Source organism: Streptomyces sp. ATexAB-D23 (assembly GCF_000373645.1).
Classification (GTDB): domain Bacteria; phylum Actinomycetota; class Actinomycetes; order Streptomycetales; family Streptomycetaceae; genus Streptomyces; species Streptomyces castrisilvae.
In genome coordinates, this window is record NZ_KB892026.1 from 1 (window position 1) to 57,318 (window position 57,318).

Annotated in this window: 47 protein-coding genes, 1 tRNA gene and 2 pseudogenes (1 of these 50 only partly in view); 27 read left to right on the forward strand and 23 right to left on the reverse strand. The window is 71.9% G+C overall.

All coding sequences use genetic code 11. The annotated features are described in order from the left end of the window. Positions 1–389: 389 nt before the first annotated feature. Positions 390–1,259 (forward strand): 16S rRNA (adenine(1518)-N(6)/adenine(1519)-N(6))-dimethyltransferase RsmA, encoded by an 870-nt coding sequence (rsmA, locus tag B082_RS0123385; protein ID WP_018554229.1) that lies wholly within the window; start codon positions 390–392, stop codon positions 1,257–1,259. After that, positions 1,256–2,149: a 4-(cytidine 5'-diphospho)-2-C-methyl-D-erythritol kinase gene (locus tag B082_RS0123390; RefSeq protein WP_018554230.1), complete on the forward strand. Its 894-nt coding sequence runs from the start codon at positions 1,256–1,258 to the stop codon at positions 2,147–2,149. The genes rsmA and B082_RS0123390 overlap by 4 nt, the downstream gene beginning before the upstream one ends. A 4-nt stretch (positions 2,150–2,153) precedes the next feature. On the opposite strand, the gene B082_RS0123395 is transcribed toward B082_RS0123390, so the two are convergent. Next, positions 2,154–2,795, reverse strand: coding sequence for a lipoprotein (locus B082_RS0123395; protein ID WP_018554231.1), 642 nt, complete (start codon positions 2,793–2,795; stop codon positions 2,154–2,156). Positions 2,796–2,912: 117 nt separating this feature from the next. On the opposite strand from B082_RS0123395, the gene B082_RS0123400 reads away from it, so the two are divergent. The 5 genes from B082_RS0123400 (at position 2,913) to B082_RS0123420 (ending at position 11,739) form a co-directional block, all read left to right on the forward strand. Further along, positions 2,913–4,733, forward strand: coding sequence for an ABC-F family ATP-binding cassette domain-containing protein (locus B082_RS0123400; RefSeq protein ID WP_018554232.1), 1,821 nt, complete (start codon positions 2,913–2,915; stop codon positions 4,731–4,733). Positions 4,734–4,877: 144 nt separating this feature from the next. Further along, a complete protein-coding gene (locus B082_RS0123405) occupies positions 4,878–6,749 on the forward strand; it encodes a PQQ-binding-like beta-propeller repeat protein (protein WP_018554233.1) in 1,872 nt (623 codons plus the stop codon). Between the two features lie 248 nt (positions 6,750–6,997). Then, positions 6,998–8,857: a PQQ-binding-like beta-propeller repeat protein gene (locus B082_RS0123410; RefSeq protein WP_018554234.1), complete on the forward strand. Its 1,860-nt coding sequence runs from the start codon at positions 6,998–7,000 to the stop codon at positions 8,855–8,857. Positions 8,858–8,967: 110 nt separating this feature from the next. After that, complete coding sequence (locus B082_RS0123415; protein ID WP_018554235.1) at positions 8,968–10,923, forward strand: PQQ-binding-like beta-propeller repeat protein; 1,956 nt, start codon at positions 8,968–8,970, stop codon at positions 10,921–10,923. Positions 10,924–11,046: 123 nt separating this feature from the next. Continuing rightward, positions 11,047–11,739 (forward strand): response regulator transcription factor, encoded by a 693-nt coding sequence (locus B082_RS0123420; RefSeq protein ID WP_026250110.1) that lies wholly within the window; start codon positions 11,047–11,049, stop codon positions 11,737–11,739. 31 nt (positions 11,740–11,770) lie between these two features. On the opposite strand, the gene B082_RS0123425 is transcribed toward B082_RS0123420, so the two are convergent. Both B082_RS0123425 and B082_RS0123430 read right to left on the reverse strand, forming a co-directional pair. After that, complete coding sequence (locus tag B082_RS0123425; protein WP_018554237.1) at positions 11,771–12,073, reverse strand: hypothetical protein; 303 nt, start codon at positions 12,071–12,073, stop codon at positions 11,771–11,773. 15 nt (positions 12,074–12,088) lie between these two features. After that, positions 12,089–13,759: a sodium:solute symporter family protein gene (locus B082_RS0123430; RefSeq protein WP_018554238.1), complete on the reverse strand. Its 1,671-nt coding sequence runs from the start codon at positions 13,757–13,759 to the stop codon at positions 12,089–12,091. Between the two features lie 238 nt (positions 13,760–13,997). Here B082_RS0123430 and galT point away from each other — a divergent pair, with 238 nt between their 5' ends. The 3 genes from galT to galK are packed head-to-tail and all read left to right on the forward strand — an operon-like array spanning position 13,998 to position 17,181. After that, complete coding sequence (galT, locus tag B082_RS0123435; protein ID WP_018554239.1) at positions 13,998–15,041, forward strand: galactose-1-phosphate uridylyltransferase; 1,044 nt, start codon at positions 13,998–14,000, stop codon at positions 15,039–15,041. Next, positions 15,038–16,018 (forward strand): UDP-glucose 4-epimerase GalE, encoded by a 981-nt coding sequence (gene galE, locus B082_RS0123440; protein ID WP_018554240.1) that lies wholly within the window; start codon positions 15,038–15,040, stop codon positions 16,016–16,018. Before galT ends, galE begins: the two co-directional genes overlap by 4 nt. Then, positions 16,015–17,181, forward strand: coding sequence for a galactokinase (galK, locus tag B082_RS0123445; protein ID WP_018554241.1), 1,167 nt, complete (start codon positions 16,015–16,017; stop codon positions 17,179–17,181). Before galE ends, galK begins: the two co-directional genes overlap by 4 nt. A 15-nt stretch (positions 17,182–17,196) precedes the next feature. Here galK and B082_RS0123450 read toward each other — a convergent pair whose 3' ends face one another. Continuing rightward, positions 17,197–17,640 carry a GNAT family N-acetyltransferase gene (locus B082_RS0123450; protein ID WP_026250111.1) on the reverse strand — a complete coding sequence of 148 codons (444 nt, stop codon included), beginning with the start codon at positions 17,638–17,640 and terminating at the stop codon, positions 17,197–17,199. 196 nt (positions 17,641–17,836) lie between these two features. On the opposite strand from B082_RS0123450, the gene B082_RS0123455 reads away from it, so the two are divergent. Then, complete coding sequence (locus B082_RS0123455) at positions 17,837–18,646, forward strand: response regulator transcription factor (protein WP_078622637.1); 810 nt, start codon at positions 17,837–17,839, stop codon at positions 18,644–18,646. On the opposite strand, the gene B082_RS0123460 is transcribed toward B082_RS0123455, so the two are convergent. Next, a complete protein-coding gene (locus B082_RS0123460) occupies positions 18,605–19,102 on the reverse strand; it encodes a MarR family winged helix-turn-helix transcriptional regulator (protein WP_018554244.1) in 498 nt (165 codons plus the stop codon). The genes B082_RS0123455 and B082_RS0123460 overlap by 42 nt on opposite strands. Before the next feature lie 88 nt (positions 19,103–19,190). Here B082_RS0123460 and B082_RS0123465 point away from each other — a divergent pair, with 88 nt between their 5' ends. Beyond that, positions 19,191–19,985, forward strand: a complete 795-nt coding sequence (locus tag B082_RS0123465) for a trans-aconitate 2-methyltransferase (RefSeq protein ID WP_026250112.1) — start codon at positions 19,191–19,193, stop codon at positions 19,983–19,985. Next, positions 19,985–20,350: a VOC family protein gene (locus tag B082_RS0123470; RefSeq protein WP_018554246.1), complete on the forward strand. Its 366-nt coding sequence runs from the start codon at positions 19,985–19,987 to the stop codon at positions 20,348–20,350. The genes B082_RS0123465 and B082_RS0123470 overlap by 1 nt, the downstream gene beginning before the upstream one ends. 73 nt (positions 20,351–20,423) lie before the next feature. Here the strand turns inward: B082_RS0123470 and B082_RS0123475 are convergent, their stop codons facing one another. The 3 genes from B082_RS0123475 to B082_RS0123485 form a co-directional block, all read right to left on the reverse strand. After that, positions 20,424–22,100, reverse strand: coding sequence for an FG-GAP repeat domain-containing protein (locus tag B082_RS0123475; protein WP_237526445.1), 1,677 nt, complete (start codon positions 22,098–22,100; stop codon positions 20,424–20,426). A 275-nt stretch (positions 22,101–22,375) separates the two neighbouring features. Continuing rightward, entirely contained in the window at positions 22,376–23,062 is a 687-nt protein-coding gene (locus B082_RS0123480; RefSeq protein WP_026250113.1) for a TetR/AcrR family transcriptional regulator, read from the reverse strand. Continuing rightward, complete coding sequence (locus tag B082_RS0123485) at positions 23,059–24,039, reverse strand: acyl-CoA desaturase (protein ID WP_018554249.1); 981 nt, start codon at positions 24,037–24,039, stop codon at positions 23,059–23,061. The genes B082_RS0123480 and B082_RS0123485 overlap by 4 nt, the downstream gene beginning before the upstream one ends. 336 nt (positions 24,040–24,375) lie before the next feature. Between B082_RS0123485 and ppc the strand changes: the two genes are divergently transcribed. Continuing rightward, on the forward strand, positions 24,376–27,105 hold the full coding sequence (gene ppc, locus B082_RS0123490) for a phosphoenolpyruvate carboxylase (protein WP_018554250.1): 2,730 nt from the start codon (positions 24,376–24,378) through the stop codon (positions 27,103–27,105). A 36-nt stretch (positions 27,106–27,141) separates the two neighbouring features. Here ppc and B082_RS0123495 read toward each other — a convergent pair whose 3' ends face one another. The 7 genes and pseudogenes from B082_RS0123495 to B082_RS39990 all read right to left on the reverse strand — a co-directional run. Further along, positions 27,142–27,609 carry a hypothetical protein gene (locus B082_RS0123495; RefSeq protein WP_018554251.1) on the reverse strand — a complete coding sequence of 156 codons (468 nt, stop codon included), beginning with the start codon at positions 27,607–27,609 and terminating at the stop codon, positions 27,142–27,144. Continuing rightward, positions 27,606–28,199: an aminoacyl-tRNA hydrolase gene (gene pth, locus B082_RS0123500; protein WP_018554252.1), complete on the reverse strand. Its 594-nt coding sequence runs from the start codon at positions 28,197–28,199 to the stop codon at positions 27,606–27,608. The genes B082_RS0123495 and pth overlap by 4 nt, the downstream gene beginning before the upstream one ends. Positions 28,200–28,306: 107 nt before the next feature. Beyond that, on the reverse strand, positions 28,307–28,888 hold the full coding sequence (locus B082_RS0123505; protein WP_018554253.1) for a 50S ribosomal protein L25/general stress protein Ctc: 582 nt from the start codon (positions 28,886–28,888) through the stop codon (positions 28,307–28,309). A gap of 247 nt (positions 28,889–29,135) precedes the next feature. Further along, the gene (locus tag B082_RS0123510; protein ID WP_018104112.1) at positions 29,136–30,110 is read right to left on the reverse strand and encodes a ribose-phosphate diphosphokinase; all 975 of its coding nucleotides are present in this window, start codon (positions 30,108–30,110) and stop codon (positions 29,136–29,138) included. A 120-nt stretch (positions 30,111–30,230) separates the two neighbouring features. Further along, a complete protein-coding gene (gene glmU / locus B082_RS0123515; RefSeq protein WP_018554254.1) occupies positions 30,231–31,679 on the reverse strand; it encodes a bifunctional UDP-N-acetylglucosamine diphosphorylase/glucosamine-1-phosphate N-acetyltransferase GlmU in 1,449 nt (482 codons plus the stop codon). Positions 31,680–31,788: 109 nt separating this feature from the next. Beyond that, positions 31,789–31,859: transfer RNA gene (locus B082_RS0123520), tRNA-Gln, on the reverse strand. Positions 31,860–31,870: 11 nt separating this feature from the next. Next, a pseudogene (locus B082_RS39990) lies at positions 31,871–32,131 on the reverse strand (hypothetical protein); the annotation flags it as partial. A gap of 138 nt (positions 32,132–32,269) precedes the next feature. Here B082_RS39990 and B082_RS0123525 point away from each other — a divergent pair. Then, positions 32,270–33,595 carry a sensor histidine kinase gene (locus tag B082_RS0123525; protein WP_199783840.1) on the forward strand — a complete coding sequence of 442 codons (1,326 nt, stop codon included), beginning with the start codon at positions 32,270–32,272 and terminating at the stop codon, positions 33,593–33,595. 341 nt (positions 33,596–33,936) lie between these two features. Here the strand turns inward: B082_RS0123525 and B082_RS0123530 are convergent, their stop codons facing one another. Both B082_RS0123530 and B082_RS0123535 read right to left on the reverse strand, forming a co-directional pair. Continuing rightward, on the reverse strand, positions 33,937–34,470 hold the full coding sequence (locus B082_RS0123530; protein WP_018554256.1) for an SUKH-3 domain-containing protein: 534 nt from the start codon (positions 34,468–34,470) through the stop codon (positions 33,937–33,939). Between the two features lie 8 nt (positions 34,471–34,478). Then, positions 34,479–35,012 carry a YwqJ-related putative deaminase gene (locus B082_RS0123535; RefSeq protein WP_018554257.1) on the reverse strand — a complete coding sequence of 178 codons (534 nt, stop codon included), beginning with the start codon at positions 35,010–35,012 and terminating at the stop codon, positions 34,479–34,481. 300 nt (positions 35,013–35,312) lie between these two features. Between B082_RS0123535 and B082_RS0123540 the strand changes: the two genes are divergently transcribed. The 3 genes from B082_RS0123540 to B082_RS0123550 all read left to right on the forward strand — a co-directional run bounded on the left by B082_RS0123540 (position 35,313) and on the right by B082_RS0123550 (position 39,875). Further along, positions 35,313–36,290 carry an SMI1/KNR4 family protein gene (locus B082_RS0123540; RefSeq protein ID WP_026250114.1) on the forward strand — a complete coding sequence of 326 codons (978 nt, stop codon included), beginning with the start codon at positions 35,313–35,315 and terminating at the stop codon, positions 36,288–36,290. Between the two features lie 5 nt (positions 36,291–36,295). Continuing rightward, a complete protein-coding gene (locus B082_RS0123545) occupies positions 36,296–38,764 on the forward strand; it encodes an SUKH-4 family immunity protein (protein ID WP_018554259.1) in 2,469 nt (822 codons plus the stop codon). Between the two features lie 217 nt (positions 38,765–38,981). Then, positions 38,982–39,875 (forward strand): cellulose-binding protein, encoded by an 894-nt coding sequence (locus B082_RS0123550; RefSeq protein ID WP_202454094.1) that lies wholly within the window; start codon positions 38,982–38,984, stop codon positions 39,873–39,875. Positions 39,876–39,902: 27 nt separating this feature from the next. Here the strand turns inward: B082_RS0123550 and B082_RS0123555 are convergent, their stop codons facing one another. Next, a complete protein-coding gene (locus B082_RS0123555; RefSeq protein WP_026250116.1) occupies positions 39,903–40,358 on the reverse strand; it encodes a MarR family winged helix-turn-helix transcriptional regulator in 456 nt (151 codons plus the stop codon). Positions 40,359–40,532: 174 nt separating this feature from the next. On the opposite strand from B082_RS0123555, the gene B082_RS0123560 reads away from it, so the two are divergent. Continuing rightward, positions 40,533–41,990 (forward strand): MFS transporter, encoded by a 1,458-nt coding sequence (locus B082_RS0123560; RefSeq protein WP_018554262.1) that lies wholly within the window; start codon positions 40,533–40,535, stop codon positions 41,988–41,990. Between the two features lie 33 nt (positions 41,991–42,023). On the opposite strand, the gene B082_RS0123565 is transcribed toward B082_RS0123560, so the two are convergent. Further along, positions 42,024–42,944, reverse strand: a complete 921-nt coding sequence (locus tag B082_RS0123565) for a LysR family transcriptional regulator (protein ID WP_018554263.1) — start codon at positions 42,942–42,944, stop codon at positions 42,024–42,026. 70 nt (positions 42,945–43,014) lie between these two features. Here B082_RS0123565 and B082_RS39530 point away from each other — a divergent pair. Both B082_RS39530 and B082_RS0123570 read left to right on the forward strand, forming a co-directional pair. Further along, positions 43,015–43,957: pseudogene (locus B082_RS39530) on the forward strand (NAD-dependent epimerase/dehydratase family protein). Between the two features lie 11 nt (positions 43,958–43,968). Further along, positions 43,969–44,862, forward strand: a complete 894-nt coding sequence (locus B082_RS0123570; RefSeq protein WP_026250117.1) for an aldo/keto reductase — start codon at positions 43,969–43,971, stop codon at positions 44,860–44,862. Here the strand turns inward: B082_RS0123570 and B082_RS0123575 are convergent. The 3 genes from B082_RS0123575 to B082_RS0123585 are packed head-to-tail and all read right to left on the reverse strand — an operon-like array spanning position 44,852 to position 46,874. Then, a complete protein-coding gene (locus B082_RS0123575) occupies positions 44,852–45,736 on the reverse strand; it encodes a haloalkane dehalogenase (RefSeq protein ID WP_018554265.1) in 885 nt (294 codons plus the stop codon). The two genes, B082_RS0123570 and B082_RS0123575, sit on opposite strands and share 11 nt — an antisense overlap. A 44-nt stretch (positions 45,737–45,780) precedes the next feature. Next, positions 45,781–46,185 carry a pyridoxamine 5'-phosphate oxidase family protein gene (locus tag B082_RS0123580; RefSeq protein ID WP_018554266.1) on the reverse strand — a complete coding sequence of 135 codons (405 nt, stop codon included), beginning with the start codon at positions 46,183–46,185 and terminating at the stop codon, positions 45,781–45,783. Beyond that, on the reverse strand, positions 46,182–46,874 hold the full coding sequence (locus B082_RS0123585; protein ID WP_018554267.1) for an NAD(P)-dependent oxidoreductase: 693 nt from the start codon (positions 46,872–46,874) through the stop codon (positions 46,182–46,184). The genes B082_RS0123580 and B082_RS0123585 overlap by 4 nt, the downstream gene beginning before the upstream one ends. A gap of 75 nt (positions 46,875–46,949) precedes the next feature. Here B082_RS0123585 and B082_RS0123590 point away from each other — a divergent pair, with 75 nt between their 5' ends. The 6 genes from B082_RS0123590 to B082_RS0123615 all read left to right on the forward strand — a co-directional run bounded on the left by B082_RS0123590 (position 46,950) and on the right by B082_RS0123615 (position 57,260). Continuing rightward, positions 46,950–47,546, forward strand: coding sequence for a TetR/AcrR family transcriptional regulator (locus tag B082_RS0123590; protein ID WP_018554268.1), 597 nt, complete (start codon positions 46,950–46,952; stop codon positions 47,544–47,546). A gap of 363 nt (positions 47,547–47,909) precedes the next feature. Next, positions 47,910–48,698: an ABC transporter ATP-binding protein gene (locus B082_RS0123595; protein ID WP_026250118.1), complete on the forward strand. Its 789-nt coding sequence runs from the start codon at positions 47,910–47,912 to the stop codon at positions 48,696–48,698. Next, positions 48,695–51,274 carry an ABC transporter permease gene (locus B082_RS0123600; protein ID WP_018554270.1) on the forward strand — a complete coding sequence of 860 codons (2,580 nt, stop codon included), beginning with the start codon at positions 48,695–48,697 and terminating at the stop codon, positions 51,272–51,274. Before B082_RS0123595 ends, B082_RS0123600 begins: the two co-directional genes overlap by 4 nt. Before the next feature lie 281 nt (positions 51,275–51,555). Then, complete coding sequence (gene mfd / locus B082_RS0123605; protein WP_018554271.1) at positions 51,556–55,086, forward strand: transcription-repair coupling factor; 3,531 nt, start codon at positions 51,556–51,558, stop codon at positions 55,084–55,086. Between the two features lie 72 nt (positions 55,087–55,158). Continuing rightward, positions 55,159–55,896 carry an ArsR/SmtB family transcription factor gene (locus tag B082_RS36460; RefSeq protein ID WP_018554272.1) on the forward strand — a complete coding sequence of 246 codons (738 nt, stop codon included), beginning with the start codon at positions 55,159–55,161 and terminating at the stop codon, positions 55,894–55,896. Next, positions 55,893–57,260, forward strand: coding sequence for an MFS transporter (locus tag B082_RS0123615; RefSeq protein ID WP_018554273.1), 1,368 nt, complete (start codon positions 55,893–55,895; stop codon positions 57,258–57,260). Before B082_RS36460 ends, B082_RS0123615 begins: the two co-directional genes overlap by 4 nt. A gap of 13 nt (positions 57,261–57,273) precedes the next feature. Here the strand turns inward: B082_RS0123615 and B082_RS0123620 are convergent, their stop codons facing one another. Further along, on the reverse strand, positions 57,274–57,318 hold the 3' portion of the coding sequence (locus tag B082_RS0123620; protein ID WP_018554274.1) for an ATP-binding protein. The gene runs 360 nt beyond the window's last position; only the last 45 of its 405 coding nucleotides appear in the window; the start codon falls outside the window, past its right edge; it ends in the stop codon at positions 57,274–57,276.

The following is a 57,318-nucleotide window of genomic DNA, read 5'->3' on the forward strand; positions in this document are numbered from 1 at the left end:
GAACGTTCGTCGTTTGAGGAGACGCCCCGGAGGGACCCCGGACCCCACCCACGGCGCGCAGGCGTGCTTTTGAGCCCGTCCGGCGATTGAGGACGGAACCCTTCGGTTGGGACCGGGGTAAACCCGCGGGGGTCGACGCCCCACCCAAGCCGGTCCGGCGATTGAGGACGGAACCCTCCGCCCCGGACCGGGGCAAACCCGTGGGGGCCGGCGCCCCACCCAAGCCGGTCCGGCGATTGAGGACGGAACCCTCCGCCCCGGACCGGGGCAAGCCCGTGGAGGCCGGCGCCGCATTCAAGCCGGTCCGGCGATTGAGGACGGAACCGATCGGCCCGGGACGGGGCAAGCAACGGCGCAGGGCCCCGCCCGGAGGGCCGTACGCTGAGTACGTGAGCACAGAGCCCGACGCCCTCCTGGGCCCCGCAGACATCCGTGAGCTGGCCGCGACCCTGGGCGTACGTCCCACCAAGCAGCGCGGCCAGAACTTCGTCATCGACGCCAACACGGTCCGCAGGATCGTGCGGACGGCGGAGGTGCGGCCGGACGACGTGGTGGTCGAGGTCGGGCCGGGGCTCGGCTCGCTGACCCTCGCGCTGCTGGAGGCCGCCGACCGCGTCGTCGCCGTCGAGATCGACGACGTGCTCGCGGCCGCCCTGCCGGCCACCGTCGCCGCCCGGATGCCCGACCGCGCCGACCGGTTCGCGCTGGTGCACTCGGACGCGATGCTCGTACGGGAGCTGCCGGGCCCGCCGCCCACCGCGCTCGTCGCCAACCTCCCGTACAACGTCGCCGTGCCCGTCCTGCTCACCGTGCTTGACCGCTTCCCGAGCATCGAGCGGACGCTCGTCATGGTGCAGGCGGAGGTCGCCGACCGGCTGGCCGCGCGGCCGGGGAACAAGGTGTACGGCGTGCCGTCGGTGAAGGCGAGCTGGTACACGGACGTCAAGCGCGCCGGCTCCATCGGCCGCAAGGTCTTCTGGCCCGCGCCCAACGTCGACTCCGGGCTCGTCTCGCTGGTGCGCCGCACCGAACCCGTGGCGACGACCGCGAGCAAGGCGGAGGTCTTCGCGGTCGTGGACGCGGCGTTCGCCCAGCGCCGCAAGACGCTGCGCGCGGCCCTGGCCGGCTGGGCCGGCTCCGCACCGGCCGCCGAGGCCGCCCTGCTCGCCGCGGGCATCTCGCCGCAGGCGCGCGGCGAGTCGCTGACGGTCGAGGAATTCGCCGCCGTCGCCGAGAACAAGCCCGGGAGCGCGGGATGAGTGTCACCGTACGGGTCCCCGCCAAGGTCAACGTCCAGCTCGCGGTCGGTGCCGCGCGCCCGGACGGCTTCCACGACCTGGCGAACGTCTTCCTCGCCGTCGGCCTGTACGACGAGGTCACCGTGGCGCCCGCCGAATCGCTGCGGATCACCTGCTCGGGGCCGGACGCGGCGCAGGTCCCGCTGGACGCGTCGAACCTGGCCGCGCGTGCGGCGACGGCCCTCGCAGCGCTCCACGGCATCGCGCCGGACGTGCACATCCACATCGACAAGGACATTCCCGTCGCGGGCGGCATGGCGGGCGGCAGCGCGGACGGGGCCGGCGCCCTGCTGGCCTGCGACGCGCTGTGGGGGACCGGCGCGAGCCGGGACGAGCTGCTCGGGCTCTGCGCCGAGCTGGGCAGCGACGTGCCGTTCAGCCTCGTCGGCGGCGCCGCCCTCGGCACCGGGCGGGGGGAGCGGCTGAGCCCGGTCGAGGTGGGCGGCGCGTTCCACTGGGTGTTCGCGGTCGCCGACGGCGGGCTGTCCACGCCCGCGGTCTACCGCGAGTTCGACCGGCTGACGGCCGGGACCCGCGTCCCCGGGCCCGTGGCCTCGGACGCCCTCCTGGACGCGCTGCGGACCGGCGACGCGAAGGCCCTGGCCGGCGCCCTGAGCAACGACCTCCAGGCCCCCGCCCTGTCGCTGCGCCCGTCGCTGGCGGACACCCTGGCCGCGGGCACCGAGGCGGGTGCCCTGGCCGCGCTGGTCTCCGGCTCGGGGCCGACCACCGCGTTCCTCACCGAGGACGCGGCGACGGCCCGCGAGGTGGCGGCCGCGCTGACCGCGTCGGGCACCTGCCGCACCGCCCGCACGGCGGCGTCCCCGGCCCCGGGCGCGACGGTCCTGTAGGCGGTCAGCCCACCCGTAGCGTCCGCTTCGCCAGTTCGTACGCCGGCAGCATGCCCTTGTGCTCGTAGGCGTCGAATCCGCCCAGCTGGACGACGACCGGCCCTTCGGGTGTGGCGACGGCGAAGGCGCGGGCGGGGCGGGACTCCTCCACGAGCTTGCTGTAGAGGGTGTAGGACACCTCGGCCGCGGTCGTCTTCCCGGCCGTGGCCTTCGTGTAACTGATCTTCGAGGCGTTCTTCTCGGCCCCGACGAAGCCCTCCAGCGTTTCGCGGGGCGAGGCGTCCTCGCTCTTCCCCTGCCAGACCCGGAGGAATCCGAGATAGCCGGCCGGTTTGGCGTCGATCTCGCAGACCATGGTGACCGGGCCCTGGTTGGCCAGCCCGGCGAAGACCGAGTCCGGCTCGACCGGGGTGACGGCCTTCGCCTTCCACAGCTCCGCCAGGTCGAACGTCACCGGCAGCTCGCAGCCGGAACCGGGGCCTCCGACGGTGCCGCCCCTGGCCGCCGTCTTCACGGCCGGCGCCCCGGCGGACTTCTCCGCCTTCGCTCCGCCGTCGGTGTCCGGATCGGACGAGCAGCCGGTCAGCGCGGCCGCGGCCAGCAGTGCGGGCACCAGCCCGCGAACGGTACGACGCGTCATGAACATCCCCACCCCTTGATCGTTTGCGCGCAACGTACACCGGGCCGGGCGGGCGCTCGTGCGGAGGCCCGCGCCGTGGCGACTACGCTGAAGGCCGGAGTTTTCCTCAATGCTGGAGCGTTCGTGGCCGTCAACCTCGTCAATGTCGAGCAGGTCAGCAAGGTGTACGGCACCCGTGCCCTGCTCGACGGTGTGTCCCTCGGCGTCTCCGAGGGCGACCGGATCGGTGTCGTCGGCCGCAACGGCGACGGCAAGACGACCCTGATCCGGATGCTGGCCAGGCTGGAGGAGGCGGACAGCGGCCGCGTCACCCACAACGGCGGGCTGCGTCTCGGCGTGCTGACCCAGCACGACTCCCTCGACCCGGAGGCCACGGTCCGCCACGAGGTCATCGGGGACCTCGCCGACCACGAGTGGGCGGGCAGCGCCAAGATCCGCGACGTGCTCACCGGCCTCTTCGGCGGGCTCGACCTGCCCGGCTTCGAGCACGGCCTGGACACCGTCATCGCCCCGCTCTCCGGCGGTGAGCGCCGCCGGATCGCCCTCGCCAAGCTTTTGATCGCCGAGCAGGACCTGATCGTCCTCGACGAGCCGACCAACCACCTGGACGTCGAGGGCATCTCCTGGCTCGCCGGCCATCTGCGGGCCCGTCGCTCGGCCCTGGTCTGCGTCACCCACGACCGCTGGTTCCTGGACCAGGTCTGCACCCGCATGTGGGACGTCCAGCGGGGCACGGTCCACGAGTACGAGGGCGGCTACAGCGACTACGTGTTCGCCCGCGCCGAGCGGGAGCGGATCGCCGCGACCGAGGAGACCAAGCGGCAGAACCTGATGCGCAAGGAGCTGGCCTGGCTGCGGCGCGGCGCCCCCGCCCGTACCTCCAAGCCGCGCTACCGCATCGAGGCCGCCAACGAGCTGATCGCCGACGTGCCGCCGCCGCGCGACACCAGCGAGCTGATGAAGTTCGCCAACGCCCGGCTCGGCAAGACGGTCTTCGAGCTGGAGGACGTGACCGTCCAGGCGGGCCCCAAGACCCTGCTCACGCACCTCACCTGGCAGCTCGGCCCCGGCGACCGGATCGGCCTGGTCGGGGTGAACGGCGCGGGCAAGACCTCGCTCCTGCGGGCGCTCGCGGAGGCGGCCCGTACCCAGGGCGAGGAGCAGCCCGCCGCCGGGAGGATCGTCGTTGGCAAGACCGTCAGGCTCGCCTACCTCTCCCAGGAGGTCCACGAGCTGAAGCCGAACCTGCGGGTGCTGGAGGCGGTCCAGCAGGTCCGTGACCGGGTGGACCTCGGCAAGGGGCGTGAGATGACCGCCGGGCAGCTCTGCGAGAAGTTCGGCTTCACCAAGGAGAAGCAGTGGACGCCGGTCGGTGACCTCTCCGGTGGTGAGCGGCGCCGGCTCCAGATCCTGCGCCTGCTGATGGACGAGCCCAACGTCCTGTTCCTCGACGAGCCGACCAACGACCTCGACATCGAGACCCTGACCCAGCTGGAGGACCTGCTCGACGGCTGGCCGGGCTCCATGATCGTGATCTCCCACGACCGGTTCTTCATCGAGCGCACCACGGACCGTGTGATGGCCCTGCTCGGCGACAGGTCGCTGCGGATGCTGCCGCGCGGCATCGACGAGTACCTGGAGCGCAGGCAGCGCCAGGCCGAGACCGCGACGCCCGCCACGCCTGCCGCCCCCCGCGCGCAGACGGCCGGGGCCCCGGCGCCCGCGGTCTCCGCGCAGGCGGCCCGCGCGGCCAAGAAGGAGTTGCAGAAGGTCGAGCGGCAGCTCGACAAGATGTCGACCCGCGAGACGACCCTGCACGCCCAGATCGCCGAGCACGCCACCGACTTCGAGAAGGTCGCGAAGCTGGACGCCGAGCTGCGCGAACTGGTCGCGGAACGCGATGTGCTGGAGATGCGCTGGCTCGAACTCGCCGAGGACGCCTGACCGTCGGCCGGTTCGCTGTCGCAACCGAGCTGCGACAGGTGTGACTGCCGGGGCTTGTGAAGCGGGTGGTAGAAAGAAGCCTTGCCCGGTGCGGGGGACGACCGTGCCGCTTCACAGGTGACAACGGAACAGGGGGACGGGCCGATGAGCCAGCCGCCCGGACAGCAGCCGCCGCAGGGCGGGTTCGGAGCACCGTACGACCCGCAGACCGGTACGGGGACCGGCACCGGATCGTCCGGATCCGGCGCCTATCCGCAGCCGGCCGGACCGTACGACGCACCCGGCCGGCCCGGCCCGTACGGACAGCCGCCGCAGCCCTCAGGCCCGTACGGACAGCCGCCGCAGCCCTCAGGCCCGTACGGACAGCCGCCGGCCCAGCCCCGGCCGGGATACGGCTACCCGCCCCAGCCCGGCCCGTACGGGCAGCAGCCCCCGCAGCCGCCCACCCAGCCCGGCTACGGCTACCCGCCCCAGGGCCACGGCCACCCGCAGCCCGGTCCCGGGCAGCTCCCCGTGCACCGGATGCCGACCCAGCAGTACGGCGCACCGCCGCCGGCCGGGCCGCAGGGCGGGGGCGGCTGGTTCCGCGGCCGGGCCGCGAAGGCCGTGGGGGTCGCGGTCGCCGTGGCGCTCGTGGCCGGCGCCGGAATATGGTTCGCCGTCGGCGGGGACGGCGACGACGACAAGCCCGTGGCGGGCCCGACCCACTCCGCCTCGCCCACCGTCTCGCCCTCGCCGACGGGGAGCAAGGCCACGGGGGAGCCCGTGGTCAGCCCGGAGGACGAGGCCCGGACCATCAACGCGGGCGTCAAGTCCGGTGAGGCGAAGGTCCTCTGGCTCCAGAAGGGCGGCGTCGACCTGCCGGCCAACGGCGAGGACGTGTACGGACCCTGGTTCGCGGGGGACACCGTCGCGAAGGCCATGTTCTACACGGTCTCGGGCTACTCGGTCTCCGACGGCACCCTCCAGTGGAGCGTCCGGCTCCCCACCCGGATGTGCTCCGCGCCCTCGCTGCCCACCGACGACGGCAAGATCGTCCTCGCGATCAGGCACGACACCTCGGAAGGCGCCGAGTGCAACACGTTGCAGATGATCGACCTCAGGACGGGCAAGGCCGGCTGGCGGAAGACATTCGTACGCAAGGGCATCTGGGACGGGCTCTCCGACCTCGCGATGTCGGTCAACGGCGGCACGGTCACCGTGGGCCGCACCAGCAGGTCCGAGGGGTTCCGGGTCAGTGACGGCGAGCAGCTCTTCGGCGAACGGTCCGGCGCGTGCCAGCCGTTCGGCTTCGCCAGCGGGCCCGTGGCCATCGCCGCGACGAGCTGCCACACCGCCGACGACGACTACAAGGACCAGCAGGTGCAGCGGATCGACCCCGCCACCGGCAAGGTCCTGTGGACGTACAAGCTCAAGAAGGACTGGGAGGTCGCGCAGTTCTACTCCGTCAGCCCGCTCGTCGTCTCGCTGAAGCAGCCGGACAAGTGGGGCATCCTGGTGCTCAACGACGACGGCAGCTACCGCACCCAGCTCTCCGGCGGTCCGGGCGAGTACGCGCCCAGATGCGACGACGAACTGATGGCGCTCAGCAAGAACCTGGACAACTGCATGGGCGTGGCCGCCGACGCGAACACGTTCTACATGGCCACCAGGACGGGCACCGAACGCGACAACGAGATCGTCGCCTTCGACCTGACGACCGGCAAGTACCGCTGGTCGGCGAAGTCGCCGGAGGGGCAGACGGCCACGCCGCTGCGGGTCGAGAACGGCAAGCTGCTGATGTACGTCAACCCGACCCTGAAGAAGGGCGGCGGCATCGCCTCCCTCCCGTCCACCGGCGGCACCCCGCAGATGGTGCTGCGGCATCCGGCGTCGGGCGCCGACATGGAACTCGGCTTCGCCGGGCCACGCGTCGCGTACGTGGGCGGGCGCTCCCTCCTGATGCAGACGAGGCTCAGCGGCATCAGCGGAGACGAAGAGGTGGACGCGCGGTCCATGGTGGTCTTCGGGAACTGACGGTCCGGAGCATCACGGCGGTATCACGGCCCGGTCCTCCCTTGGGAACAGGGGCGGACCGAACCGGGAGCGGTGCTGGGGCGGGTGGTACAAAGAAGTCCCGCTCGACTGACGTAACACTGCGGGATCCATGCCCGATTCGCTCCATTTCGCCGTGATCCGGGGGGTCTTGACCGACCCGCGGAGCCCCGGCGGGATCGCGGGGGAGTCCGGAACGGGCACCGGACCGCACGAAGGGGGACGCGCTGATGACCCAGCCGCCCGGACAGCAACCGCCGCAGGGAGGCTTCGGCGCTCCGCAGGAGCCGCCGCACGGGGTACCGCAGCCGCCCCAGGGCCCGCCGCAGACGCCGCCGCCGCCCGCCCAGCCGCCCCAGCCCCCGGCCGCGCCGCCGACCCCGCCGCCCGCGCAGCCGGGCTACGGCTACCCGCAGCAGCCCGGCCCGTACGGGCAGCCCCAGCAGCCGGGGCCGTACGGTCAGCCCCAGCAGCCCGGTCCCTACGGCCAGCCCCAGCAGCAGCCCGGTCCCTACGGTCAGCCGCAGCAGCCGGGGCCGTACGGTCAGCAGCCGCAGCCCGGTTACGGCTTCCCGCAGCAGCAGTACTCCGGCGCCCCCGTGCCGCCCGGCCCCGGGGGTCCGGGCGGTGGTCCGTCCAAGCGCAAGCCCGCCATGATCATCGGTGCCGCGGTCGCCGCGCTCCTGGTCATCGGCGGCGGGGTGTACTTCGCGACGAGCGGGGGCGACGACGACGATGATGACAAGCCCGTCGCGAAGCAGAGCGAAGAGGTCCAGAAGCCGTCCGTCTCGCCCTCCGTGGACAAGGGCGACGGCAACGGCACCGGGCGGGAGGACGACGACCTCAACAGCGGCCGCAAGGACGGCGAGGCGAAGGTCCTCTGGCTCCAGAAGAACGACGTCGACCTGCCGCGCAACGGCGCGGACGTGTACGGGCCGTGGCTCGTCGGCGACACCGTCGTCAAGGGCATGTACCGCACGATGTCGGCGTACGCGGTGGCCGACGGCACGCAGAAGTGGACGCTGAAGCTGCCCGCGGACATCTGCTCCGCGCCCCAGCAGACCACCACGGACGGCAAGATCGTCATCGCGATCAAGAACGGCACCACCGACAAGGCCGACTGCTCCATGCTCCAGCTGATCGACCTCAACACGGGGAAGGCGGGGTGGAAGAAGGAGGTCAAGAAGAGCGGGCTCTTCGACATGATGTCGGACCTCTCGATGGCCATCAGCGGTGACACCGTGACGGCGGGCCGCACCGGAGGCTCCAACGCCTTCCGGGTCAGCGACGGCAAGGAGCTGTTCGGCAAGCGGAGCGGCAACTGCCAGCCGTTCGCCTTCGCCGGCGGCACCAAGCTCATCGCCGCGACCAGCTGCCGCACCGACGACGTCAAGAACCCGCAGCACGAGATCGAAGAGGTCGACCCCAGCACCGGAAAGCCCAAGTGGACCTACAAGCCCGCCCGTGGCTGGGAGGTCGACAAGGTCTACTCGGTGAGCCCGCTCATCGTGTCGCTCACCAAGGGCAGCAGCAGCGACGACAAGAAGTGGAGCATCCTCGCCCTGCGCGAGAACGGCACGCTCCGCTCCCAGCTGGTCGGTGACAAGGGCGACAAGTTCGCCCCGGACTGCGGTGGCGCCTTCACCATCTTCGGCAAGCGCCTCGACGGCTGCACGGGCGTCGCGGCCGACGCCAACACGTTCTACATGGCCACGCAGGACGACACCAGCGGCTCCGCCCGCACCAATCAGGTCGTCGCCTTCAACCTGAACACCGGCAAGCCGAAGTGGAAGGCGAAGGCCCCCGCCGGGCAGACCGTGAAGCCCTTGGGCATGGAGAGCGGCAACGTCCTGCTCTACGTGAACGCGGCCTACGGCAAGGGCGGCGGCATCGCCACCCTGTCCCCGTCCGGCGGCAGCCCGCAGATGGTGCTCCAGCACCCGGACTCGACCTCGTCGATCGAGAGCTCGTTCTACAACGAGAAGATCCTCTACGCGGACGGCCGTTCGTTCGTGGCGAGCGGACGGGTCAGCGCGAGCAACGACAAGGAAGAGCTGGAGACGAAGACCATGATGGCCTTCGGCAAGTGACGGCTCACCGCGGCATCTGAGACATCGCCGGCCGCGGGCGGCAGCAGCCCCGCCCGCGGCCGGTTCCGGCCCACCGACCGACCCCCTTTTTCTCCGAGGTACGCAACGCCATGACACAGCCGCCCCAGCAGCCGCCCAACGAACCGCCCCAGGGCCCGCCCCCGGGCGGCTTCGGCGCTCCGCAGGACCCCCCGCCCGGCGGCTTCGGCGCCCCGCAGGACCCGCCGCCGGGCGGTTTCGGTGCTCCGACCCCGCCGCCCGCCGACCCGTTCGGCAAGCAGCCGAACACCCCGCCGCCCCCGGCGACCCCGCCCCCGGCCACCCCGCCCCCCGGCGGCTACGGCTCCCCGCCGCCCCCCGGCCCGCCCCAGCAGCAGCCGGGCTACGGCTACCCGCAGGCGCCGCCGCCCCAGCAGCCCGGCTACGGCTTCCCGCAGGGGCAGCCGCAGAGCCACGACTACCCGACGCAGGCGGCGTACGGCTACCCGGGCCAGCAGGCCCACGGCTACCCGACCGCCCCGATGCAGCCGGCCTACCCGTCGCCCCAGCCGGGCGGCAACGGACCGAAGAAGTTCTCCACGCAGGCGCAGATCATCGTCGCCGCCGTGGTCGCCGTGGCACTGATCGTCGGCGGCGGCGTCTGGTACGCCTCCAGCGGCGGGGACGGCGACAAGAAGGACGAGGCCGGCTCCTCCTCCGGCACCACGGGCGAGGGCAAGGGCGGCAAGGGGGACAAGGACGGCTCGGAGGGCTCGGACGGAGCGGACGAGAACGGCACCGGCGGCGGCGCCAGCAAGGAGAAGGCCCCGGCGAACGTCACCTCCGCCGTCGGCTTCCAGCTGCCCCATCCCAAGGTCGCCTCCGTCACCACCGTCTCCGGCTCCTGGATGACCGACAAGGCGTACGTGAAGTCGGGCATCAACGAGATCGTCGGCTACGACCGGGACAAGGGCACCAAGCTCTGGTCGATCCCGCTCGACGGCCAGGTGTGCGCCGCGACCAAGCACATCACCAAGGACTTCAAGACCGCCATCGCCTTCGAGGAGGCCAAGCGCACCAAGACCACCAAGTACGCCAGCTGCAACCAGGTCGGCGCCCTCGACCTGGCCACGGGCAAGCTCATGTGGAGCAAGTCGGTGACCGCCTCCAGCAGCGGTGACCGCCCCGTCCGGTTCGACGAGGTCACCCTCAGCGGCACCACCGTCGCCGCCGGCGGACTGGACGGCGGCGCCGCCTTCGACCTGAACACCGGCGCCGAGCGCTGGAAGCCCAAGGTCAGCACCGACGGCTGCTACGACAATGGGTACGGCGGCGGCGAGGCCCTCGCCGTGGTCCGCAAGTGCGGTAAGTACGACGACCCGCAGCTCGTCATCCAGGCGCTGAACCCGACCACGGGCGCCCCGCTCTCCTCGTACAAGATGCCGGCCGGCGTCGAATACGCGAGCATCGTCTCGACCAAGCCCCTCGTGGTCGCCGCCGACGTCGGCGACACCGCCGGGGACGGCAGCGGCATCTCGGACTTCTTCTCGATCGACGCGGCCACCGGCAAGCTGATCACCCGTATCCCCGCCGACGCGGAGAAGTACGCGGCCAACTGCCGCTCCACCAAGGTCGAGAGCTGCCAGCACCTCGCCGTCGGCAACAACCGGCTCTACCTGCCGACCGAGGAGCACGACGGGGCGGGCGAGGACTACGGCCGGACCAACGAGATCGTCTCCTTCGACCTCACCACCGGCAAGCAGACCGGCGACCGGGCCGACGCGGGCGAGCGCTTCACGGTCTTCCCGCTGCGCATGGACGGCAACAACATCATCGCGTACAAGGAACCTCCGTACAACGCGGGCGGCGAGGTCGTCTCGATCGACGGCAGCACCTTCAAGGAGACGGTCCTGATGCGGAACCCGGGTGACGAGGCCGTCCGGGACGCGGAGACGAGCTTCTCCCCGAACTACGCCGAGTACCTGTACGCGGAGGGCAGGCTGTACATCTCCGAGACGATGGTCAGCGAACCCCGCAAGAGTTCGTTCGGCAAGGAGTACCTGGTGGTGTCCTTCCACACCAGCTGACCCCGATTCACGGGTGTGGGGGTGGAACCGGCCGGTTCCACCCCCACACCCGTACCCGGGCGTGTAACTTGCAGGCCCTGGCAGGCCGGGGGGCCTGGTGTCGGTGTACGGGGGGACAGTTCGATGAGTGTCCGGCTCATGGTGGTCGACGACCACCGCCTGCTGGCCGAGGCGCTGGCCTCGGCGCTGAAGCTGCGCGGCCACCGCGTGCTGGCCGCGGCCGCCCCCACCTCGGGCGCGGCGGACCTGGTGGTCGGCCGGGCCCCCGAGGTCTGCCTGTTCGGCACGGCCGCCCCCGCCGTGCCCGGCACCTTCGACCCCGTCGTCCGGATCAGGCGCGAGCGCCCGCAGACCGCGGTGGTGGTCCTCGGCCCGGTGCCCAGCCCGCGCGGGATCGCCGCGGCGTTCGCGGCAGGCGCCGCCGGTTACGTCCGGCACGACGAGCGCATCGAGGGTGTCGAGCGCGCCATGGTCAAGGCCCGCGCGGGCGAGGCGGCCATCGCGCCCGGCCTCCTCCAGAGCGCCTTCGCGGAGCTGCTCGACCCGGTGAGCCAGCCCGACGACGAGGGCCGGCGGCTGCTGCGGCTGCTCACCCCGCGCGAGGTCGAGGTCCTGGTCCGGGTCGCCGAGGGCGAGGACACCCGGCTGATCGCGGCCGGCATGCGGATCGCGCCGAGCACCGCCCGTACGCATGTGCAGCGCGTCCTGATGAAACTCGGCGTCGGCTCCCGCCTGGAGGCCGCCGCGCTGGCCGCCCGCACCGGCCTGCTGGACCGGGCGGCGGGCGCGCGGCAGGGGCCGGGCACCGTCGGGTGACGGTGCCCGGCCCCTGCCGCGCGGTGGTGGCTCAGCCCTCCGGCGTGTCCTCAGGCGTGTCCTCAGGCACGGGTGCCGGCGCCTGGGCCGGGCGCAGTTTCAGCCAGACCAGGAAGAACAGCCCGAGCGCCAGCATGGCGAGGCCGGTCCAGAGGTTGATGTGGACGCCCTCGGCCTTCTTCAGGTCCTCGTCGGACGGGCTGATCCCGGCGATCGTCACGATGATCCCGTAGACCACGAAGAGGCCGCCGATGATCCGCCGGATGTCGAAGAGGCGGGCCGCCGTGGCGGACTTCTGCTCCAGTTCGGAGACTTCCTTGCGCAGGTCGGACATGGTGGGTTGCTCCGATCAGAACGAGTAGGGGACGTAGCACAGGGCGGCGAGCACGATGGCTCCCCAGCCCAGCAGCGCGGGCCTGCGGTACCAGGCGCTGTCGCCCTCCTCGGGCACCTCGGCGGCGTCCGGGGACTCGGTTCCGTAGACGAGGCCGGCGAGTTCGGCCTCGGGCTTGGGAGCGGTGAAGAGCGTGACCGCGATCATGACGACCGCGCCGGCGACGAAGCCGACGATCGCGGAGACGAAGTTGGCGCCCTGGTCGCTCGGGATGTCGATGACACCCTGCTTGTAGATGACGAAGTAGTTGACCATCGCGGCGGTGGTGCCCGCGACCAGCCCCCAGACACCGGACTTCATCGAGGCGCGCTTCCAGAACATGCCGATGATGAACACGACGAACATCGGGACGTTGAAGAACGAGAAGAGCGTCTGGAGGTAGCTCATGATGTTGGAGAAGCTGGCGGCGATGAACGCCGTGCCGATGGAGGCCAGCACCCCGATCGCCGTGATCAGCCGGCCGAAGCGCAGGTAGTACGCGTCCGGCTGGTCCTTCTTCACGTACCGCGCCCAGATGTCCGTGGTGAACACGGTGTTGAACGAGGAGACGTTGGCCGCCATGCCGGCCATGAACGCGGCCAGCAGACCGGTCACCGCGATGCCGAGCACGCCGTTGGGCAGCAGCTCCCGCATCAGCAGCGGGATCGCGTCGTTGTAGGTGGTGCCCGATCCGGCCGCGCCGATGTTCGGCACGATCACCGCGGCGACCAGACCCGGGATCATCACGAGGAAGACGATGAACATCTTCGGGAACGCGGCGATCAGCGGGGTGCGCCGGGCGGCCGAGAGGTTCTTCGCGGACAGGGCGCGCTGCACCTCGGCGAAGTTCGTCGTCCAGTAGCCGAACGAGAGCACGAAGCCGAGACCCAGGATGATCGTCAGCCAGTTGGCGCCGAGGGGGTTGGCGTCACCGATGCCGGTGCCGCCCCACGCGGTCATGAAGTTCTCGCCGTGGCTCGACGAGAGCGAGTCGCTCAGCCCGTCCCAGCCGCCGACACGCTTGAGACCGAGCACGGTCAGCGGGATCAGCGCGGCGAGGATGACGAAGAACTGGAGCACCTCGTTGTAGATCGCCGACGAGAGCCCGCCGACCGTGATGTACGCCAGCACGAAGAAGCCGGCGACGACGATCGCGACCCACTGCGGCCAGCCGAGGAGCGCCTCCACGACGATCGACAGGGCGTACAGGTTGACGCCCGCGATCAGGATCGCCGCGAAGGCGAAGAGTATGGAGCTCAGCAGGTGCGCCGACCTGTCGAAGCGCTGGAGCAGGAACTCCGGTACGGAGCGCACCTTCGAGCGGTAGTAGAACGGCATCATCACGAGGCCGAGGAAGACCATGGCCGGGATGGCGCCGATCCAGTACCAGTGCACCACCGCGACGCCGTACTGCGCGCCTGTCGCCGCCATGCCGAGGATCTCGGTGGCACCGAGATTCGCCGCGACGAAGGCCAGACCGGTCACCCAGGCGGGCAGTGACCGTCCGGAGAGGAAGAAGTCGAGGCTGGTCCTGACGCTCGCCCGAGCGGCGAAGCCGATGCCGAGTACGACGGCGAAGTAGATCGCCAGGATCGTGTAGTCGAGCCCGTTCGTGGGGAGTCGGAGCCCTGCTGCCAGGTATTGCATGGGGGGAGTCTCGCTTCGTTTCGCGAACTGAACCCGAAGGAAACTACGCCCTTATGTTCGGAAAGTGAACACTTCCCAAGAGGTTCTTTGTTTGTTTGTGATCGTATTGCCTGAATCCCGGGCTCCACACCGCTGAGATCCGCCACTCGGCGCCCTCGCGTGTGCCGCCGTCGACTCATTGACGCATCTGTTGACTTGTGGTTCATTGTGTTCGCTTATGTTTGGTGGGAGGAGTCTGGTGAAGAAGACGGTTACGACGCTCGCCGACGGCCGGGGGCTGATCTACTACGACAGCCGCGACGACGTCGTGCGCGAGGCGGCCGACACGCGTCCCCTCGACGCCGTCTCGACCTCGTCCGAGATCCGCCGCGACCCACTGCTCGGCGACAGCGTCGCCATCGCCTCGCACCGCCAGGGCCGCATCTACCACCCGCCGGCCGACGAGTGCCCGCTCTGCCCCTCGCGCGAGGGGCGGCAGAGCGAGATCCCGGAGGCGGACTACGACGTCGCCGTCTTCGAGAACCGCTTCCCCTCCCTGGCCGGCGACTCCGGCCGCTGCGAGGTCGTCTGCTTCACCTCCGACCACGACGCGTCCTTCGCCGACCTCACCGAGGAGCAGGCCGGGCTCGTCCTGGAGGCGTGGACCGACCGCACCGCCGAGTTCGCCGGGCTGCCGCAGGTCGAGCAGGTGTTCTGCTTCGAGAACCGGGGCGCCGAGATCGGCGTCACCCTCGGCCACCCGCACGGCCAGATCTACGGCTACCCCTTCGTCACCCCGCGCACCGAGCTGATGCTGCGTTCCATGGCCGCCCACCACGCGAAGACCGGCGGCAACCTCTTCGACGACGTGATCGCCCGCGAGGAGGCCGACGGCGCCCGGATCGTGCTCGCCACCGAGCACTGGATCGCCTTCGTGCCGTACGTGGCGCACTGGCCGTACGAGGTCCATCTGCACCCCCGCCGCCGCGTCCCCGACCTGCGGGGTCTTGACGAGGGGGCGCGCACGGAGTTCCCACAGGTCTATCTGGAACTCTTGAGGCGATTCGACCGGATCTTCGGACCCGGGGAGCCGCCGACCCCCTACATCTCCGCCTGGCACCAGGCGCCGTTCGGGATCCCGGACCGTGAGGACTTCGGGCTGCATCTGGAGCTTTTCACCATCCGACGGACCTCCGGCAAGCTGAAGTTCCTCGCGGGTTCCGAATCCGGCATGAGCGTGTTCATCAACGACGTGCCGCCGGAGACCGCGGCCCAGCGACTGCGAGAGGTAGCGAGCCAGTGAGCAAGTCCCCGAGGAAGTACCTGGTGACCGGCGGTGCCGGATACGTCGGCAGCGTCGTGGCCCAGCACCTGCTGGAGGCCGGCCACGCCGTCACCGTCCTGGACGACCTCTCCACCGGCTTCCGCGCGGGCGTCCCGGCCGGCGCCGACTTCATCGAGGGGCGCGTCCAGGACGCCGCGAAGTGGCTCGACGCCTCCTACGACGGGGTGCTGCACTTCGCCGCGTACTCCCAGGTCGGCGAGTCCGTCACCGACCCCGAGAAGTACTGGGTCAACAACGTCGGCGGCTCCACCGCCCTGCTCGCCGCGATGCGCGACGCCGGGGTGCGCACCCTGGTCTTCTCCTCCACCGCCGCGACCTACGGCGAGCCGGTCTCCAGCCCCATCACGGAGACCGACCCCACCGCCCCGACCAGCCCCTACGGCGCGACCAAGCTCGCCGTCGACCACATGATCACCGGGGAGGCGGCGGCCCACGGCCTGGCCGCGGTCTCGCTGCGCTACTTCAACGTGGCGGGGGCCTACGGCAGCTGCGGCGAGCGGCACAGCCCCGAGTCCCACCTCATCCCGCTGGTCCTCCAGGTCGCCCTCGGACAGCGCGAGTCGATCTCCGTCTACGGCGACGACTACCTCACCCCGGACGGCACCTGCGTCCGCGACTACATCCACGTCGCCGACCTCGCCGACGCCCACCTGCTCGCCCTGGACGCCGCCACCGCGGGCGAGCACCTGATCTGCAACCTCGGCAACGGCAACGGCTTCTCGGTCCGCGAGGTCATCGAGACGGTCCGCGAGGTCACCGGCCACCCCGTCCCCGAGGCCGCGGCCCCGCGCCGCGCCGGCGACCCGGCCGTCCTCGTCGCCTCCGCCGCCACCGCCAGGGAGCGCCTCGGCTGGCAGCCGTCCCGCGCCGACCTGGCCGGAATCGTCTCCGACGCCTGGACGTTCGCCCGCCGAGAGGAACCCACCGCACCATGACCGACGACGCCGAGCTGACCGCCTCCTTCACCGAGCTGTACGGGGGTGCGCCCGAGGGGATCTGGGCCGCACCCGGCCGGGTCAACCTGATCGGTGAGTACACCGACTTCAACGACGGCTTCGTCATGCCGCTCGCCCTCCCGCACACCGCGCGCGCCGCCGTCGCCCGCCGCACCGACGGCGAACTGCGGCTGCACTCCACCGATGTGCCCGGCGGTGTCGTCCGGCTCCGCGTGGACGAGCTGACCCCGAACGAGGGCCACGGCTGGGCGGCCTACCCCGCCGGGGTGGTCTGGGCCCTGCGCGAGGCCGGCCACCCGGTCACCGGCGCCGACATCCAGCTGACCTCCACCGTCCCGACCGGTGCCGGGCTCTCCTCGTCCGCCGCCCTCGAAGTGGTCACCGGGCTCGCCCTGAACGACCTCTTCGGGCTCGGGCTCGCCCCCGCCGATCTGGCGGTCATCGCCCAGCGCGCGGAGAACGCCTTCGTCGGAGTGCCCTGCGGGGTCATGGACCAGATGGCGTCCGCCTGCTGCACCGAGGGCCACGCCCTGCACCTGGACACCCGCGACCTCGGCCGGCGCCAGGTCCCCTTCGACCTGTCCGCGCACGGCCTGCGGCTCCTGGTCGTGGACACCCGCGTCAAGCACGCGCTGGGCGACGGGGCGTACGCGGAGCGCAGGACCGGCTGCGAGGAGGGCGCGCGCCTGCTCGGCATACGCACCCTGCGCGAGCTGCCGTACGAGGAGCTGGGCGCCGCCCTGGACCGGCTGGCCGAGGCCGGTGCGGACGAGTCCGTCGTGCGCTACGTCCGCCATGTGGTCGGCGACAACCAGCGCGTCGAGCGGGTCATCGCGCTGCTCGACGCCGGCGAGGTGCGGGCGGCGGGACCGGTCCTCACGGCGGGGCACCGCTCGCTCCGCGACGACCTGCGGGTCTCCTGCGCGGAGCTGGACCTCGTGGTCGACACCGCGAACGCGGCCGGGGCGCTCGGCGCGCGGATGACCGGGGGCGGCTTCGGCGGCTCCGCGATCGTGCTGGTCGAGGAGGAGCGGGCGGACGAGGTCACCAAGTCCGTGCTGGAGGCGTTCACTTCGGCCGGTTACGGGACGCCGGGCGTCTTCCCCGCGGTGCCGTCGGCAGGCGCTCGCCGGCTCGTCTGAACGGGCCGGAACGCGTCAGCCGAGTTCCTTCGTGAGGGTGAACTCCGTGATGCCCGGCGGGTAGTCGTCCACCTGCCCGCGCACCTCGTAGCCCCGCTTCCGGTAGAAGCCGGGGGCCTGGAAATCCCAGGTCTCCACCCGGGAGCGGGTGCACGACCGGTCCGCCCGCGCCACCCGTTCCGCCTCGGCGAGCAGCCGCGAGCCGAGGCCGGAGCCCCGGTGCGGGGCGTCGACCCAGAGCAGATCGACATGGAGCCAGTGTGCCCAGGTCCGCCCGGTCAGCCCCGCCGCGACCCGGCCGTCGGCGTCCAACGCCCAGACCTCCAGCGGCACTTCGCGCGCGTCGGGCGTGGCGCGCAGGGCGCTGATCCGGGGTGAGCGCGCGGTGTTCTCGTCCCGCAGCCGCCTGTTCAGCAGCGCACGCCGCTCCTTGTCCACTTCTGTCTCAAGACGAAACATGCGCCTCACCCTAGGGGGCGCCCCCGGACAACTTCCGCCAATCCCCCTTCCGGCCCGGTCCGCCGCCCGTACGCTGATGCACAGCGCCGGTGGGGGCCGGTGCCGTATGCAGGGGTACGAGACAGCCGGGCGCCACGGGTGCCGGTCCGGCCCCGTCGGGGGGACGCACGCTTCGGGGCGCCCCAGAACACACAGCATGGGGGTGCCTGTGGCCCGTATCCGGGTTCTCGTGGTGGACGACCACCGGATCTTCGCCGAATCGCTCGCCGCCGCGCTCGCGGCCGAGCCGGACGTCGAGGTGGCGGCGGCGGGCAGCGGCCCGGCCGCGCTGCGCTGTCTGGAGCGCGCGGCGGCGGAGGGGCGCGGTTACGACGTCCTGCTGGTCGACGCGGAACTGGGCAACCTGGCCCCGGCGGGGCGAGACGGCGCGGGCCCGGTCCCGGTGCCCGCCCCGCGCGCCGGACAGCCGGCCCCGGTCGACGGGATCTCCCTGGTCGGCGCGGTCCGCGCGGCCCGTCCCTCGGTCCGTACGGTGGTGCTCGCCGAGAAGGACGACCCGGGCCGGGCCGCGCTCGCCCTCCAGGCCGGGGCCTGCGGCTGGGTCGCCAAGGACAGCTCGCTGCAACGGCTGCTGGCGGTGATCAGGGGGGTGCTGCGCGACGAGACCCATCTGCCCGCCGCCCTGCTCACCGGGGTGCTGCGGGAGCTGCTGGCCGGGCGCAAGCACCGCACCGAGAGCGAGGAGCTGGTCGAGTCGCTGACCCCGCGCGAGCGGGAGGTGCTGCGGTGCATGGTCGCGGGCCTGGGCCGCAAGGCGGTCGCGGAACGTCTCTTCCTCTCCCCGCACACCGTGCGCACGCACATGCAGAACGTCCTGGGGAAGCTGGGCGTGCACTCGACGCTGGCGGCCGTGGCGCTGGCCAGACGCGCCGGGGTCGGCCCGGCCGATCTTCAGGACCCGGCGCTACCCGGGGATGTTGTCGAACGGGGCAGTCAACTGGCGTAGCAGTCCGGCCAGTTCGGAACGCTGCTGGTGCGAGAGCTCGCCGAGGATGGCGCGCTCCTGGGCCAGCAGCCCGGCCAGCGACTGGTCGGCCTTGTCGCGGCCCTCGGGGGTGAGCCGGACCAGGACCCCGCGCCGGTCGCTGGGGTCGGGGAGCCGCTCGACGAGGTTCTTCTTGGTGAGGCGGTCGATGCGGTTGGTCATCGTGCCCGAGGTGACCAGCGTCTGGGTGAGCAGCTGGCCGGGGGAGAGCTGGTAGGGGGCGCCGGCGCGGCGCAGCGACGTGAGGACGTCGAATTCCCACGGCTCCAGCTGGTGCTCGGCGAAGGCGATCCTGCGGGCCCGGTCGAGGTGGCGGGCCAGGCGGGAGACGCGGCTGAGGACCTCCAGTGGTTCCACGTCGAGGTCGGGGCGCTCGCGGCGCCATGCAGCGACCAGTCGGTCAACCTCGTCCTCCATGTGGATCAGTGTAGAGGGTCTGTCGACATGAAGTCTCTTGAATTCAAGTGTCTTGACATCAAGATAGTTGTGGATGATCCTGAACTCCATGACCGCACCCGTCTGGGATCCGCAGCAGTACCTGCGCCACGCGGACCACCGCACCCGCCCCTTTTACGACCTGCTGGCCCGCGTCCCCGACCCGCCCGGCAGCCGCGCGCGCATCGCCGACCTCGGCTGCGGCGCCGGCAACGTCACCGCCCTGCTCGCCGCGCGCTGGCCGCACGCCCGCATCACCGGCTACGACAACTCCCCGCAGATGCTGGAGCGCGCCCGCGCCCACGCCACGGAGCTGCTGGACTTCGCCGAGGCCGACGCCGCCACCTGGACGCCCTCCGAGCCGTACGGTCTGATCATCTCCAACGCCCTGCTCCAGTGGATTCCCGGCCACGCCGGCCTCCTCCCGGGCTGGCTGGACGCCCTGCTCCCCGGCGGCACCCTCGCCCTCCAGGTCCCCGGCAACTTCGACCGGCCCAGCCACGCCCTGATGCGCGAACTCGCCGAGTCCCCGCGCTGGCGCTCCCGCCTGGGCGGCCGGCTCCGCCACGCCGACGCCGTACTGAGCCCGGCCGGCTACCTGGACCTGCTGACGGGCCCCGGCGTCACCGCCGACGTCTGGGAGACCACCTACCTCCACCTGCTGACCGGCGAGGACCCCGTCCTGGACTGGGTGAAGGGCACCGGCCTGCGCCCCGTCCTGACCGCGCTCGCCGACGACGAGGAGGCCCGGGACGCCTTCCTCGCCGACTACCGCGACCTGCTGCGCACGGCCTACCCCCGTGGCCCGCACGGCACGGTCTTCCCCTTCCGCCGCATCTTCGCCGTCGCCCATCGGGAGAAGTGATGATCACCGCCCTCGACCACGTCCAGCTCGCCGCCCCCGAGGGCAGCGAGGACGCCCTGCGCGCGTACTACACCGATGTGCTCGGCATGACCGAGATCGCCAAGCCGCCCGTGCTGGCCGCGCGGGGCGGCTGCTGGTTCGCGGCCGGCCCGGTCCAGCTGCACCTGGGCATCGAGACCGACTTCCGCCCGGCCCGCAAGGCCCACCCGGGGCTGCGGGTCACGGGTATCGAGGCGTACGCGGCCCGGCTGACCGAGCGCGGCGCCGAAGTGGTCTGGGACGGGAACCTGCCGGGCCACCGCCGTTTCTACAGCCACGACCCGGTCGGCAACCGGCTGGAGTTCCTGGAGCCGGTGACCGGCTGAGCCCGCCGGGACACGGCAGCGCCCCGCCCCCACGAGCGAGTGGGGACGGGGCGCCGGGGTTCACGCGGGCCGGTCAGTACAGGCCGTTGTAGGTGTCCCAGCCGTAGCCGATCTTGACGCGCTTGGTGAGCTGGCCGGTGCCGGTGGACGTGTAGCGGTACACGTCGCCCTTGCCGTCGACGCCGATCAGGTCGGCCCTGCCGTCGCCGTCCATGTCGCCCGGAGCGGCGAACTGCTTGTAGATGTTGTAGCCGGTGCCGATCTTGACGCGGGCCGAGAGCGGCTTCGCGGCGTCGCCCGTGCCCTTGTACAGGTAGAGCGTGCCGTCCTTGGCGATGGCCACGACGTCCGCGATGCCGTCGCCGCTGAGGTCCCCGGCGCCGACGATCTTGGTGTACGCCTGGTAGCCGTAGCCGACCTTGACCTTGGTGGCGAACTTGGTGCCCAGGCCGTTGCCCTTGTACAGGTACAGGTCGCCCTTGGTGTCGCGGGCCAGCAGGTCGCCCTTGCCGTCGCCGCTCAGGTCGCCGGGACCGGTCAGGCTGTTGTAGACCTGCCAGCCGGACCCGATGTACTCGGCGCCGACGTAGAGCTGGCCCTGGTACTGCTGGACGAGGTCGCCCCAGCCGTCGTTGTCCAGCGAGGAGGCGAGCGACAGGCTCACCTGGTTCCAGCCGGTGTCCGAGCTGTCCAGCTGGCGGGGGAAGAACTGCCCGTTGTTCCGGGCCTGGTACCAGTAGAGGCTGCCGCCCTTGGTGCGGCCCTCCAGCTCGTGCTTGCCGAAGTCCGGGTTGCCGCCCGCGCCGACGAACAGCGCCGCCGCGTTCCATCCGCTGCCGGAGGCCACGCGCGGCTCGAAGGTGCCGTTTCCGGTGGACAGGTAGGTGAAGACGTCGCCGCCGGGCTTGCGGGCGAGGAGGTCGCCGAGCCCGTCGCCGTCGATGTCGTCGACACCGATGAGCTGGTTGTAGATGTCGTAGCCGTAGCCGACCTTGACGCGCGCCTTGAACGGCTTCGCCGGGTCGCCGGTGCCCGCGTAGAAGTACAGGTCGCCGCCGGTCGTACGGGCGATGACGTCGCCGAGCCCATCGCCGTTGACGTCGTTGGTGCCCACGATCTGGTCGTAGACGTTCCAGCCGTAGCCCACCTTGACGCCGGCCTTGAAGGGCGCGCTGTCGACCTTGCCGGTGGAGATGTAGACGTAGATGTCACCGGAGGGCGTCCGAGCGATCAGGTCGCCGCGGCCGTCGCCGTTCAGGTCGCCGGGGGAGACGACCTTGTTGTACTTCTGCCAGCCGTTGCCCGACCAGGTGACGTAACCCGTGCTGTCGGCGCCCCAGCTCTGGTAGAGCGAGAGCTTGCCCGCCGCCGAGAGCGTCAGGACCTCGGACATGCCGCCGCCGTCGAGGTCGCCCGGCGTGATGATGTCCTTGGGCGTCTCGAACTGGTCGTCGCTGTTGATCTGGTACGGGTGCGAGCCCGACGCGTCCGTGATGGCGTAGAGGTTGCCGTCGAGCCCCCGGTACAGCGTGTCGCTGTAGCCGTCGCCGTCGAGGTCGCTCAGCGGCTTGGCCGCAACGGCGGCCGCCGACGCGGCGCCCGGCGCACGCGAGGCACCGGACTTCTTCTTCGCGGTGCGCTTGGGCAGCGTCAGCGTCGGCTGACCGCCGGACTCCGGGGTGAACTGCGGGGTGGCGCCGCGAGGTACGGGCGCCGAGTCATCGGCCGAGGCCGGGGCCGCCAGCAGCATGCCGGCGGAGAGAACGAGTGCGGTGCAGGCCGCGAGCCGCCGCGCGCGCTTCGGGCGCGGAACAGAGCGGCCGGGTTCCACAGAAGACAAAGCCCCCCCAGGGGTAAGTGGTGGAACCGGGTGAATAGCCTTCACGGGTGCATGACATGCAGCGGTGAAGAACCATTCCCGGGATATTCACAGACTCTACAACTGTGTACAGCGCAACTGAAGTGGTTTTGCCGGGGATCAACATTGCGGCTCGGCCACATACCGCCCCCGGCCCCACCGGCCGTTCAGCTCTTGCGGTGGCCGATCAGCCGCGGCTTCGACTCCAGGTTCTCCAGGCCGTGCCAGGCCAGGTTCACCAGATGGGCGGCGACCTCCGCCTTCTTCGGCTTGCGCGCGTTCACCCACCACTGCCCCGTCAGCGCCACCATGCCCACCAGCGCCTGCGCGTACAGCGGTGCCAGCTTCGCGTCGAAGCCGCGGGCCTTGAACTCCAGCCCGAGGATGTCCTCCACCTGGGTCGCGATATCACTGATCAGGGAGGCGAACGTGCCCGTGGACTGGGCGACCGGCGAGTCACGGACCAGGATGCGGAAACCGTCCGTGTACGTCTCGATGTAGTCCAGCAGCGCGAACGCCGCCTGCTCCAGCAGCTCACGCGGATGCCCCGCGGTCAGCGCACCGGTCACCATGTCCAGGAGCTGGCGCATCTCCCGGTCCACCACGACCGCGTACAGCCCCTCCTTGCCGCCGAAGTGCTCGTAGACGACCGGCTTCGAGACCCCCGCGCGGGCGGCGATCTCCTCCACCGACGTGCCCTCGAAGCCCTTGTCGGCGAACAAGGTGCGACCGATGTCCAGCAGCTGCTCCCGGCGTTCCTTCCCGGTCATCCGGACCCGGCGGGCCCGTCGTGTGGAAGGTGCACGGGTGTTCTCGCTGCTTGCGCTGGAGTCGGTCGCCACGTCGTCCATCATGCCGGGTCGGCCGCCGCGCGGTCGCGCCGGGACTCGATACGGGCGGAGTCGGGCCAGCGCACGTCGTACGCCCAGCCGGCCTGCTCGAACCACCGGATCAGCCGGGCGCTCGAATCGATCTGACCGCGCATCACCCCGTGCCGGGCGCTGGTCGGGTCCGCGTGGTGCAGGTTGTGCCAGGACTCGCCGCACGACAGGACCGCGAGCCACCACACGTTGCCGGACTTGTCACGGGACTTGAAGGGGCGCTTGCCGACCGCGTGGCAGATCGAGTTGATCGACCACGTCACGTGGTGCAGCAGGGCCACCCGTACCAGGGAGCCCCAGAAGAACGCCGTCGCCGCACCCCACCACGACATCGTCACCAGACCGCCGATCAGCGGGGGGATCGCCAGCGAGATGATCGTGAACGTCAGGAAGTGGCGCGAGATGCCGCGGATCGCCGGGTCCTTGATGAGGTCCGGCGCGTACTTCTGCTGCGGGGTCCGCTCCTCATCGAACATCCACGCGATGTGGGCCCACCACAGGCCCTTCATCAGCGCCGGCAGCGACTCACCGAAACGCCACGGCGAGTGCGGATCGCCCTCCGCGTCCGAGAACCGGTGGTGCTTGCGGTGATCGGCCACCCAGCGCACCAGCGGACCTTCGACCGCCAGCGAACCGGCCACGGCCAGGGCGATGCGGAGCGGACGCTTCGCCTTGAACGAACCATGCGTGAAGTACCGGTGGAAGCCGATCGTGATGCCGTGGCAGCCGATGAAGTACATCGCCACCATCAGGCCCAGATCGAGCCAGCTCACACCGCGGCCCCAGGCCAGCGGCACCGCCGCGACCAGCGCCACGAACGGCACGACGATGAACAGCAGGAGCGCGATCTGCTCGATCGACCGCTTGTTGTCCCCGCCGAGCGTGGCGGAGGGAAGGGATTGGTCACCGGCCGCCGGAGCGGCCTCGATCACTTCGGGGCTGGTCTTCATGGGGAGTCCCCTGAGGGTGAGAGCGGGTCGGACAGCCAGGGTTACGCATCCGTAACCTACGGCTTCGTAAGTATGGCAGCGCGAAGGCCCGCCCACGAGAGGACGAAACACCACGCACGGACGGACGAATACCGGGTAGACACACTCCGCGTACCCCGGCCGGACACGTCACGAACCGAGGACACCTTCCGGGGCGCGAACAGCACCCAGAGCACGGACACCTATCCTGGAGAGGTCGGACAGCGCGGTCCGCACCCTGCTTTCCGGGGTGGCGTCGGCATCCGCCGACCGCGGTCCCCGGGTCCCGTGCACAACCACTGCAAGGAGCCGCACACTGTGAGCAGTGCCGACCAGACCCCCGCCGCCAGCCCCGAGCTGCGCGCCGACATCCGACGCCTCGGCGACCTCCTGGGCGAGACCCTCGTACGCCAGGAGGGCCCGGAACTCCTCGACCTCGTCGAGCGCGTCCGCGCCCTGACCCGCACCGACGGCGAGGCCGCGGCCGAGCTCCTCGGCGACACGGACCTGGAGACCGCGGCCCAGCTCGTCCGCGCCTTCTCCACCTACTTCCACCTCGCCAACGTCACCGAGCAGGTCCACCGCGCCCACGAGATGCGCGACCGCCGCGCGGCCGAGGGCGGCCTCCTCGCCCGCACCGCCGACCGCCTCAAGGACGCCGACCCGGAGCACCTGCGCGCCACCGTCAAGAACCTCAACGTGCGCCCCGTCTTCACCGCGCACCCCACCGAGGCCGCCCGGCGCTCCGTCCTCAACAAGCTCCGCCGCATCGCCGCCCTCCTCGACACCCCCGTCATCGAGGCCGACCGCCGCCGCCAGGACCTCAGACTCGCCGAGAACATCGACCTCATCTGGCAGACCGACGAGCTGCGCGTCGTGCGCCCCGAGCCCGCCGACGAGGCCCGCAACGCCATCTACTACCTGGACGAGCTGCACGCCAACGCCGTCGGCGACGTCCTGGAGGACCTCGCCGCCGAACTCGAACGCGTCGGCGTCGAACTCCCCGCCGGCACCCGCCCCCTCACCTTCGGCACCTGGATCGGCGGCGACCGCGACGGCAACCCCAACGTGACCCCCGCCGTCACCTGGGACGTCCTGATCCTCCAGCACGAGCACGGCATCACCGACGCCCTCGAACTGGTCGACCAGCTGCGCGGACTGCTCTCCAACTCCATCCGCTACACCGGCGCCACCGACGAACTCCTCGCCTCCCTGCAGACCGACCTCGAACTCCTCCCCGAGATCAGCCCCCGCTACAAGCGGCTGAACGCCGAGGAGCCCTACCGCCTCAAGGCGACCTGCATCCGCCAGAAGCTCGTCAACACCCGCGAACGCCTCGCCACCGGCCGCCCCCACCGCCCCGGCTGCGACTACCTCGGCACCGCCGAACTCATCGCCGACCTCGTCCTGGTCCAGGACTCCCTGCGCCGGCACCGCGGCGGCATCGTCGCCGACGGCCGCATGGACCGCACCATCCGCACCCTCGCCGCCTTCGGCCTCCAGCTCGCCACCATGGACGTCCGCGAACACGCCGACGCCCACCACCACGCCCTCGGCCAGCTCTTCGACCGGCTCGGCGAGGAATCCTGGCGCTACGCCGACATGCCCCGCGACTACCGGCAGAAGCTCCTCGCCAAGGAACTGCGCTCCCGCCGCCCCCTCGCCCCCACCCCGGCCCCCCTCGACGCCGCCGGCGAGAAGACCCTCGGCGTCTTCCACACCATCAAGGAAGCCTTCCAGCGCTTCGGCCCCGAGGTCATCGAGTCCTACATCATCTCGATGTGCCAGGGCGCCGACGACGTCTTCGCCGCCGCCGTCCTCGCCCGCGAGGCCGGCCTCATCGACCTCCACGCCGGCTGGGCCGAGATCGGCATCGTCCCCCTCCTGGAGACCACCGACGAGCTGCGCGCCGCCGACGTCATCCTCGACGAGATGCTCGCCGACCCCTCCTACCGCCGCCTCGTCTCCCTGCGCGGCGACGTCCAGGAGGTCATGCTCGGCTACTCCGACTCCTCCAAGTTCGGCGGCATCACCACCTCCCAGTGGGAGATCCACCGCGCCCAGCGCCGGCTGCGCGACGTCGCCCACCGCTACGGCGTACGCCTGCGCCTCTTCCACGGCCGCGGCGGCACCGTCGGCCGCGGCGGCGGCCCCTCGCACGACGCGATCCTCGCTCAGCCCTGGGGCACCCTGGAGGGCGAGATCAAGGTCACCGAGCAGGGCGAGGTCATCTCCGACAAGTACCTCATCCCCGCCCTCGCCCGCGAGAACCTCGAACTGACCGTCGCGGCCACCCTCCAGGCATCCGCCCTGCACACCGCGCCCCGCCAGTCCGACGAGGCCCTCGCCCGCTGGGACGCGGCCATGGACACCGTCTCCGACGCCGCCCACGCCGCCTACCGCAAGCTCGTCGAGGACCCGGACCTGCCGTCCTACTTCCTCGCCTCCACCCCCGTCGACCAGCTCGCCGACCTGCACCTGGGCTCACGGCCCTCCCGCCGCCCCGGCTCCGGCGTCTCGCTCGACGGCCTGCGCGCCATCCCGTGGGTCTTCGGCTGGACCCAGTCCCGGCAGATCGTGCCCGGCTGGTTCGGCGTCGGCTCCGGCCTCAAGGCCCTGCGCGAAGCCGGCCTGGACACGGTCCTGGAAGAGATGCACGAGCACTGGCACTTCTTCCGCAACTTCCTCTCCAACGTGGAGATGACCCTGGCCAAGACCGACCTGCGCATCGCCCGGCACTACGTCGACACCCTCGTCCCCGACGAGCTGAAGCACGTCTTCGACGCGATCGAGGCCGAGCACGCCCTCACCGTGCAGGAAGTCCTCAAGGTCACCGGCTCCACCGAACTGCTCGGCACCAGCCCGGCGCTCCAGCAGACCTTCGCCATCCGGGACGCCTACCTGGACCCGATCTCCTACCTCCAGGTGTCCCTGCTGGCCCGCCAGCGCCAGGCCGTCGAACGCGGCGAGGAAGCCGACCCGCTGCTCGCCCGCGCCCTGCTGCTCACCGTCAACGGCGTCGCCGCGGGCCTGCGCAACACCGGCTGACCCGGCACGGACCGCGGGCGGGGCGCGCTCAGCGCCTCACAGGGCGATGAACGCCGCCATCAGCAGCGCCCCGCCCGCGATCCCGGCACCCCACGCCGTCCGCGTCAGCCGCAGACCCCCGCCGATCACCAGCGCCGCCAGCACGAGCGCCCCGCCCAGCGGCACCCACGCATGGAAGAAGCCCGCCGCCCCGGTCCGCACCACCTCGTCCGTGCCCGGCTTCACCACCACGGCGAAACGGTCCCCCTTGCGGGCCGCCACCGACTTCTCCACCGACACCCGGGACCGCGCCCCGGCCCCGTCCGACGGCGCGTACGGCCCCGTACAGACCTCGCTGCCGCACCCCGTCACCGTCATCGTCCCGTGCTCGCGGCCCTTGGCCAGCACGATGTGGTGCGCCGCGTCCCACGACGCCAGCACACCCGCCACCAGCAGCACCAGGACGACACAGCCGACCGCCGCGGCACGGCCGTAACCCAGCGCACGCCGCTTCGCGCCGCTCACGTGTTGTACGCCGACTGCGCGCGCTCCAGACCCTCCGCCAGCAGACACTCCACCGCGTCGGCCGCCCGGTCCACCTCGTAGGCGAGATCCTTGCGCTCGGCGGACGAGAAGTCCTTCAGCACGAAATCGGCCACCTGCATCCGCCCCGGCGGCCGGCCGATCCCGAACCGGACGCGGTGGTAGCCGGGGCCCATCGACTTCGTCATCGACTTCAGCCCGTTGTGCCCGTTGTCGCCGCCGCCCAGCTTCAGCCGCAGCGTCCCGTAATCGATGTCCAATTCGTCATGGACCGCCACCACACGGTCCAGCGGCACCTTGTAGAAGTCCCGCAGCGCCGTGACCGGCCCCCCGGACAGATTCATGTACGACATCGGCTTCGCGACCACCACCCGCCGGCTCAGCGGACCCGGCGGACCGATCCGCCCCTCCAGCACCTGCGCCTGCGCCTTCGGGGCCCGCTTGAACTTCCCGCCGATCCGCTCGGCGAGCAGGTCGGCGACCATGAAACCGACGTTGTGCCGGTTCGCCGCGTACTCGGGGCCGGGATTGCCCAGCCCCACGATCAGCCAGGGGTCGGTGGCGTCGGACATCGCGCGAAGTCTCCTCGTTCGTACACGTACGGCGGTCGCGGACAGGAAAACGGGGCGGCGGACTCCGGAAGGAGACCACCGCCCCGTCAGTCAAGCAGGTGTGAGGCTCAGGCCTCCTCGGCGGAGTCCTCCGCGGGGGCTTCCTCGACCTGAGCGGCGACGACCGCGAGAACGACCGCCTCCGGGTCGGCCTCGGCGAGCACCGAACCCTCCGGCAGCGGGATGTCCTTGGCGAGGATCGACGCACCGGCGTCCAGGCCCTGCACGGAGACCGTGACGGACTCGGGGATGTGGGTGGCCTCGGCCTCGACGAGCAGCGTGTTCATCACGTACTCCAGCAGGTTGCCGCCCGGGGCCAGGTCGCCCTCGGCGTGCACCGCGATCTCGACGTTGACCTTCTCGCCGCGCTTCACGGTCAGCAGGTCGACGTGCTCGATGTCGCCCTTGAGCGGGTTGCGCTGGACGGCCTTCGGGATGACCAGGGCGTCCTTGCCGTCGATCTCCAGACCGATCAGGACGTTGGCGGTACGCAGCGCGAGCTGGAGCTCGTGGCCCGGAAGCGTGATGTGGACGGACTCGGCACCGTGGCCGTAGACGACCGCGGGGACCAGGTTGGCGCGACGCGCACGACGGGCGGCGCCCTTGCCGAACTCGGTACGGACCTCGGCGTTGAGCTTGATCTCGGCCATGACGGCACTCCTCGTAAGGTGACGAAACTGCGGATGGTCACCCGGCCCACGACAGGCCTGCTACGAAGAGCGCGCCGATAACGGATCGCCGTACCTATGAGTACGGCCTCCCTCGCCGAGCAACTCGATGAGTCTACCCGGCGGGGAGGCCGCACCCCAAAGTGGATCAGTGGGCGACCGGAGCCACCCGCTGCCCGCTGTTCCCGCAGGTCCTATCGTTCCTGCTGATTCTGCTGCTCCTGCTGGTCTACTGCTCCTCGAACAGGCTCGTGACCGAGCCGTCCTCGAAGACCTCGCGCACCGCGCGGGCGATCGTCGGCGCGATCGACAGCACCTTGATCTTGTCGAGCTCCAGCTCGCCCGGCGTCGGCAGGGTGTCCGTGAACACGAACTCGCTGACCTTGGAGTTCTTCAGCCGGTCGGCCGCGGGACCCGAAAGGACGCCGTGCGTCGCCGTCACTATGACGTCCTCGGCGCCGTGCGCGAACAGGGCGTCGGCGGCGGCGCAGATCGTGCCGCCCGTGTCGATCATGTCGTCGACCAGGACACAGACCCGGCCCTTCACGTTGCCGACGACCTCGTGGACGGTCACCTGGTTGGCGACGTCCTTGTCCCGGCGCTTGTGCACGATCGCCAGCGGGGCGTCCAGCCGGTCGCACCAGCGGTCGGCGACCCGTACCCGGCCGGCGTCCGGCGAAACGATCGTCAGCTTGGAACGGTCGACCTTCGCGCCCACGTAGTCCGCCAGGATCGGCAGCGCGAACAGGTGGTCGACCGGGCCGTCGAAGAAGCCCTGGATCTGGTCGGTGTGCAGGTCGACGGTGAGGATGCGGTCGGCACCCGCCGTCTTCATCAGGTCCGCGACCAGACGGGCCGAGATCGGCTCGCGGCCACGGTGCTTCTTGTCCTGGCGGGCGTAGCCGTAGAACGGCACGATCACCGTGATCGAACGGGCCGAAGCGCGCTTCAGCGCGTCCAGCATGATCAGCTGCTCCATGATCCACTTGTTGATCGGAGCCGTGTGGCTCTGGATCAGGAAGCAGTCCGCGCCACGTGCCGACTCCTGGAAGCGGACGTAGATCTCACCGTTGGCGAAATCGAAGGCCTTCGTCGGCACGAGGCCCACACCCAGCTGGTGCGCGACCTCCTCGGCCAGCTCGGGGTGGGCGCGGCCGGAGAAGAGCATCAGTTTCTTCTCGCCGGTCGTCTTGATCCCGGTCACAGCACAGTCTCCTCAGACGTGTTCCTGGCGCTGCACGCAGATGTCCCGATGTGCAACGAGCCAGCCGAAATGGGGTGAGCATCTATCACGGTACGCCGTGCGCGACGCGCCTGTTTCCGGTCAGCTTTCGCTGCCGGACTCCTCGACCGCCGCCTGAGCCGCCTGCGCGGCGGCGCTTCCCGGACGCTTGCGCGCCACCCAGCCCTCGATATTCCTTTGCTGGCCCCGGGCGACGGCCAGCGAACCGGACGGCACGTCCTTGGTGATGACCGAGCCGGCCGCGGTGTAGACGCCGTCCCCGACCGTGACAGGCGCCACAAACATATTGTCCGACCCGGTGCGGCAGTGCGAGCCGATCGTCGTGTGGTGCTTGGCCACCCCGTCGTAGTTCACGAAGACGCTCGCCGCACCGATGTTGGTGTGGTCGCCGATGGTCGCGTCCCCCACGTACGACAGGTGCGGGACCTTGGTCCCTTCCCCGATCGTGGCGTTCTTCATCTCCACGTACGTACCGGCCTTGGCCTTCGGGCCGAGCTTCGTGCCCTTGCGCAGATAGGCGTACGGACCCACCAGCGCGCCGGGGCCCACCTCGGCGCCCTCCGCGACCGTGTTGTCCACCCGCGCGCCCGCGTGCACGACGGTGTCCGTCAGCCGCGAGTTCGGGCCCACCTCGGTGTCCTGGGCGAGGTGCGTGGTCCCCAGCAGCTGCGTCCCCGGGTGCACGAGCGCGTCGCGCTCGTACGTCACGGTCACGTCGATCAGCGTGGACGCCGGGTCGACCACGGTCACCCCGGCCGTCATCGCCCGCTCCAGGAGCCGCTGGTTCAGCAGCCGGCGGGCCTCCGCGAGCTGTACCCGGTTGTTGATGCCCAGGATCTCCCGGTGGTCGTCCGCCACCGAGGCGCCGACCCGGTGCCCGGCCTCGCGCAGGATGGACAGCACGTCGGTGAGGTACTCCTCGCCCTGGCTGTTGTCCGTCCGCACCTTGCCGAGCGCGTCCGAGAGCAGCTGCCCGTCGAACGCGAACACCCCGGAGTTGATCTCCCGGATCGCCCGCTGCTCGTCGTCGGCGTCCTTGTGCTCCACGATCTCGGTCACCGCGCCGGTCGCCGGGTCGCGGACGATCCGCCCGTACCCGGTGGAGTCGGGGACCTCGGCGCTGAGCACGGTGACGGCGTTGCCGTCGGCGGTGTGCGTCGCGGCGAGCGCGGCGAGCGTCTCGCCGGACAGCAGCGGGGTGTCCCCGCACACCACGATCACGGTGCCCTCGACGGCCCCGCCCAGCTCGTCGAGCGCGACCCGCACCGCGTTGCCGGTGCCCTTCTGCTCGGCCTGGTAGGCGGTGCGAACCTGGGCGTCCGCGGCGGTGAGGTGCGCGGTGACCTGCTCACTGGCGTGGCCCACGACGACGACGAGGTGGAGCGGGTCCAGCTCGCGGGAGGCGGCGACGACATGACCGACGAGCGAACGCCCGGAGATCTCGTGCAGAACCTTGGGTGTCTTCGACTTCATGCGGGTGCCCTCACCCGCTGCGAGGACGACGACGGCTGCCGGGCGTACGGAGCTCACGGATAGGCCCTTCGGCTTCGGGTGGTGGACATCCGCAGGATACCGGGGGGTGTGTGGCCGGACATGGGCGCGGGCCCCGACCGGTTGGGTCGGGGCCCGTGATGGAGAGCTCCCGGGGAAGGAATCGAACCCTCATTCAATGGACCAAAACCATTTGTCCTGCCATTAGACGACCCGGGATCGTTTTACCGCTATGTCCGATTTTCTTGATCGGCTCGTTCTGCAGCACCTACTATGCCGCACCACCAGCCCTCGATGCGACGGTACAGCTCAGCACTTTTGTTCACGCGGATCACCAGACAGCCGTGGTAACCCTCGCCGGTGTCCTTGCGGTTGGTACTGGGATTGTGCCTCTTGAGTGTGGTCCTGCCGAACGAGCCTGACGGGCCTGCTTCCGCCCTCCGGAATCGCTCCGCCTTCGGGACATCGGCCGACTCGTGGATGTGTACGTGCCGGTCGGACGTCCAGGTCGAATGGGCAGTCGATTCGTTGTTTCGAGCGGTTGTTCATCGTTTGGCCCCCGGTCGAACGTACGGCGTGCTGCGCAGGTCCCCCGAAAATGAGATGCGGCCGCCCGTAGGCTGGATGCCATGACCGCAACGGGGGAAGACCGGGAAGCGGCGGGACCGACCACCCGTGGCTACTGGTGGTGGGAACGGCGACGGAGTGTCGCGCTGGACGTGGGGCTCGCGCTGGTCTCGGCGCTGGAATGCGGGCTGGAAGGGGTGGACTTCGCGTGGGACACCGGGCTGCCGGTGCCCTTCGGAGTGCTGTTCGGGCTGATCGCGGGGGCCGTGCTGCTGGTGCGCAGGCGGTGGCCGATCGCGGTGGTGCTGGTGTCGATCGCGACGACACCGGCCGAGATGGGCTTCCTGATGGGGCTGGTCGGCCTGTACACGCTGGCCGCGTCCGAGGTGCCCCGGCGGATCACCGCGGTGCTGATGAGCATGTCCCTGGTGGGAACGTTCATCGTGACGTACGTACGGCTGCGGCAGGGCGTCGACGAGAACGCCGACTTCGGGCCCGGCGACTGGTACGTCCCCATGCTGTCCCTCTTCATGGCCGTCGGGCTGACCGCGCCGCCCGTGCTGTTCGGCCTCTATATAGGGGCACGCAGGCGGCTGATGGAGAGCCTGCGGGAGCGGGCCGACTCGCTGGAGCGGGAGCTGTCGCTGCTCGCGGACCGGGCCGAGGAACGGGCGGAGTGGGCGCGTACGGAGGAGCGGACCAGGATCGCCCGCGAGATGCACGACGTGGTGGCCCACCGGGTGAGCCTGATGGTGGTGCACGCCGCGGCCCTTCAGGCGGTCGCGCCGAAGGACCCGGCGAAGGCGGTGCGCAACGCCGCCCTGGTGGGTGACATGGGACGCCAGGCGCTGACGGAGCTGCGCGAGATGCTGGGCGTGCTGCGGGCGGGCGAGCCGGCGGTTGCCCGGGTGGCCCAGGTACCGCTGGCCTCGGTGGGCCGGGCGGCGCCGGCGGTGCCGGAGGACGGGCCGCGGCTGGACGAGGTCGAGGCGCTGGTCGGCCAGTCGCGCGCCGCCGGCATGACGGTGGAGCTGTCGGTGGAGGGCGCCACGCGTGCCTACGCGCCCGAGGTCGAGCAGACGGCGTACCGCGTGGTGCAGGAGGCCCTGACCAACGTGCACAAGCACGCGGCGGGTGCCAAGACGTGGGTGCGGCTGGCGCACCGGGGCGCCGAGGTCGCGATGCAGGTGGAGAACGGCCCGTCGGACGCGGCGACGGCCGACGCGGGGCTTCCCAGCGGGGGCAACGGCCTGGTCGGGATGCGGGAGCGGGTGCTCGGCCTGGGCGGCGTCTTCGTCTCGGGCCCGACGGACACGGGCGGCTTCCGGGTGTCGGCGGTGCTGCCGGACGCCGAGAGCGAGGACACCCCCGGCCCGTCCGGCGTCTGAGGACGGCGACGGCACCCCCCACGGCCCGTCCGGCGTCTGACGACGGCGACGGCACCCCCCACGGCCCGTCCGGCGTCTGACGACGGCGACGGCATGGCCGGCCCACCCGGCGTGAGAGGACGGCGGCACGTTCCCGCCCCCCCCGGGGTCTGAGGACGGCGACGGCGCCCTTCCCGGCCCGTCCGGCGTTTGAGGACGGAACCGTGGTGGTGGTGTCCGGGCACCGGGCGTGGGCCCGGGTGTGTCCAGCCCGTCCGGCGTTCGAGGACGGAACCCTCGCGGTGGTGACCGTGCGCCGGGCGTGCGCCGGACCCCGAGGACCCGGCGCCTCCGGCGCCCCCTCAGCCCGAGACGAGGCGTTCCGGCTGGACGCCGCCGACCAGGGTCGCGAGGGCCGCGTCGATGTCCGGGCCGAGGTACCAGTCGCCGGTGTGGTCGACGCTGTAGACCCGGCCGGTCTGGTCGATCGCGAGGACCGCCTGGTTCTCCCCCTCCTCGCCCAGCGGCGCGACCTCGGTCTCCAGGGCCCGGCCGAGGTCCCCGAGGGTGCGGGCCAGGTGGAGTCCGCGCAGTGGGTCGATGCGGACGGCCGGGGGCGCGATCTGGCGGCCGGGCGCGGTGGCGGTGATGTGCAGGCCGCCGAATTCGGCCCAGGCCTCGACGGCGGCGGGGAAGACGGCGTGCTGGTGGCCGGCCGGGGAGGCGTGCGAGCGCAGGGCGTCGGCCCATTCCTCGGCCTGGCGGATGTCCCAGCGGCCGGGCTGCCAGCCGGCGGCGCGCAGGGCGGCGTCGACGGCGGCGGGGAAGCGGGTGGCGGCCTGGCGGTCGCGGGTCGCGGGCCCGGCCTGTGCGGGAAGGTCGGTGCGATCGTGCATGGGCGCGGTCAGCTCTTCTCTGCGGAGGTGGCCGCGCCGGTCGCGGTGAGGTCGACGGGCCGGACGCCGAAGTGGGCGAGCATGACGGCGCAGGAGCGGCAGGGCGCGGCATAGCTGCCGTGCAGCGGGTCGCCGTCCTCGCGGATGCGGCGGGCGGTGAGGCGGGCGTGCTTGAGGGCACGGCGTGCCTCGCCGTTGGTGAGGGGCTTGCGCTGGGCGCGCTTGGAGCGCCCGCTCTCGGCCGCGGTGAGGTGCCGGGAGAGCAGTATGGCCTCGGGGCAGCGGCCGGTGAACCGTTCGCGCCGGTCGCTGGGGAGGGTGTCGAGGAAGTCCTGCACCAGGTGGTGCAGGACGGGTGGCTGGTCGCCCTTGCCCGCGGTGCAGGTGAGGGTTTCGCCGCGTACGGACAGGGCGGCGGCCACGGCGGGCAGGATGCCGTCGCGGCGCTGCGCGAGGCGGGGCGCGGCGCCCGTTTCGGTGCTGCTCCAGCTGAGTCGTGGGTCCCCGGTCGTGACGGTGTGTGCAGAGTGTGCGGTGTGCATGGTGCTGTGTCCCTCCCGTGCCCGCAGCGGCTGCTGCCTTTGTGCACGCCCCCCGTGTATGCGGGTGACAGCCTGCCAAATGTGTCGGGTCCTGTGAAAGCTGGGTCGGTGAAACGTGTCTGCGTGTCGCGCGGCGGTGGCCCGTTCGTCGCTCGTCCGTCACGCGGTTGTGACGGTTGGTGACGGATGGCGTGCGGGGGTGGCGGGGCCGGTCCCCGTTCGGGTGTCACCGCTTAGGCTGTGCCTGGACCACCCCCTGGGTCGGTCCTCATCAGCCAGACGCAGCAGGGGGCAACCGCCATGACGACAGGTCGGCTCGGGCAGCAAGCCGCGCCACCGAACGCGGCCTATGCCGGGCAGCTCGTGCACTTCCCGGACCCGGTCCGGGCGTCCCGTCACCCCAGAGGGGTGCGTATGGACGGGAACGGCTGTCCGGATTTCGCGCCGTACGCGCGCGCCGCGGCGGAGATCGCGGAGCCCCCGCAGGGTTTCGGTGTGGACGAGCTGCGGCTCACGGACTACGTGTCGGCGAACGCCGCGATGGCGGCGGCCGGTCACGAGCTGTGGGACACGATCCCGTCGGTGGCGACGCCGCACGGCTGGACCTGGCACCACGTGCCGGGGGGCCGCCGGATGGAGCTGGTCCCGGTCGAGGTGAAGGCGCTGCTGCGCCACCACGGCGGGCTCGCGTCGACTCAGGTCGACCAGAACAAGCGGGGGACGCGCCCGTTGCAGGAGACGCGGCCCGCCCACTTCCGGCTTCCCAAGGGGGCCGTGGCGGTGAGCGAGCAGCAGATCCTGGGCGTCGAGGAGGATCTCGGCTACCGGCTGCCGGGTGCCTACCGTTCGTTCCTGAAGGCGGCGGGCGGTTCGGCCCCGGTGGGCGCGGCGCTCGACGCGGAGCTGGGTCTCCTGATCGACCAGCCGTTCTTCACGGTGCGCGAGGAGGCCGCCGTGAACGATCTGGTGTACGTCAACAAGTGTCTGCGGGACCACCTGACGAAGGACTACCTGGGCGTCGCGTTCGTCCAGGGGGGTCTGCTCGCGGTGAAGGTGCGGGGCGAGGGTCTCGGTTCGGTGTGGTTCTGCGCGTACGACGATGCCCGGGACCAGGACGGCTGGACGGTGCAGGAGCGGGTGGAGCGGCTGCTGCTGCCGTGCGGTGACGACTTCGACGCGTTCCTCCAGCGTCTCGCGGGTAATCCGCCGGAGCTGGAGACGGTGGCGAACCTGATGGTGGACGGTGGCTTCGCGCAGGCCGTCCCGGTGGAGGGGTGAGCGCGATGGTGACCTTCGCACAGGCGCAGGAGCGGGCGGACGAGTGGGTCAACGGTGACGTTCCGGCGTACCAGCACCGTGAGGTGCGGGTGCGTGAGTTCGAGCTGGGCTTCGTGGTGTGGGCCGAGGACCGTGTGGACGGTCCGGTCTCGGACGGGGGCCGGCAGCGGCTGGTGATCGCGCGGGACAGCGGTGAGGCGACGCTGTGGCCGGGGCTGCCGGTCGGTGAGGTGATCCGGCGGTACGAGGAGGAGTACGGGGCGCAGGAGGCGGCTCCGGATGCCCCGGCGCCGCCGGAGCGGGTGGATCTGAATCAGACGTCGTTCCTGTTGAGCCCGCCGGAGTGGCTCCAGGACGCGGCGGACAAGCTGGGTATCCCGGACCGGCGGGCGGAGAGCGCGGACCGTGCGGAGGCGGTGGCGGACACCCCGCCGCCCGCGCCTTCCCCGATCCCCTCCCCGTCTCCGATTCCGGCGCCGTCGGAGCCCTCGTCGCCGTCGCAGGGCGGTTCCGTCGCGTACGAGCCGACCGCGTCGGACGGCGTTCCGGCGTCGTCGCTCCAGTCTCCGGTCGGGGCCACGCCGTGGGCGGGCACCGATACGAACGCGAACACGGACGACGCGGAGGTGGGGCTGCCGGCGACGGTGTTCGCGCCGCCGCTCTCGGGCGCCGACGACGAGGAGGAGCCGCCCCCGGTCGTACCGGCGGACGCTCCGACGGCGCTGATGTCGGGCGGCAGCCAGCTTCCGAAGACGGCCATCGCGCCGGGGATGGCCCCGCGCCGCCCGGCCGATCCCGCGCCGCCCGTGCCCGGCCCGCCGGCTCCGGGGACGGGCGTGCCCGGTCCGCCCCCGCCGCCCGCCCCGGGCCCGCAGCCCTCGCCGCCGGGCCGGCCCGGCGTCCCCGGTGCCGGGGACATCGCCGACGCCGCCACGAGCAAGGCGCCCGTGGCGCCGCGCAAGCCGCGCGGGGGTACGCCTCCGCCGCCGCCCGGAGCTCCGGGCGCTCCGGGGGCCCGGCCGGGTGCCCCGGTGCCGCCGCCGTCGGGTCCGGGCACGCCCGGTGCCCCGGCGGGCGGGTACGTACCGACGCAGCTGGTCTCGCAGCTGGGCCCGCCCGGTGCCACGCCGCCGCCTCCGTCCGACGGCGGGGTGCACCAGGCGGCCACGATGTTCGCCGAGCCGGGCGCGGTCGGCCCGCAGGCCCCGCCGCCGCCCGGTCCGCCGGGTGTTCCCGGCGCGCCGCAGCCGCCCGGTCCGCCCGGCCCTCCCGGTCCGCCCGGTGCGCCGCAGCCGCCGCCCCCGCCGCCGGGTGCGACGCCGCCGCCCGCCGGGGGCGGGGTGCACCACGCGGCGACGATGCTCGCCGGTCCCGGGCAGGTGGGTCCGGGCGCGCCGCAGCCGCCGGGTCCGCCCGGTCCGCCCGGTGCGCCGATGGGCGCGCCGGCCGGGCACACCCCGCCGCCGGCGGCGTACGGCTATCCGCAGGCGCCGGCCGGTCAGCCGACCGTCGGTCCGGGCTATCAGGCCGTACTGCGCTTCCGGGCGCCGGACGGCAGCGAGCAGCAGCTGATCCGCCGCTCGGCGCCGGGTACGCCGCACCCGGAGTGGCAGATGCTGCACGAGCTGCGGGCGATGAACGTGCCGCCGCAGCAGGTCATCGAGCTGCACACGGAGCTGGAGTCGTGTGAGCTGCCCGGTGGTTACTGCGCGCGGATGATCCGGGAGACCTGGCCGCAGGTACGGATCACGTCCGTCGCCCCGTACGGCACGGATCACGCCAGCCGGCAGCAGGGAATGCAGCATCTGCTGACGCACCAGGGCGAGTTGCACCAGGTGGCGGACGGTCCCGCGCGGCCGGCCCCGGTGCGGGCGCCGCTGCCGCAGATGCAGCCGGCGCCTCCGCTGCCGCCGGAGGCGATCGCGGAGGAGATGCTGCAGACGTTCGGTCCGCAGGGTGTGCTGCGTTTCGATCAGCGTGCGGTGTCCCGGCAGGGGGTGCCGGAGGTCGTGGCGCGGACGCTGGTGTGGGCGGGTCTGCCCGCCGACTTCGGGCCGTTCTTCTGGGCGCAGCCGGGTCAGCCGGTGGTGCCGACGCTGGCGGAGCTGGCCGCGCAGCGGCAGGTGCAGCCGGCGTCGGACGCGGGCTCGTACCTGGTGATGGGTTCGGACTTCGGCCGGGCGATCTGTGTGCAGTACGGCACGGCGCACATCGTGGCGGTGCCGGTGGAGGCGGGTCCCGGTGGTGCGCCGGTCGCGCCGCAGTTCGTGAACACGGGGCTGCCGGAGTTCGCCCGCTGCATGGCGTTGCTGGGCCGGATGTGGCGGCTGCGCTACGGCCTGAATCCGGAGCAGGCGGGCCGCTGGACGGTGGACTTCCAGGCGCAGTTGGTGGCGCTGGACGCGGCGGCGCTGGCGTCGCCGGAGAGCTGGTGGTCGGTGCTGCTGGAGCAGATGTGGGACGGGCTGATCTGACCGTTGCGTGCGAAGGGCGTGGTGCCCGGTCCTCTTCGGGGGGCCGGGCACCACGCCTTTGCCGTGTCCGACGCCGTTCCTCGGCGCGTGTGATGCCGGTCGCTTCCGTCCGGAAAGCACTCCATCGATTCAGACTTCTTGACCAATTGCCGCATCCTTGACGTATTGCTCGATGGTCCGCCCCCGGAGTCGGGAAGATCGGAAAGAGGCGTCAAGGATGAGTTCTGCACCGGTGTCCGCGCACGGCTTCGTCGGCGTACGGGGTCGTGGGTACCGCCCGGAGCAGGTGGACCGTGCGGTGGCCGCGCTGTCCGCGGAGCGGGACGAGGCCGTGGCGGGGGTGGCGCGGCTGACGGAGCTGGCGGAGCGGCTGGAGGCCGAGTCGGCCCGGCTGGACGAGGCCGTCGCCCGGCTGGCGCCGCAGGACTACGCGTCGCTGGGGGAGCGGGCGCAGCGGATTCTGGCGCTGGCCGACGAGGAGGCGGAGTCGGTGCGGGGCGCCGCGCAGGAGGAGGCGCAGGCGTTGTGGGACGCGGCGGACGCGGCGGCGCGGGCGCTGCGTGAGTCGGCGCGCGCGGACGCGGAGGCGGTGCGGGCGGCGGCGGTGGGCCGGGCCGATGAGGTGGTGGCCGCCGCGGAGGGTGCGGCGGGGGAGGCGCTGGAGGCGGCCCGGATCGAGGCGGCCGGGCTGCGTGAGGAGGCGGAGGCCGCGATGGCGGCGACCCGCAGCCGTACGGAGAGTGTGCTGGCCCATCAGGAGCAGGAGCACGCGGAGCGGTGGGCGGCTGCGGGGGCGGAGCTGACGGACGCGGAGTCGGCGCTGGAGGCGGCCCACGCGGAGCTGCTGGAGCGCGCGCGGGCTGGGCTCGACGAGGCGCGGCGGGCGCGTGCGGAGGCCGAGGAGGCCGCGCGGCACGGTCAGGAGGACGCCGAGGCGCGGGCGGCCGAGCTGATCTCGGGGGCGCGGATGCGTGAGGAGCGGGTGGTGCGGGAGACCGAGCGGATTCTGCGGGAGCACGAGGAGGGCCGTGAGGAGGTCCAGGCGCACATGGCGCATGTGCGCAGTTCGCTCGCGGCGCTCACCGGCCGGGTGTCCCCGGGGCGGGACTGACGGTCTCCCGGCGGGGGGCCCGGGGGCTCAGGGACGGGGCCAGGGGCGCTTGGAGAGTTCTTCGATGCTGGTGTTGAAGCGTTTGAGGTAGCCGGCGAAGGCGGCGATGTCGTCGTCCGGCCAGTCGTGCATGACCTGGTCCAGGGAGTGGACGACGCGTTCGCGCTCGGCGTCGAGGAGTTCGGTGCCCGCGTCGGTGATGCGGAATTTGCGGGCCATGCCGCCGTCGGGGTCGGCGATGCGTTCGGCGAGTCCGGCCCGGGTCACGGCGGCGGTCTGGCGGTTGAGGGTGGAGGCGTCGAGGCCGAAGGCGTCGCTGAGTTCGCCGTTGGACATGGGGCCCTGGACGCGGAGGCGGCTCAGCAGGATGTACGCGCTGCGGTCCATGAGGGCGTACTTGTGCCGCCCGCCCCGGTGGTCGGCGAGGCTGTGGCGGCCGAGCAGCATCTGCTCGTACTCCACCTCTTCTGTGGGCCTGGTCATCTCTGCGGCCTCCTGACTTCTGCGCCGGGTCGGTGGAACGTCGGGTTCCGGGCGGCGGTGCCATTCTCGCACGAGTGTGTACGGCACACATAAGGTGTATGACACATTAGGCATGTACGATGCATGTCGCTGTCCCGGTAGGCGGGACCACAGCCCTTCAAGGAGTCCCACCTCATGGAAGCCCCCCAGCCGACAGCGAGGTCAGGTGGTGTCGTCGCCACGCTGGCCTTCGCCGGCACCGTGGCAGCGGTCATGCAGACCCTGGTCACGCCGCTCATCGCCGAGCTGCCCAAGCTGCTGAACACCACGTCCTCCAACGCCGCCTGGGTGATCACCGTCACCCTGCTGGTCTCCGCGGTCTGCGTGCCGGTCTCCGGCCGCCTGGGCGACCTGCTCGGCAAGCGCCGCATGCTGCTCGCCTGTGCGGTCCCGCTGATCGTCGGCTCGGTCGTCTGCGCGCTTTCCTCCACCGTGGTCCCCATGATCATCGGGCGTGGTCTCCAGGGCATGGGCATGGGCATGGTGCCGCTCGGCATCGCCCTGCTGCGTGACGTGGTGCCGAAGGAGAAGATGAGCTCCTCCATCGCCCTGGTCAGCGCCTCCCTCGGCATCGGCGGCGCCCTCGGCCTGCCGATCGCCTCGGCGGTCGCCCAGTACGCGAACTGGCGGGTGCTGTTCTGGGGTTCGGCCGTGCTGGCCGTCATCATCTTCGCCCTGGTCTGGTTCCTGATCCCGGACGTTCCGGCCGGCGCCAAGGGGCAGCGCTTCGACGTGCCCGGTGCCCTCGGTCTGGCCGTCGGCCTGGTCTGCCTGCTCCTCGGCGTCTCCAAGGGCTCCGAGTGGGGCTGGACCTCGGCCACCACGATCGGCCTGTTCGTCGCCGCCGTCGTGGTGCTGCTGGCCTGGGGCTTCTGGGAGCTGCGCACCACCGACCCGCTGGTCGACCTGCGCACCACCGCCCGCCCCCGGGTGCTCATCACCAACGTCGCGTCGCTCTTCGTCGGCTTCGGCATGTACGCCGGGATGCTGATCGTGCCCCAGCTGCTCCAGTTCCCCGAGGCGACCGGCTACGGGCTCGGCCAGTCGATGCTCCAGGCCGGTCTGTGGATGGCCCCCGGCGGCATCATGATGATGCTCGTCTCCCCGCTCGGCGGGAAGCTCACCGACGCCCGCGGCCCGAAGTTCACGCTGATCTCGGGTGTCCTGGTCATCGCCGCCGCCTACGGCCTCGGCATCCTGCTGATGGGCTCCGCCTGGGGCCTGATGCTGTTCCTCATGGTCAGCAGCAGCGGCGTCGGCCTCGCCTACGGTGCGATGCCCGCCCTCATCATGAGCGCGGTCCCGGCCTCCGAGACGGCCGCGGCCAACGGCTTCAACACCCTCATGCGCGCCCTCGGCACCTCGATCGGCGCCGCCGTGATCGGTGCGATCCTCGCCCAGATGACCACCGAGGCGGGCGGCTTCACGATCACCTCCGAGGCAGGATTCCGCATGGGCCTCATCTTCGGCTGCGGCGTCGCCCTGGTCGCGGTCGCGATCTCGGCGTTCATCCCGGCCGTGCGCACCGCTCTCACGGGCGGCGACAAGTCCGCCACCCCCGCCGCCCCGGAGGTGGCGGCGGCCAAGGGCTGAGCAGTACGAACCAGGTGAACCGGGAGCGGTCTGTCAGCCGGCAGGCCGCTCCCGCCATGCCGCCGCCTGTCTTAGCAGCGCCCGGATCAGGGCGGTGACCTGGAGGCGGGCGCGGGGATGGCCGAGGGTCGCGGCGCCGATGTGCCGTGCCGGGGCCGGACGGCCGACCGGGACGGTGCGCAGGCCGGGGATCTCCGGGGTCAGCGCGACGGACGGGATCAGCGAGACGCCCAGGCCCGCGGCGACGAGCGAGCGGGCGAAGAAGTAGTCGGTCGTCGTGCCCCGGATGTCCGGGGCGAACCCGGCCCGCCGTGCGTAACGGCGCAGGTACGCCTCCGTCTTGAGGCAGCCGAGCACCCAGGGTTCACCGGCCAGTTCGGCGAGGTCGAGGGAGTCCCGGGCGGCCAGGCGGTGGTCCCGGGGCAGGACGACGCCGAGGGGGTCGTCCATGAGCGCGGTCCACTCCGGAGCGTGCCCCGGCCCCGGCCGGCCGGGCAGCGGGCCGTCGAAGTGGTAGGCGAGCGCGAGGTCCACGGCACCCTGGCGGACCAGCGGCAGGCTGTCCTCGGGCTCGTACTCCCGGATGTGGACGACCGTGCCCGGGTGGGCCGCCGTCAGCTCGGCGAGGGCGCCGGGGAGCAGCAGCCTGCCCCCGCTGGTGAACGTGGCGACGGTGAGCTGGGTCCGGCCCGTGGCGAGTTCACCGACCTGCCGCTGCGCGTGGGCGAGTTCGGCGGCGACCGACTCGGCGGCGCCGACCATGATCCGGCCCGCCGGGGTCAGGGTGACCCCGCGCGTGCTGCGCACGACGACCTGGGCGCCGAGTCCGCGCTCCAGGGCGGCCACCTGCTGGGAGACGGCCGACGGCGTGAGCCGCAGGGCGGCGGCCGCCCGGTTGAAGCTGCCGTGCTCGGCCACGGCCCGCAGCACGCGGAGCCGTTGCACATCGATCAACAGTTTTCCTTCATACGGGTTCAGTGGGCCGGTACTTCTGCTGCTGACGGTACGTCTCCAGGATGGAGGCATGCAAAGGATCTGTGTCATCGGCGGAAGCCGGTACTTCGGGAAGCTCCTGGTCCAACGGTCGCTGGAGGCCGGGCACCGGGTCACGGTCGTCAACCGCGGCTCCGCCCCGCCGCCCCCGGGCGCCGAGCACCTCGTCGTGGACCGCGACGACGAGGCCGCCCTCGCCGCCGCGCTCGGCGGGCGCACCTTCGACGTGGTCGTCGACCAGGTCTGCTACACCCCGGTCCAGGCCGCGACCGCCGTGCGCGTCTTCCGGGACCGCGCCGCGCGGTACGTCATGACCTCCACCATCGAGGTCTACGATCCGGCGACGGCCGCGCCGGCGCCCGCCACCCCCGGCGTCCCCGTGGCGGAGGAGCGCGTGGACCCGGCCGGCCGGCGGGTGCGGCTGGACCTGCCCTGGCACGACGCGGCCTATCTGGAGGACCACTACGCCGAGGGCAAGCGGCAGGCCGAGGCGGTGTTCACCCGGGAGGGCCCCTTCGCCTTCGCCTCCGTACGCAGCGCCCACGTACTCGGCGGCGGCGCCCAGGAGTTCACCGGCCGCCTCGCGCACTACGTGGAGCGCGTCGGCCGGGGCGAGGAGATCGCCGTACACCGCGAGGAGCAGCCCAGCGTCTTCATCCACTACGCGGAGCTGGCCGACCTGTTGCGGTGGGCCGCCACGGGCACCGGCTTCACCGGCCCGCTGAACGCCTGCTCCGACGGTCTGCTCGACGTGACCGGCCTGACCGCCGTCGTCGCGGCGGCGAGCGGCGGCCGGCCCGTGCACCGGACCGTCGCCCCGGGGGAGCCGGCGGGCCCGTTCTCCTTCGACCGGTTCTACGCCATGAGCAACCGCCGGGCGAAGGAGCTGGGTTTTCGTCTTCTCCCGTACCGCCGACTGGCTGCCCGCCGCCGTCGCCGAGGCGGTCGCCGCGTCCGCCGCCGTCGCCTCCTGAGGAGTACGCCCATGCGTTACCGCACCATCGGAGAGCTGAAGGTCAGTGCCATCGGCCTGGGGGCCATGCCGCTCTCCATCGAAGGACGCCCCGGCGAGCGGCGGGCCATGGCCACCGTCCACGCCGCGCTCGACGCGGGCATCACCCTCATCGACACCGCCGACAGCTACCACTGGTACGCGGGCGAGAGGGGCCACAACGAACGCCTCGTCGCCCGCGCGCTGCGGAGCTACGGCGGTGACACCTCCGGCGTGCTGGTCGCCACCAAGGGCGGGCGCGGGCGGCCCGGCGACGGCAGCTGGACCGTCACCGGCACCCCCGAGCACCTGAGGCGGGCCGCCGAGGAGTCCGCCGGGCGCCTGGGCGTCGAAGCCATCGGCCTCTACCAGCTGCACAAGCCGGACCCCGGGGTGCCGTGGGCGGACTCCGTCGGCGCGCTGCGCGAGCTGCTCGACGCCGGCACGATCCGCGCCGCCGGGATCTCCAACGTGACCAGCGGGCAGATCCGTGCGGCCGGGGCCGTCCTAGGCGACGCCCTGGTCTCCGTGCAGAACCAGTACTCGCCCGCCGTGCGCGGGAGCGAGGCGGAGCTGAGGCTGAGCGAACGCTCGGGCCTCGCCTTCCTGCCGTGGAGTCCGCTCGGCGGAATCTCGCGCAGCGCGCTCGACGGCCCGTCGGGGCCGGCCTCCGAGGGCACCGCCTTCCACCGCGTCGCCGCCGAGCGCGGTGTCAGCCCCCAGCAGGTCGCCCTGGCCTGGCTGCTGGCCCGGTCCCCGGCGATGGTGCCCGTGCCGGGAGCCAGCCGCCCGGCATCCGTCCAGGACTCGGCGCGGGCGGCCGAACTCGACCTGGACGAAGCCGAGTCGGCGCTCCTGGACGAGGCGGCGGACCGTCTCAGCCGGTGACCGGCGGGCGCCCGAGCCCGTGGCGGTCCGCCCAGTCGCCGATGGCCGACGCCAGCTCCTCGGGGCGGTCCTCCGGGGTGTGGTGCCCGGCGACGCCGTGCCGGGAGACCTCCAGGCCCGCGATGTTCGCCTCGCACCAGGCCACCGCTGCCCGGTCGGTCATGGCGCCGGGCCCCGGCTCGAACGCGGCCAGGAGCTTGGGGACTTCGGGGCTGGACGACAGCCAGGCGTCGTAGCGCTCGATCCGGGCCACGACATCGGCGGGCTCCCCGTCCAGCGGCATCATGCGCGTCCACGCCAGAACGGGCCGGCGGCTGTCCGGGGTGGGGAAGGGCCGCCGGTAGGCGTCGAGGGCGGCGGGGTCGAGCGGGGTGGCCAGGGTGTCCTGGAGCCCCTCGATGAACAGCGAATCCTCCAGGACCATCTTCTCGCCCACCTCCGGGGTGCGCAGCAGCGTGAACAACTGCCTTCCGGCATCGGGGAATTCGTCACCGTACAGCGGTTTCACGATCGTCTCGGTGAAGGCGACGGCGCGGACGGTGTGCGGGAGCCGGGCGGCGCGGTCGAAGGCGAGCGCGCCGCCCCAGTCGTGGCCGACGAGGACGGCCTCGGTCAGGCCGAGCGCGTCGAACCAGGCGTCGAGATGGCGGGCGTGGTCGTCGAAGGTGTACGCGATGCCGGGCCGGCCGGACTCGCCCATGCCGATGAGGTCGGGGGCCAGCAGACGCCGGCCGGGCGCGGCCACCCCGGGCAGGACGTCGCGCCACAGGTAGGAGGAGGTCGGATTGCCGTGGAGGAAGACGAACGGCAGGCCGTCCGGGTCGCCGGACTCGCGGTAGTGGACGGTGGAGCCGAGGACGGGAACGGTGGGCATGGCGGGGTCACGTCGCTTTCACGAAGAGGGAGGGCGGTGCGGGCTCAGACGTTGAGGCTCAGGACGCGGTCGACGGCGATCTCGATGACGGCCAGGTCCGGCGGGTCGGGCGGGGCAGCCCCGTAGCGGGCGGCGTAACGGCGCACGGCCTCCGCCAGGCGTACGGGATCGCCGGCCACCGAGGCCCGGCCTTCGAGGGTGATCCAGCGGAAGCCGTCGGCCTGGCAGAGCGCGACCCGGGCCGCCGGACCGCCCGCCGACACATTGCGCGCCTTGCGGGCGCCGGCCCTGGTGGTCACCCGGGCCAGGCCCGTGGCCGCGTCGAAGGTGAAGCGGACGGGAGCCACGTGCGGGGAGCCGTCGGGGCGCAGCGTGGTGAGGGTGGCGGTACGGGGGAGGGTGAGGAAGCCGCTCGCGGTGGGCGCGAGCCGGGGCAGGTACCGGCTCACTTCTTCTTCACGCCCTCGTTCCAGATGAGCTTGGCGATGTTCGGCTTCACGGCGGTCGTGATCACACCCATGGCCGTACGGACGTGGCGCCGCTCCTCCAGTTCGCGCAGCATGCTCGCGGCGAGGTCGGAGCGGGCCGTGAAGACGCCGTCGGCGCTCGACGGGGCGGTGCGGTAGTCGGTGACGGCCGGGTGTTCGAAGAGGCCCGACGGCCGTACCAGGGTCCAGTCGAGAGCGGTGCGGCGGACGATGCCCTCCATACGGCCCATGTCCGCGTGGAGGGTGCGGCCCAGGCGCCGGTTCACCAGCGGGTCGAGCACATGGTTGAAGAAGTGCGCCCCGGTGGGGCGCCAGCCGGGGTCGGCGATGCTGGAGCTGATGACGAGCAGCCGGCGGACGCCGTGGTGGGCCATGGCCCCGGTGATGGCCGTGGCGCTCTGCGAGTACAGGGTGATCGGCTGCTTGCTGAAGCGGGCGCCGAGCGCGGAGAGGACCGCGTCCGTTCCCTCGACCGCGGCGTCGACGGCCTGCGGGTCGGTGGCGTCGGCGACGGCCGCGGTGAGTCCGGGGCGGGCGGGCAGGGAGCCGGGCCGGCGGGTCACGGCGACGACCTCGTGGCCGGCGGCCAGGGCCTGGTCGGTGAGGTGGCGGCCGGTCGGGCCATTGGCGCCGAAGACTGCGATGCGCATGGTGTGGGTGCTTCCTTCGTGGGGCGGCCGGAACGCCCTTGACTCTGCGGATCACGCCACGCACGCTCAACGGTGATGAATAACGCCCAGGCCGTCGCCGCCAGGCCCCGGGGGCGCCCCCGGGGCAACCCGCCGACCCGGGAATCGGTCGTCGTCGCGGCGCGTGCGCTGTTCCTGGAGCGCGGCTACCGGGCCACGACGCTGCGCGCCGTGGCCGGTGCGGCCGGTGTGGACGCCGCCCTGATCTCGTACCACTTCGGGTCCAAGAAGGGCCTGTTCGCCGAGGTGATGCAGTTCCAGTGCGCCGGCGCGCTGACGGTGGACGAGGTGCTGAGCGGCGATCCGGCGACCCTGCCCGCGCGGCTGATCGACGCGGTGACGGGCCTGTGGGAGGACGCCGACTTCCGCCGGCTCACCGCCCGGGGCGAGACGGCCGCCGAAGTGATCCGCGAGTACCTGGAACAGGAGCTGCTGGGGCGGCTCGTTGAATTTCTCGGCGGCCGGGACGCGACCGCCCGTGCCACCGCCGTGGTGACCGTACTCGGCGGGATCATCTACACCCGCTACCTCAACCCGCTCCCCACCCCCTCCGCCCTCACCCCGGCCGAGACCCGCGCCGCCCTCGTCCCGGCCCTGCGCGCGGCCCTGGCCCCCAGGGCGGGACGCCGGTAGCGGGGGCCTTCGTGGTCACCCCGTAACGCCTGCGCGTACCGCCCGCTTCGAGCGCCCGTCCCCACCCAGCGGTGTGGGCCCTTGGGTGCAGTCCCTGAGATACCCGTCCACCCGGGGGCCCAGCCCCCTAGGGGTAGCTCCTTACTCCGGCCCAGGGGCCGTTCGTCCCGCCGGAGGACGTGCCCACGCCACCCCGTTCCGTAGCGTGTTAGTCGTACCGCGGAGGGGCGGACCGCAGGGGGCGAGGTGGGGAAAACCCCACCGGAAGACTGCGCCGGGCACCAGCGCGCCGGACCCCCTCCAGCCAGCAGACTTCACACCAGACGGCGACGAACCGGCGCCGACCGACATAGGAGATAAACCGTGACAACGGCTGTAACCATTCCCAGGCACGGGGGCACTGGAGGGCGTACGGCCGTGGCTGCGCGGGCTCGGCAGGTCGTCAAGGCGTACGGGACGGGCGAGACCCGGGTCGTCGCCCTGGACCACGTCGACGTCGACATCGCCAAGGGCCAGTTCACCGCGATCATGGGCCCGTCCGGCTCCGGCAAGTCGACGCTGATGCACTGCCTGGCCGGTCTGGACACCGTGACGTCCGGTCAGATCCACCTGGCCGAGACCGAGATCACCGGCCTCAAGGACAAGAAGCTCACCCAGCTGCGCCGCGACCGCATCGGGTTCATCTTCCAGGCGTTCAACCTCCTGCCGACGCTCAACGCCCTGGAGAACATCACGCTGCCGATGGACATCGCGGGCCGCAAGCCCGACGCCGCGTGGCTGGACCAGGTCGTGGAGACCGTGGGCCTGGCGGGCCGGCTCAAGCACCGCCCGACCCAGCTGTCCGGCGGGCAGCAGCAGCGCGTCGCGGTGGCACGGGCCCTGGCCGCCCAGCCGGAGATCATCTTCGGTGACGAGCCGACCGGGAACCTGGACTCGCGGGCCGGTGCCGAGGTGCTGAGCTTCCTGCGCAGGTCCGTGGACGAGCTGGGCCAGACCATCGTCATGGTCACCCACGACCCGGTCGCCGCCTCCTACGCGGACCGGGTGCTCTACCTCGCGGACGGCCGCATCGTGGACGAGATGCACAACCCCACCGCCGACCAGGTGCTGGACCGCATGAAGGACTTCGACGCGCGCGGGCGGACCTCATGACCGTGTGGAAGACCTCGATGCGCAACTTCTTCGCGCACAAGGGACGCATGGCGCTCTCCGCCGTCGCGGTCCTGCTGTCGGTGGCGTTCGTCTGCGGCACGCTCGTCTTCACCGACACGATGAACACCACGTTCGACAAGCTCTTCGCCGCCACCTCCGCCAATGTCACCGTCAGCCCCAAGAAGGCCAAGGTCGACGACATCCCGGAGAACGGCAAGCCGGAATCGGTGCCCGCCTCCCTCCTCGGCCGGCTCGACAAGGTGGACGGGGTGAAGTTGGCGGAGGGCGGAATCTCCACCGCCGCCGTCACCGTCGTCGACAGCCACAACAAGAACATGGGCTCCGACACCGGCGCCCCGACCCTCGCGGGCAACTGGACGCAGAACGAACTGCGGTCCATGGAGATCACCTCCGGCCACGCCCCGCGCGGCCCCACCGAGGTCATGGTGGACGCCGACACCGCCGAGAAGCACGATCTGAAGATCGGCGACGAGCTGCGCACCATCGCGGCCAACGGCGACGTCACGGGCAAGATCAGCGGCATCGCCGCCTTCAAGGTGACCAACCCCGGTGCGGCCGTCGTCTACCTCGACACCGCCACCGCCCAGCGTTACCTCCTCGGCGCCCCCGATGTCTTCTCGCACATCTCCATCACCGCCGAACCGGGCTTCGGCGACGTCCGGTTGAAGCAGAACGTGGCCGAGGAGCTCGCCGGCTCGGCCGCGTACAAGATCCTCACGCAGGAGGAGTCGGCCGCCGAGAACAAGGACTCCATGGGGTCGTTCCTCGACGTCATGAAGTACGCCATGCTCGGCTTCGCAGGGATCGCCTTCCTCGTCGGCATCTTCCTCATCGTCAACACCTTCTCCATGCTGGTCGCCCAGCGGACCCGTGAGATCGGCCTGATGCGGGCCATCGGCTCCAGTCGTGAGCAGGTCAACCGGTCGGTGCTGCTGGAAGCGGTGCTCCTGGGCGTCTTCGGATCGATCCTCGGCGTCGGCGCCGGGATCGGGCTCGCCGTCGGCCTGATGAAGGTCATGGGCGCCGTCGGCATGGAGCTGTCCACCGACGACCTCACCATCGCCTGGACGACTCCGGTGACCGGCCTCGCGCTCGGCATCATCGTCACCGTCCTCGCCGCCTACATCCCCGCCCGCCGGGCCGGCAAGGTCTCGCCCATGGCCGCCCTGCGCGACGCCGGAACCCCGGCCGACGCCAGGTCCGGATGGGTCAGGGCCGGTATCGGCCTGGTCGTCACCGGCATCGGCGCCGTGTGCCTGTGGTGGACGACGCAGGTCGACAAGGCGAGCGACGGCTCCGGCTTCCTGGGCCTCGGCGTGGTCCTCAGCCTCATCGGCTTCATCATCATCGGCCCGCTGCTCGCCGGGGTCGTCGTACGGGCCCTCAGCGCCGTACTCCTGCGGTTCTTCGGCCCCGTCGGCCGGCTGGCCGAGCGCAACGCGCTGCGCAACCCGCGCCGCACCGGCGCGACCGGCGCGGCCCTGATGATCGGCCTGGCCCTGGTGGCCTGCCTGTCCGTGGTCGGCTCCTCCATGGTCGCCTCGGCCACCGACGAGCTGGACAAGTCGGTCGGCGCGGACTTCATCGTCCAGTCGTCCAACGGCCAGCTCATCGTCCCGCAGGCCGCCGAGGCGCTGGCCGAGGCACCCGGCATCGACCACCTCACGCACTACAAGGTCGTCTCCGCCAAGGTCACCGGCCCCGACGGCAAGTCCCAGGACGAGCACCTCACGGCGGCCGACCCGACCTATCGGCAGGACGTGCGGCGCGAGGTCCTCTCCGGTGACCTGGAGAAGGCGTACGGCAAGGACGCCATGTCGGTCGGCAGCGACTACGCCGAGGCGCACCACATCAAGACCGGTGACACGATCACCGTCGCGTTCAAGTCGGGCGACGAGGCGAAGCTGAAGGTCGCCGCGATCACCTCGGACGACACGAGCCTGGACCAGGGCGCGATGTACATCGGCATGGCGACCGCCCAGCGGTACGTGCCCGCCGACAAGATGCCGCAGAACATGATCATGTTCGCCAAGGCGAAGGACGGCGAGGAGAAGGCGGCCTACGCCGCGCTCAAGAGCTCCATCGCGAAGTACCCGCAGTACAAGGTGCAGAACCAGGCCGACTTCAAGCAGGACCTGAAGGACCAGATCGGCCAGCTCCTGAACGTCGTGTACGGCCTGCTCGCCCTGGCGATCATCGTCGCGGTCCTCGGAGTGGTGAACACCCTGGCCCTCTCGGTCGTCGAGCGGACCCGTGAGATCGGCCTGATGCGTGCCATCGGCCTCTCCCGCCGCCAGCTGCGCCGGATGATCCGGCTGGAGTCCGTGGTCATCGCCCTGTTCGGCGCCCTGCTCGGCCTCGGCCTGGGCATGGGCTGGGGCACCTCGGCCCAGAAGCTGCTGGCCCTGGAGGGCCTGGGGGTCCTGGAGATCCCGTGGCCGACCATCATCACGGTGTTCGTCGCCTCCGCCTTCGTCGGCCTGTTCGCCGCCCTGGTCCCGGCCTTCCGGGCCGGCCGGATGAACGTGCTGAACGCGATCGCCACGGACGGGTGAGGCGGGCGCCCGCAGACTGACGAACCCGGCCCCGGCGCGTTCCTCCGAACGCGCCGGGGCCGGATCGCGTGCGGGCCGGTGAGCCGTCCGGGGCCGGGGCGCGTGCGCACGTCCGGGGCGGGCGGCGCCCCTGTCGCGCAAGCGGCTGTCGGTCCGGAGTCGTACGCTTGGAACCCCGGCTCGTGCTACGCGTCGGGCCCTTCGCGTTGCCCCCGGGGCAGCGTGCCCTGGCGGCAGCCGGCTGTCGGAGCCCACTTTTCTCACCCGGACGGAAGCCCTTCATGAGCCTGCACGGTCTGCTGGATGTCGTCGTACGTGATCCGGCGCTCGACGAAGCGGTGAAGGCCGCCGGTGACGGCCACCGGATGCACATCGACCTGGTGGGCCCGCCGGCCGCGCGGCCCTTCACCGTGGCCGCGCTGGCCCGGGACACCGGCAGGACCGTGCTCGCCGTCACCGCGACCGGGCGGGAGGCGGAGGACCTGGCCGCCGCGCTGCGCACCATGCTGCCGCCGGACACGATCGCGGAGTTCCCGTCCTGGGAGACCCTGCCGCACGAGCGCCTCTCGCCCCGCTCCGACACCGTGGGCCGCCGGCTGGCCGTGCTGCGGCGCCTGGCGCATCCCCGGGCCGACGACCCGGAGACCGGGCCCGTCTCGGTCGTCGTCGCGCCCATCCGTTCGGTGCTCCAGCCGCAGGTCAAGGGGCTCGCCGACCTGGAGCCCGTATCGCTGCGGACCGGGCAGAACGCCGACCTCGGCGAGATCGTCGAGGCGCTGGCGGCAGCCGCGTACGCCAGGGTCGAACTGGTCGAGAAGCGCGGCGAGTTCGCCGTGCGCGGCGGCATCCTGGATGTGTTCCCGCCGACCGAGGAGCACCCGCTGCGGGTGGAGTTCTGGGGCGACGACGTCGAGGAGATCCGCTACTTCAAGATCGCCGACCAGCGGTCGCTCGAAGTCGCCGAGCACGGTCTGTGGGCGCCGCCCTGCCGTGAGCTGCTGCTGACCGACCAGGTGCGCGAGCGGGCCGCCGCGCTCGCCGAGGCCCACCCCGAGCTGGGCGAACTCCTCGACAAGATCGCCCAGGGCATCGCGGTCGAGGGCATGGAGTCCCTGGCCCCGGTCCTCGTGGACGACATGGAGCTGCTGCTCGACGTGCTGCCCGAGGGCTCGATGGCCGTGGTGTGCGACCCGGAGCGGGTCCGTACCCGGGCCGCGGACCTGGTCGCGACGAGCCAGGAGTTCCTCCAGGCGTCCTGGGCGGCGTCGGCGGGCGGCGGCGAGGCCCCGGTCGACGTCGGCGCGGCCTCGCTGCGCGGCATCGCGGACGTCCGCGACCGGGCCCGTGAGCTGGACATGATGTGGTGGTCGATCTCCCCGTTCGCCGCCGACGCCGAGCTGGACGCGGACACGCTGTCGCTCGGGATGCAGGCCCCCGAGGCGTACCGGGGGGACACCGCGCGGGCCTTCGCCGACACCAAGGGGCGGCTGGCCGACGGCTGGCGCACGGTGTACGTCACCGAGGGCCAGGGGCTCGCCTCCCGTACCGTCGAGATGCTGGGCGGCGAGGGGATCGCGGCCCGGCTCGACCCGGACCTGGGCGAGATCTCCCCGTCCGTCGTGCACGTCTCCTGCGGGGCCATCGACCACGGCTTCGTCCACGCCGGACTGAAGCTCGCCGTCCTCACCGAGACCGACCTCACCGGACAGCGCACCGCCACCAAGGACCTGGGCCGGATGCCGGTCCGGCGCCGCAAGACCATCGACCCGCTGACGCTGGAGGCGGGCGACTACATCGTCCACGAGCAGCACGGCGTGGGCCGCTACATCGAGATGGTGCAGCGCACGGTCCAGGGCGCCACCCGCGAATACCTGCTCGTCGAATACGCCCCCGCCAAGCGCGGTCAGCCCGGCGACCGGCTGTACATCCCCACCGACCAGCTGGAGCAGGTCACCAAGTACGTCGGAGGCGAGGCCCCGACCCTGCACCGGCTCGGTGGCGCGGACTGGACCAAGACGAAGGCGCGCGCCAAGAAGGCCGTCAAGGAGATCGCCGCCGACCTGATCAAGCTGTACTCGGCCCGGATGGCGGCCCCCGGCCACACCTTCGCCCCGGACACGCCCTGGCAGCGCGAGCTGGAGGACGCCTTCCCGTACGCGGAGACGCCCGACCAGCTCACGACGATCGCCGAGGTCAAGGAGGACATGGAGAAGTCGGTCCCGATGGACCGGCTGATCTGCGGAGACGTCGGCTACGGCAAGACGGAGATCGCGGTCCGGGCGGCGTTCAAGGCGGTCCAGGACGGGAAGCAGGTCGCCGTCCTCGTCCCCACCACGCTCCTGGTCCAGCAGCACTACGGCACGTTCACCGAGCGCTATTCCCAGTTCCCCGTCAACGTACGCGCGCTGAGCCGCTTCCAGTCGGAGTCCGAGTCCAAGTCGACCCTCGAAGGGCTCCGGGAGGGCTCGGTCGACCTGGTCATCGGCACCCACCGGCTCTTCTCCTCGGAGACGAAGTTCAAGGACCTGGGCCTGGTCATCGTGGACGAGGAGCAGCGTTTCGGCGTCGAGCACAAGGAGCAGCTGAAGAAGCTCCGTGCCAACGTGGACGTCCTGACCATGTCCGCGACGCCCATCCCCCGTACGCTCGAAATGGCGGTGACCGGCATCCGCGAGATGTCGACGATCACCACCCCGCCGGAGGAGCGCCACCCGGTCCTCACCTTCGTCGGCCCGTACGAGGAGAAGCAGATCGGCGCCGCCATCCGGCGTGAACTGCTGCGCGAGGGCCAGGCGTTCTACATCCACAACCGGGTCGAGTCGATCGACCGCGCCGCCGCCCGCCTCCGCGAGATCGTCCCGGAGGCCCGGATCGCGACGGCCCACGGCCAGATGTCCGAACAGGCCCTGGAGCAGGTAGTGGTGGACTTCTGGGAGAAGAAGTTCGACGTGCTGGTCTCCACGACGATCGTGGAATCCGGCATCGACATCTCCAACGCCAACACCCTGATCGTGGAGCGCGGCGACAACTTCGGCCTCTCCCAGCTCCACCAGCTGCGCGGCCGCGTCGGCCGCGGCCGCGACCGCGGCTACGCCTACTTCCTCTACCCCCCGGAGAAGCCGCTCACCGAGACCGCCCACGAGCGCCTGGCCACGATCGCCCAGCACACCGAGATGGGCGCGGGCATGTACGTGGCCATGAAGGACCTGGAGATCCGCGGCGCGGGCAACCTGCTGGGCGGCGAGCAGTCCGGCCACATCGCGGGCGTCGGCTTCGACCTGTACGTACGCATGGTGGGCGAGGCGGTCGCGGACTACCGGGCGTCCCTGGAGGGCGGCGTGGAGGAGGAGCCGCCGCTGGAGGTCAAGATCGAGCTCCCGGTCGACGCGCACGTCCCGCACGACTACGCCCCCGGTGAGCGGCTGCGTCTCCAGGCGTACCGGGCCATCGCCTCGGCCTCCTCGGAGGACGACATCAAGGCGGTCCGCGAGGAGCTGACCGACCGCTACGGCAAGCTTCCGGAGCCGGTCGAGAACCTGCTCCTGGTGGCCGGGCTGCGGATGCTGGCCCGCGCCTGCGGGGTCGGCGACATCGTGCTCCAGGGTCCGAACATCCGGTTCGCGCCGGTGGAGCTGCGCGAGTCGCAGGAGCTGCGGCTCAAGCGTCTGTACCCCAAGACGGTCATCAAGCCGGCCCTCCACCAGATCCTGGTCCCCCGCCCGACGACGGGCAAGATCGGCGGCAAGCCGGTCGTGGGGCGTGAACTCCTGGCGTGGACGGGGGAGTTCCTGACGACGATCCTGGGGTCGTAAGCCCCGGCCTGTCTGCTGGAGTCCAGTTGTGAGAGTTGACTCTCACAATATGTGAGAGGACACTCTCACGTCATGGACTCCAGCAACCGCATGGGCGACCTCGAAATCACCGACCCGCAGGCGATGCGGGCCCTGGCGCACCCGGTGCGCCTCGCGATCCTCGAACGGCTGGGCCGCGACGGACCGGCGACCGCGACCGAGCTGGCACCGTACGTGGGGGCGACCCCGTCGGTGACCAGCTGGCATCTGCGCCACCTCGCGACGTTCGGCCTGGTCCGCGACAGCGAGCCCGGCCCCGACCGCCGCAGCCGGCGCTGGGAGGCGGCCGCCCGAGGCTTCCGCTTCGAGGCGTCCCAGGATCCGGCGGACACCGAGAGCCTGTCCGCCGCGCGGGAACTCTCCCGCCAGATGTTCCTGCGCTACGGGGACCTCCCGGCCCGCTGGGCCGCCGAGACCGAGCCCGGCCTCGACCCGACGTGGCGCGAGGCCGCCGGCCTGGCCAACACCCGGGTCACGGTGACCGCGGAGGAACTCGCCGCGATCCACGAGGGCATCGAGCGCGTGCTCGCCCCGTACGTCACCCGTGACCCGGCCGATCGGCCCGAGGGGAGCCGGGGCGTGGTGATGCTGCGGTACGTCCTGCCGGACGGCGAGGGCGGAGACGGCGGATTGGGCGGGGACGGGGCCGACGGAGGCGGGGACGGCGGAGACGGGGGAGGCGGACACGGCGGTGGTGGAGGCGGGGACGGCGGAGGCGGGGAGCGCGAGCCGGGGCCGACGCCGGGGGCGACTCCGGGGCGGACGTCGTGAGCGCCGGCGCGGAGCAGCCGCCGGAGTCTTCCCCGCAACCGCCCGGCATATCCCCGCCCGCGAGGGCGCTGCCACTCTGGGGGGACCGGCGTTTCACCCGCTTCTGGGCCGGGAACACGGTCTCGCAGTTCGGTGACCGGATCACGGAACTGGCCCTGCCGCTGATCGCGGTCAGCGCCCTGGGAGCCTCGGCCAACCAGGTGGCGTGGCTGACCGCCCTGATCTGGGCGCCCAACCTGCTCGGGATCTTCCTGGGCGCGTGGGTGGACCAACGCCCGCGCAAACGCCGCCTGATGGTGCTCGCCGACGTCCTGCGCGCGGCGGTGCTGCTGAGCCTGCCGGTGGCGTACGTCCTCGGGACGGTGACACTGCCGCAGCTGTACCTCGTGGCGGTCCTGGCGGGCGCCGGCGAGGTGCTGTTCAACACCGCGTACCCGCCGTTCTTCGTCCGGATCGTGCCGAGGACGTCCTACGTGGACGCGAACAGCAAGATCAGCACCAGCCGTTCGGCCTCCTACGTGGCGGGACCCGCGATCGGCGGCGCGCTGATCCAGGCGCTGACGGCACCCGTCGCGATCGTGGTGGACGCGCTGACGTTCCTGGTCTCGGCGGTGCTGATCGGCCGCATCCCGGTCCAGGAGGAGGCGCCCACGACCGGCGAGGCGGCGCCCCCGCTGCTGCGACGCGCCCGCGAGGGCCTGGCGTTCGTGGTGCGCCACCCGGTGCTGCGGGCCTCCCTCGGCTGCGCGACGACGGTCAACTTCTTCACGTTCGTCGCGGGCAGCGGCCTGGTGGTCCTGTTCGCCACGCGCGGCCTCGGCCTGTCCGCCGGCGCGATCGGCCTCGCCCTGGGAATCGGGGCGACCGGCGCCCTGCTCGGCGCGGTGTGCGCGCCGCGCATCTCCCGCCGGATCGGGATCGGCCGGGGCGTCCTCGTGGGCGCGGTCCTCTTCCCCGCCCCGATCGCCCTCGCCGCCCTCGCGGGCGGCCCGCTCTGGCTCCGCGCGGCCGCGCTGGCCGGCTCGGAGTTCCTCTCGGGCTTCGGCGTCATGCTGTTCGACATCAACCTCAACTCCCTCCAGGCGGCGGTGATCCCGGACCACCTGCGCAGCCGCGTCGCGGGCGCGTTCGGCACGGTCAATTACGGGGTACGCCCCGTGGGCGCCGTGGCCGGCGGTGCCCTCGCCACCCTCCTGGGCCTGCGCCCCACCCTCCTGATCGCAGCGGCGGGCGGCTGCCTGTCCCTGCTCTGGCTCCTGCCCTCCCCGATCCCGCGCATCCGGTCGCTGGACGGGGTGGACGCGGGGACGTTCGGGGCGGGGGAGGCGGACGAGATGCCGGAGGAGCGACCGGTGGCGGGCTGAGGCGCGGGCCGCGTCAGGGAAGTGGCGCGGTGGTGGGCGAGGTCTTGAAGATCAGCCA

Bases quoted from the DNA above. Each gene is read 5' to 3' on its own strand.
- B082_RS0123390 (WP_018554230.1), top strand. From the start codon at position 1,256: ATGAGTGTCACCGTACGGGTCCCCGCCAAGGTCAACGTCCAGCTCGCG.
- B082_RS0123395 (WP_018554231.1), bottom strand. From the start codon at position 2,795: ATGTTCATGACGCGTCGTACCGTTCGCGGGCTGGTGCCCGCACTGCTG.
- B082_RS0123405 (WP_018554233.1), top strand. From the start codon at position 4,878: ATGAGCCAGCCGCCCGGACAGCAGCCGCCGCAGGGCGGGTTCGGAGCA.
- B082_RS0123410 (WP_018554234.1), top strand. From the start codon at position 6,998: ATGACCCAGCCGCCCGGACAGCAACCGCCGCAGGGAGGCTTCGGCGCT.
- B082_RS0123415 (WP_018554235.1), top strand. From the start codon at position 8,968: ATGACACAGCCGCCCCAGCAGCCGCCCAACGAACCGCCCCAGGGCCCG.
- B082_RS0123420 (WP_026250110.1), top strand. From the start codon at position 11,047: ATGAGTGTCCGGCTCATGGTGGTCGACGACCACCGCCTGCTGGCCGAG.
- B082_RS0123425 (WP_018554237.1), bottom strand. From the start codon at position 12,073: ATGTCCGACCTGCGCAAGGAAGTCTCCGAACTGGAGCAGAAGTCCGCC.
- B082_RS0123430 (WP_018554238.1), bottom strand. From the start codon at position 13,759: ATGCAATACCTGGCAGCAGGGCTCCGACTCCCCACGAACGGGCTCGAC.
- galK (WP_018554241.1), top strand. From the start codon at position 16,015: ATGACCGACGACGCCGAGCTGACCGCCTCCTTCACCGAGCTGTACGGG.
- B082_RS0123450 (WP_026250111.1), bottom strand. From the start codon at position 17,640: ATGTTTCGTCTTGAGACAGAAGTGGACAAGGAGCGGCGTGCGCTGCTG.
- B082_RS0123455 (WP_078622637.1), top strand. From the start codon at position 17,837: ATGGGGGTGCCTGTGGCCCGTATCCGGGTTCTCGTGGTGGACGACCAC.
- B082_RS0123460 (WP_018554244.1), bottom strand. From the start codon at position 19,102: ATGGAGGACGAGGTTGACCGACTGGTCGCTGCATGGCGCCGCGAGCGC.
- B082_RS0123465 (WP_026250112.1), top strand. From the start codon at position 19,191: ATGACCGCACCCGTCTGGGATCCGCAGCAGTACCTGCGCCACGCGGAC.
- B082_RS0123470 (WP_018554246.1), top strand. From the start codon at position 19,985: ATGATCACCGCCCTCGACCACGTCCAGCTCGCCGCCCCCGAGGGCAGC.
- B082_RS0123475 (WP_237526445.1), bottom strand. From the start codon at position 22,100: ATGCTGCTGGCGGCCCCGGCCTCGGCCGATGACTCGGCGCCCGTACCT.
- B082_RS0123480 (WP_026250113.1), bottom strand. From the start codon at position 23,062: ATGATGGACGACGTGGCGACCGACTCCAGCGCAAGCAGCGAGAACACC.
- B082_RS0123485 (WP_018554249.1), bottom strand. From the start codon at position 24,039: ATGAAGACCAGCCCCGAAGTGATCGAGGCCGCTCCGGCGGCCGGTGAC.
- pth (WP_018554252.1), bottom strand. From the start codon at position 28,199: ATGTCCGACGCCACCGACCCCTGGCTGATCGTGGGGCTGGGCAATCCC.
- B082_RS0123505 (WP_018554253.1), bottom strand. From the start codon at position 28,888: ATGGCCGAGATCAAGCTCAACGCCGAGGTCCGTACCGAGTTCGGCAAG.
- B082_RS0123525 (WP_199783840.1), top strand. From the start codon at position 32,270: ATGACCGCAACGGGGGAAGACCGGGAAGCGGCGGGACCGACCACCCGT.
- B082_RS0123530 (WP_018554256.1), bottom strand. From the start codon at position 34,470: ATGCACGATCGCACCGACCTTCCCGCACAGGCCGGGCCCGCGACCCGC.
- B082_RS0123535 (WP_018554257.1), bottom strand. From the start codon at position 35,012: ATGCACACCGCACACTCTGCACACACCGTCACGACCGGGGACCCACGA.
- B082_RS0123540 (WP_026250114.1), top strand. From the start codon at position 35,313: ATGACGACAGGTCGGCTCGGGCAGCAAGCCGCGCCACCGAACGCGGCC.
- B082_RS0123545 (WP_018554259.1), top strand. From the start codon at position 36,296: ATGGTGACCTTCGCACAGGCGCAGGAGCGGGCGGACGAGTGGGTCAAC.
- B082_RS0123550 (WP_202454094.1), top strand. From the start codon at position 38,982: ATGAGTTCTGCACCGGTGTCCGCGCACGGCTTCGTCGGCGTACGGGGT.
- B082_RS0123555 (WP_026250116.1), bottom strand. From the start codon at position 40,358: ATGACCAGGCCCACAGAAGAGGTGGAGTACGAGCAGATGCTGCTCGGC.
- B082_RS0123560 (WP_018554262.1), top strand. From the start codon at position 40,533: ATGGAAGCCCCCCAGCCGACAGCGAGGTCAGGTGGTGTCGTCGCCACG.
- B082_RS0123570 (WP_026250117.1), top strand. From the start codon at position 43,969: ATGCGTTACCGCACCATCGGAGAGCTGAAGGTCAGTGCCATCGGCCTG.
- B082_RS0123575 (WP_018554265.1), bottom strand. From the start codon at position 45,736: ATGCCCACCGTTCCCGTCCTCGGCTCCACCGTCCACTACCGCGAGTCC.
- B082_RS0123585 (WP_018554267.1), bottom strand. From the start codon at position 46,874: ATGCGCATCGCAGTCTTCGGCGCCAATGGCCCGACCGGCCGCCACCTC.
- B082_RS0123590 (WP_018554268.1), top strand. From the start codon at position 46,950: ATGAATAACGCCCAGGCCGTCGCCGCCAGGCCCCGGGGGCGCCCCCGG.
- B082_RS0123600 (WP_018554270.1), top strand. From the start codon at position 48,695: ATGACCGTGTGGAAGACCTCGATGCGCAACTTCTTCGCGCACAAGGGA.
- mfd (WP_018554271.1), top strand. From the start codon at position 51,556: ATGAGCCTGCACGGTCTGCTGGATGTCGTCGTACGTGATCCGGCGCTC.
- B082_RS36460 (WP_018554272.1), top strand. From the start codon at position 55,159: ATGGACTCCAGCAACCGCATGGGCGACCTCGAAATCACCGACCCGCAG.